The organism is Oceanobacillus sp. FSL K6-3682 (genome assembly GCF_037976165.1).
In the GTDB taxonomy this organism is placed as follows: Bacteria; Bacillota; Bacilli; order Bacillales; family Amphibacillaceae; genus Oceanobacillus; species Oceanobacillus sojae.
On the sequence record NZ_CP150263.1, the window covers coordinates 1 to 57,671 of the forward strand.

The window sequence follows — 57,671 nt, forward strand, 5'->3', positions numbered from 1 at the left end:
TTGGAAAATATTGAAGAACTTTGGGATGCAACATTGAACACCATCCAGGATAAATTAAGTAAACCGAGCTTTGATACTTGGCTGAAAAACACAAAAGCCCTTCATTTAGAAAAAAATACATTGGTTATCACCGCTCCAAATGAATTCACAAAGGATTGGCTGGAAACACAGTATACAGATTTAATTACCCAGACTTTAGAAGAAATCACTGGTACTAATCTGAATGCCAAATTTATTATTCCTGATTCTGTGGAAGAACCGTCAGATCAAAAACCAATGCCAAAACCGAATATTGACGCTAAAACGACAGATTCTCCAAAATCAATGCTGAATGATAAATATACATTCGATACTTTTGTGATTGGCGCCGGGAACCGCTTTGCGCACGCAGCATCTTTAGCTGTTGCCGAAGCTCCTGCCAAAGCATACAATCCATTATTCATTTATGGAGGAGTTGGTTTAGGGAAAACACATTTAATGCATGCAATCGGTCATTATGTAAGAGAGCATAATAAAAATGCCAAAGTGGTTTACCTGACCTCTGAAAAATTTACGAATGAATTTATTAATGCCATTATGGATAACAAATCGAATCATTTCCGCAATAAATACCGCAATATTGATGTCCTTCTTATTGATGATATTCAATTTATTGCTGGAAAAGAATCAACTCAGGAGGAATTTTTCCATACTTTTAATGCGCTGCATGAGGAAAGTAAGCAAATTATTATTTCCAGTGACCGGCCTCCAAAAGAAATTCCTACATTAGAGGATCGCTTGCGTTCACGCTTTGAATGGGGACTGATTACGGATATTACACCTCCTGATTTAGAAACGAGAATTGCTATTTTAAATAAAAAAGCAAAAGCAGAGGGATTAGATATTCCAAATGAAGTCATGCTGTATATTGCTAATCAGATTAATACAAATATCCGTGAGCTGGAAGGTGCGCTGATTCGTGTTGTTGCTTACTCTTCATTAGTAAACCAGGACATCGATGCTTCTTTAGCGGCAAATGCTTTGAAGGATATTATTCCTAGTAATAAGCCAAAAGAAATTACTATTCCAGCTATCCAAGAGGTTGTAGCGGATAGATATCATATCCGGCTGGAGGATTTTCCTGCTAAAAAGCGTACCAAGTCTATTGCATTCCCAAGGCAGATTGCTATGTATTTATCAAGAGAGCTGACGGATGCTTCTTTGCCTAAAATTGGCCAGGAATTTGGCGGGAGAGACCATACAACAGTGATTCATGCACACGAAAAAATTTCAAAGCTGCTTGAAACGGATACAGAATTAGATCGGGATATTGAAGAATTAAAAGAAAAGCTTAAATCCTTATAAGCTGCACGGCTGTGTATGTTGTGTAAAGATGGAACAACATATAAACAGGTTATACACATGTGGAAAACTTTGATATTTTTAACTTGATTCTACTTATCCACAGTAACCACAGCCCTTATTACTATTATTACTGTTTTTTATATTATAATTAATAAATATATAGAACCCTTTTTCATGAATTTAGGAAAGAAATTAAGAAACAGCTGCTGCAAAGCTTTTCTTTAAAAATCAAGGAGGATAAATACATGCGTTTTACAATACAAAGAGATAAATTGATTGCTGGTGTTCAGGATGTAATGAAAGCAATCTCTGCCAGAACTGTTATTCCGATATTAACTGGAATGAAAATTGAAGTGAAGCAACATGGAGTCACTTTAACGGGTAGTGATTCTGATATTTCGATTGAATCTTATATTCCAGCTGAAGATGAAGACAAAGTATATATTGAAAATATTGAAGAAGGAAGTATTGTGTTGCAGGCTAAATACTTTCCTGAAATTGTCCGCAAGCTTCCTGAATCACAGGTTGATATTGTAGTTGACGATCAATTTAATGTAAAAATTACTTCAGGGAAATCAGAGTTTAATTTAAATGGCCAAAGTGCGGATGAATATCCAATGCTTCCTAAGCTGCAAACAGAAAACAGCTTTGAAATGCCAATTGATTTATTAAAAAGCATGATTAAGCAAACTGTTTTTGCTGTATCTACGATGGAAACAAGACCGATTCTAACCGGAGTAAATATTAAGTTAGAAGATCAAAAGCTTGTATTTACTGCAACAGACAGCCATCGTCTGGCAAAAAGAGATGTGCCGGTAACAGGTACAAATGTGACTATTGAACAGGTAGTTGTACCTGGAAAAAGCTTGAACGAACTATATAAAATTTTAAATGATTCTGAGGAAACTGTGGAAATCAGTGTAACGAACAACCAGATTCTTTTCCGTACGAAGCATTTGAATTTCTTATCCAGATTATTAGATGGAAATTATCCCGAAACCTCGAGATTAATTCCAGATCATAGTAAAACTACTATTCAAATTAAAACAACACCACTTTTAAGATCAATTGAACGTGCTTCTTTATTGGCAAAAGAAGAAAGAAATAATGTTGTTAAGTTTACAAGCAATGATAATGCTTTGATTGAGATCTCAAGTAATTCTCCGGAAATTGGAAATGTAGAAGAAGAAGTAACTGCTGATAAGATTGATGGGGAAAATCTAAAAATATCCTTCAGTTCAAAATATATGATCGATGCATTAAAGGCGATTGAATATGACGAAGTAGTGATTGAATTTACTGGAGCTATGCGTCCATTTGTCATTCGTCCAGTAGAAAATGAATCTATTCTTCAACTGATTTTACCAGTAAGAACATACTAGGAGATATTTATCTTTTTACGCACAACGCGTAAAAAAATGCATCAAATTCAGGGGATAAGTAAAAGTTATACTTCGTAAACTAAAAGGCTCTTTTAATAAAAAAGGGCTTTTTAGTTTTTTTAGAGTAAAAGAAGCAGATAAAACATATTTAATTTTAAAAGCAGGTAAGGGAAATCAACTTAACGGGGACAGAAAGCACCATTGAAGAATAATCGAGCATACAGCCTTTTAGGAAAATCGCAGTATTCAGCTTTAAAATCCAAAATTTAGAGCGGGTACGACTGAAAAATGGCCAGTTTCAACACAGATATATTTAAATCCATCCCTATATTATTTTATTTTTTACAATCCCTTTTAAAAAACAACATAAAACGCGCTCTAAGAAGAGAAGAGAGAAATAAGAATGCCCCCATTAAAAAAGTCTAAAAAACGCTAAGACATATCTTTTTGTAATTATTTGAGGCCTTTCCTTCCTTTTTTAATCAATTTTTAGTAAAATAGAAAATAGAAGAAATAATATACGTGTCTGTTTTCACTTTTTTATAAGGCAGACAAAACAAATAGAAAGTATTTGGTGATATCATGCATGAGCAGATAAAAATAGATACGGAATATATTACGCTTGGCCAATGTGTCAAGTTGCTTAATTTTTTGGATTCTGGTGGAATGGTCAAAGCATATCTTCAAGATATAGGTGCTGTGGTAAATGGAGAACGTGAACATCGCCGCGGAAGAAAATTATATCCGGAAGATGTCCTTGAAATAGATGAGATAGGATCCTTTGTCATTTTCAAAGAGGAATAAAGAATGCATATTGAACAATTGAAATTAACCAATTACCGCAATTATGAAGCGTTGGATATTACATTTGATGATAAGGTTAATGTCATCATTGGAGAAAATGCTCAAGGAAAAACCAATCTGATGGAAGCTATTTATGTGCTCTCATTTACCCGTTCTCATCGGACGATGCGGGAAAAAGAGCTCATACGCTGGGATTCAGATTATGCTACAATAGAGGGCAGGATTACGAAAAGGAATCAGTCCATCCCCCTGCAAATCTCCATTTCATCTAAAGGAAAAAAAGCAAAAATAAATCATTTGGAGCAGCACCGGTTAAGTGACTATATTGGTGCGGTTAATGTGGTTATGTTTGCGCCGGAGGATTTGACCATTGTAAAAGGAGCTCCGCAGATTCGCCGTCGTTTTATGGATATGGAATTAGGTCAAATCCAGCCAACCTATATCTACCATTTATCTCAATATCAAAAAATACTGAAGCAAAGAAACCATTTATTAAAGCAGCTGCAACGTCAGAGCAGTGCTGATGAAACTATGTTGGATGTATTGACCGACCAACTGGTTGAGCATGCTTCTTTTTTGCTGGAGAGACGATTTGTTTACCTTGATCTGCTGAGGAAATGGGCAGGACCTATTCACGAAGGGATCAGTCGTAATCTAGAAAACTTAGAAATTCAATATGATGCGACAATAAAGGTATCAGAAGGCGCAAATAAGGAAAAAATAACTACTAACTATGAAAATTCCTTTAAGGAGGTCCGTAAAAAAGAAATCGAACGCGGTACAACATTGATTGGTCCGCACAGAGATGACCTTATTTTTTTCGTGAATGGCAAAGATGTCCAAACGTATGGCTCGCAAGGACAGCAAAGAACGACTGCATTATCCATTAAATTGGCTGAGATAGAACTGATCTATCAGGAGGTGGGTGAATATCCGATTCTTTTACTTGATGATGTATTAAGTGAACTGGATGATTACCGCCAGTCTCACCTTTTAAATACGATTCAGGGAAAAGTACAGACATTTGTTTCAACAACGAATGTAGATGGTATTCATCATGAAACTTTGAAAAATGCAGAGTTATTTTATGTTCATCAAGGTATCGCAACAAATAATAAAGAGTCGTAATCTGCTGCTTTTTTTAAGGTGAATGAGCAGCGTAAGAATGGAAGAAGTCTGATTAAACGAAGAAAGGAAGCGATTGATCGTGTTCATCCACATTGGCAATGATAATGTTATCCGGTCCCGGGAGGTCATTGCGATAATTGATTACGATTTATATACAAATGCATCAGGAATGTATCAGATGATACAGGAATGGAGGCAGAAGGATAGAGTTTCCGGTCCCGAAAAAAAGGCAAAATCCATTATGATTACAGAAAATCGTATTTTTTTCAGTACCTTATCGGTAGCTACTTTAAGAAAGCGGTCAGGTATTTTAACAACAATCAGTAATTTAGAAGATTATTATGAAGAATGAGTTTGAAAAGCGCAGCCGTATCTGTAAATCAGCTTATTAAAAAATTAGAGCCGGAGAAAGCTGTTTTTCTATAAATAATTATCTCTGCACAGACAATCTAATAATATTCTAAACAGCAAAAAATCAAGAGATTCCAGCTGCACAATAATGCAGAATACTCTCTTTTTAAATATAAAAAGAAACTTTATTCAGCGGGAGTTTTACAGACGGTTATCCGTGATAAATTGATGAAGCGTAATTCATATAGAAATGAGTGTGAGAAGATGTCAATGGAAGACAAAGTAACAGAAAACCAAGCCTATGATGCTGACCAGATACAAGTACTCGAAGGTCTTGAAGCCGTTCGTAAAAGACCAGGAATGTACATCGGTTCCACCAGTGAAAAAGGATTACACCACCTTGTTTGGGAGATTGTCGATAACAGTATCGATGAAGCACTGGCAGGTTATTGTGATCATATTGAAGTCATTATCGAAGAAGATAACAGTATTACTGTAAAAGATAATGGCCGGGGAATTCCTGTTGGTATCCAAAAGAAAACAGGCCGCCCAGCTTTAGAAGTTATTATGACAGTGCTTCACGCCGGCGGTAAATTTGGCGGCGGCGGATATAAAGTTTCCGGTGGACTTCATGGTGTAGGTGCGTCTGTTGTAAATGCTCTTTCCAGTAAATTAGAGGTAACTGTTCACCTTGATGGAAAAATTCACTACCTTTCTTTTCATAAAGGGGTTCCTGATGGAGAGATTGAGATTATCGGTGATACAGATATTACAGGAACAGTAACACACTTTATACCAGATCCAGAAATTTTCACAGAAACTACCGAGTACGATTATGGAACATTAGAACAACGTCTGAGAGAGCTTGCTTTCTTAAACAAAGGATTGCGTATATCCATTGAAGATAAGCGTACGGAGAAAGAGCCGGCAACGTATTATTATGAGGGCGGAATCAGTTCTTATGTAGAATTCATTAATAAAAATAAAGAAGTATTGCACGAACCATTCTATGCTGAAGGTGAAGATCAGGGAATAGCTGTTGAAATTGCTATCCAATATAACGATGGGTTTGCAACCAGCTTATATTCTTTTGCTAATAATATTCATACCTATGAGGGCGGAACACATGAAGTTGGTTTCCGTTCAGGGTTGACGCGTGCAATCAATGATTATGCGAAAAAGAACAGCTTATTGAAAGATAATGAATCGAACCTGTCTGGAGAGGACGTCCGGGAAGGTTTGACAGCAATTGTTTCCGTGAAGCATCCAGATCCACAATTTGAAGGGCAGACGAAAACAAAGCTGGGAAACAGCGAAGTACGTGCAATTACAGATGGCGTATTTTCAGAGACCTTCTCTAAATTTCTTTATGAAAATCCAACGATTGCTAAAATTATTGTTGAAAAAGGGTTAATGGCGTCCAGAGCACGTTTGGCTGCTAAAAAAGCAAGAGAGCTGACACGTCGTAAAAGTGCGCTCGATGTAACAAGTCTGCCAGGAAAATTAGCTGATTGTTCTTCAAAAGACGCATCAAAAAGTGAGCTGTACATTGTAGAGGGTGACTCTGCCGGCGGTTCTGCAAAATCAGGAAGAGACCGTCACTACCAGGCAATTCTTCCTTTACGAGGGAAAATCTTAAATGTCGAAAAAGCACGTCTGGATCGAATTTTATCAAATAATGAAGTACGTGCCATGATTACGGCGTTAGGAACTGGTATTGCTGAAGATTTTGATATATCTAAGGCACGCTATCATAAGGTTGTTATTATGACAGATGCTGATGTGGATGGAGCTCATATCAGAACGTTATTATTAACATTTTTCTACCGATATATGCGTCCATTAATTGAGCATGGCTATATTTATATTGCACAGCCGCCGCTTTATCAAATCAAGCAGGGCAAAGCGGTCCATTATGTTTATTCCGATAAAGGTCTGGATGCACTCCTTGCTGAGCTTCCAAAAGCACCAAAACCAGGTATTCAGCGCTATAAAGGACTGGGAGAAATGAACGCGGACCAGCTTTGGGATACAACAATGAACCCAGACTCACGTACACTGCTGCAGGTTGAGCTTAACGACGCAATTGATGCAGACCAGGTTTTTGATATGTTAATGGGCGATAAAGTAGAACCACGACGCAACTTTATCGAAGAAAACGCCCAGTACGTACAAAACTTAGATATTTAAGTGTTACATCATTTTGATAAAGGCAATTAAGCGGATAGAAAATCTCTATTCCTTTGTGTCAGGTGTTAAAAATATAATAGTTATATAAGTTTAATTATTAATATACATGCTTCCGTTTTCTTTATTAATAAGAATGAATAGTGATAGTACTCTACAACTAGCGGAAGAAATACACGTAGACTCCCGTGGGAAAGCGCAAATGTCTTCGGTGGGGCGAGTAATCGCAGTCCCAGGGGGAAGACCCCGCAGAAAAAGCGGTCTTCTTTTTCGAGGAGGCTGAGCGCAAGCCCACAGGAAAGCGTAGTGTATTTCTGGAGCGGCCATTCTAAAGGCTATTCTTAGACTCCATGTATATTCAAAAAGCTCAAATATTATAATCCAGCTTATCCAATGGAAAGATTCGAGGAAATCACTGAAATAATAGTGATTGGGAGGTTATTAGACTATGGCAGAGGAAAATCGTCCGAGTGTCCAGGAAATAAATATAAGTAAAGAGATGCGCACATCCTTCTTGGATTATGCGATGAGCGTAATTGTAGCAAGGGCATTACCAGATGTCCGAGATGGAATGAAGCCCGTACATCGCCGTATTCTTTATGCAATGAATGATCTGGGAATGCACTCTGACAAAGCATTTAAAAAATCGGCACGTATTGTTGGAGAGGTTATTGGTAAGTACCATCCACATGGTGATTCGGCTGTTTATGAAACAATGGTAAGAATGGCGCAGGATTTCAGTTATCGATATATGCTCGTGGACGGGCATGGGAACTTCGGTTCTGTCGATGGTGATTCGGCAGCGGCAATGCGTTATACAGAAGCACGTATGTCTAAGATTTCCATGGAGCTTCTTCGTGACATTAATAAAGACACAATTGACTATCAGGATAACTATGACGGCGCTGAACGTGAACCAATCGTGTTCCCGGCTCGATTCCCTAATTTACTTGTTAATGGAACATCAGGGATTGCTGTCGGGATGGCAACGAATATTCCGCCGCATCATTTGGGAGAAACAATTGATGCTGTACTTGCAGTAAGTAAAAATCCGGATATAACAGTAGATGAAATTATGGAAAGCTATCTTCCAGGTCCAGACTTCCCTACAGCTGGTCAAATCTTAGGAAGAAGCGGTATCCGCAAAGCCTATGAAACAGGAAAAGGATCTATTACGATCCGTGCAAAAAGCAATATTGAGCAGGGGAAAAATGATAAAGAAACAATTATTGTGACAGAGCTTCCTTATCAGGTGAACAAAGCTAAGCTTATTGAGAAAATAGCTGAACTTGTCCGTGATAAAAAAATTGATGGTATCACAGATCTTCGTGATGAATCTGACCGTAATGGGATGAGGATTGTAATCGAGCTCAGAAGAGATGCAAATGCGAATGTTGTATTGAATAATTTATATAAGCATACTTCTTTGCAGACAACTTTTGGTATTAATATGCTTGCCCTTGTTGACGGGCGTCCAAAAGTATTAACTATTAAACAATGCTTAGAATATTATTTAGAGCATCAAAAAGAAATTATCAAGCGCCGTACAGCTTTTGAGTTAAATAAAGCAGAAGCACGCGCACATATTTTAGAAGGCTTGCGTATTGCACTTGATCACTTGGATGAGGTTATTTCCTTAATCCGTAACTCCAAAACGGCCGATATAGCAAGAGAAGGCTTAATCGAACGTTTCCAACTGTCTGAAAAACAAGCTCAGGCAATTCTTGATATGCGTCTGCAGCGTTTAACAGGCTTGGAACGTGAAAAGATTGAAGAAGAATATAAAGAGCTGCAGGCATTAATTGCTGAATTAAAAGCAATTTTAGCTGACGAAGAAAAAGTATTAGAAATCATTCGTGAAGAGCTGATTGAAATCAAAGAGAAGTTCCGTGATGACCGCCGTACAGAAATTGTTGCCGGCGGAGCAGGTTTCTTTGAGGATGAAGATCTTATCCCGGAAGAAAATATTGTTATCACGCTGACACATCAGGGTTATATTAAACGATTACCGGCGTCTACGTACCGTACACAGCGCCGCGGCGGCCGTGGTATCCAGGGAATGGGCACGAACGAGGATGACTTTGTAGAGCATCTTGTATCAACTTCAACACATGATACAGTTCTATTCTTTACGAACAAAGGGAAGGTTTATAAAACCAAAGGATACGAAGTTCCTGAGTTTAGCCGTACTGCCAAAGGAATCCCAATCATTAATTTGCTTCAGGTGGAAAAAGGGGAATGGGTCAATGCAGTTATTTCTGTATCTGAGTTTGATGAAGACCACTTCTTGTTCTTTACAACGAAGTATGGGGTTGCGAAACGTACCTCCCTTGAAAAATTTAAAAATATCCGCAAAGGCGGCCTCATTGCTGTAAATCTGCGGGAAGAGGACGAATTAATTTCTGTCCGTATGACCGATGGCGAAAAAGAAATTATGATTGCTACGAAAAATGGCTATTTAATCCGTTTTGAGGAAGAGCAGATGCGTCCAATGGGAAGAACAGCAGCAGGAGTAAAAGGAATTTCCCTGCGCGAGGACGATGAAGTAGTTTCGATGGAAATCATGGAAGAAGGTTCTAAAATTCTCCATGTAACAAGTAAAGGATTTGGAAAGCAGACACCAGAAGATGAATATCGCCGTATTAACCGTGGCGGTAAAGGTGTATTTACCTGTAAGCTTGATGAAAAAACAGGACATGTTGTTGCTGTGAAGGCTATCCATGGTGATGAAGATTTAATGGTTATCACTGTTGGCGGTGTGCTTATTCGTATTCAAGTATCCGATATTTCTCAAACTGGCAGAAATACTAAAGGAGTGCACTTGATTCGTCTGCAGGATGATGAAGAAGTTGCAACTGTAGCCCGAATTGAGAAAGAAGAAGAGGTAGTGGAAGAAGAAGCAGAACAAGCTGAGCAAACGGAAGTGTCTGAGAAGAATAACGAAGCGGATGATAACAACGAGTAACAGATAAGATTTTTTAGTTCGTATTGTTATCCAATGATAATATTAAGAAAAACAGCTGCCTGGCTATGGGAAATACAGCTTGGCGGCTGATTTTTTATTTAGTTTCACCCTGAAAATTTTGCAATAAACACTGGCTGATAAGGGCTGGTGTTTTTTGCTGTGTTATTTTTAAAAATTGTTGAATCAGCGGATATTCCCGATCTGTCTTCATTTGGATAAGCTCTCCCCACCATTCTGTTTCATACCTGCAAATCATGCTTAAATTAAATAGAAGCAGATAATGCACCAGGATCTCAGAATAAGGGAAATAATCTGCTCTTGCTGCCGGAAAATAAATACATTCATTATACAGATGATAACGGAAAGGTCCATTCCAATCTGTGACGGATCCTGTCAGATAAAGCTGTAATCCTCCTTCTTTCTGCTGAATATCCTCGATTGGGGGAAGAAAGGGACGAATTCGCTCTACAAATGTAGCTTCTTTTAAATGAAATCCATCTAAAATACTGTCTGGAAAGTAAAGCTGTTTACTTCCTGTTTTTCCAATAATAACCATAGGATTTTCTTTGTTAAAATTCCAGATAGTACTTAATTCTGGAATAGAACGCAGCAGCTGCTGCATCGAAACACGATTTAAAGGGAAAGGATGGTGAGAAAATAAATAACGGCTGACATATGGAAATAAACCCTGCTGTTGAATTTTGACTTCATCCTCAATAAAACGATAATCTTTGCGTTTTCTTTTCCGGGCTGTCAAACCGTGTGCAAGTACAGCTGTTGTTTCAGGATAATCAGGGCGTTTTGTTAACAGCCAGCCTTTTAAAAGATGCATCATCCCATAAAAAGACAAAACAGGCTGAACCAGAATATTGCTGCTTTGGCTGGATTCCATAAAACTGATTCCATTATTTATATAGTGTATAAACGCGGAACTATTTTGATAGCTTTTTGTTTTCGTATCATCCTGAGATTGATAACTTTTTTCTAAATATTTTTGCGCATTTTCTTCTGCAGTTAAAAACGAGTAGATATCTTCATAAGGAATCATCACTCCAGCTCCATAACTATTTAAATATTTTGAATCTATCCTCTATTTGTACTTATATGTAGGGTGCTTGAAAAAGCTTAAAAGATAGAGTAATGTAAGTAAAAATAGATATTTGCTACTACTTTCACAAAGGCGGTATTTTTTAAGCAGTTTCTCCGATATCGTATGAAGATATACCTTGAAAACTGTATAGCATCTGCAAAATGAAGTGAAACTATGTTGTAAATTCAATGATTGGAGGATGAGCTAGCAATGAGAGAAGACAAATTTGCAAAAGAAGGTTTAACGTTTGATGATGTACTACTTGTTCCGGCTGAATCAGAGGTTTTACCAAATCAGGTGGATTTAAGTGTTGATTTAACATCAAACTTAAAGTTGAAATCACCTTTTATCAGTGCCGGAATGGATACAGTAACAGAAGCAGAAATGGCAATTGCTATGGCAAGACAGGGCGGATTTGGTGTTATTCATAAGAATATGTCTATTGAACAGCAGGCAGAGGAAGTAGACCGTGTAAAACGCTCTGAAAGTGGAGTTATCACGAACCCTTTCTTCTTGACTCCTGAGCATCAGGTATACGATGCGGAGCATTTAATGGGGAAATACCGCATTTCAGGAGTTCCAATTGTTAATAATATTGAGGAACAAAAGCTTGTCGGTATTTTAACCAATCGTGATTTACGCTTTATTGAGGATTATTCAATTCTGATTTCAGAAGTGATGACAACTGAGGAATTGGTAACAGCGCCAGTTGGCACAACATTGGATGAAGCAGAAAAGCTTCTGCAGAAATATAAAATTGAAAAGCTGCCTCTCGTTGACGATCAAGGGATTCTAAAAGGGCTGATTACGATTAAAGATATTGAAAAGGTCATTGAATTTCCGAATGCAGCAAAGGATTCACAAGGACGGTTAATTGTAGCGGCTGCTGTCGGTGTTACTGGCGATGCGATGAAGCGGATTGAAAAATTAGTTGATGCTGGAGTAGATGGCATTGTTATTGATACTGCACATGGCCACTCTAAAGGTGTTCTTGATCAATTAAAATATATCCGTGAGGCCTATCCCGATTTAGCGATTATTGCAGGAAACGTAGCAACAGAAGATGGGACAAGGGCTTTAATTGAAGCAGGAGCTTCTGTTGTAAAAGTAGGTATTGGACCAGGATCAATCTGTACAACTCGTGTTGTTGCAGGTGTTGGTGTACCGCAAATCACCGCTGTTTATGATTGTGCCCGGGCAGCAAAGGAGTATGGTGTTCCTGTCATTGCAGACGGCGGCATTAAATACTCTGGTGACATTGTAAAAGCTTTAGCAGCAGGTGCACATGCAGTAATGCTGGGAAGTATTTTTGCAGGGACATCGGAAAGTCCGGGGGAAACAGAAATTTTCCAGGGACGCCAATATAAAGTATATCGTGGTATGGGATCTGTCGGAGCGATGCAGGCGGGATCCAAAGATCGTTATTTCCAAAGTGATTCAGAGAATAAGAAACTCGTGCCAGAAGGTATTGAAGGACGTATTGCTTATAAAGGATCACTTGGAGATACCTTCCATCAGCTGGCAGGCGGTCTGCGCTCTGGTATGGGTTATTGTGGTACAAAAACATTAGAGAGCCTAAGAAATGACTCTCGATTTATCCGCATTACAGGTGCCGGATTAAAGGAAAGTCATCCACATGATGTACAAATTACGAAAGAAGCTCCAAACTATTTTGTGCAGTAATGAAATGAATTTTATATGATGACAAATTTGTGTCATACGGTCGTAAAAAAAATAGATAGAGGATGTTGCTCTATCTATTTTTTTATGAATTTTTATGGTAAAATGTGAAGCGTGCTTAGCAGAATACATAGAACTTATCACAGTGCTGCGCTTTTGGGTGAAACAGGTAATTTACAAGCCCTATTTAGTGGAAAAAGAGCGAAAAAAATGTCACTGAATGAAGTTTCGTTTTATGTAAACAAGCTATATTATTAAACGGAGGTACGGAAATGTGAGAAAGTCTATGAATAAATTATTTCTTTTGGTGGCTGCAGCAGCGCTTGTCTTAACATCTTTAGGAACACCAGCCATGTCTGTTTATGCAGATGAATTAGAATTAGAGGCAGAATCGGTTATTTTAGTGGATGCAGAAACGGGTAAAATTTTATATGCGAAAGACCCGGACGTGGCATTGCCTCCTGCTAGCATGACGAAAATAATGACAGAATATCTTGTTTGGGAAGCAATTGAAAATGGGGATATTTCTTGGGATACAACAACACAGATTAGTGATTATGCATATAGTATATCCGCAAATGGCGATTTTTCAGGTGTTGGATTAACACAGCAAAAAGACTATACAGTAAAAGAATTATATGAAGCAATGGCAATCAACTCAGATAATGCTACATCCATTGCATTGGCTGAATTAATTGCAGGATCTGAAAGTGAATTTGTTAAATTGATGAATGAGAAGGGCGAAGAATTAGGTCTTCAGGAATATAAATTTGTCAATTCAACGGGATTAGATAACGAGAGTTTAGGAGATAATTATCCTGAAGGGACCAGCCCTAATGATACAAACTTATTATCATCCCGTGCAGCTGCAATTCTGGCGACAGCTTTGGTGAATGACTACCCGGAAGCTTTGGAAATATCAAGTATACCGAGTACAGAATTTGATGGACAGGAAATTGACAACTGGAATTACATGCTCGATCATGATTCAGTGAACTTAGAACAATACTATTATGAAGGTGTAGACGGCTTGAAAACAGGTCATACTGATCTTGCCGGTTATGCTTTTACAGGAACAGCAGAACGTGATGGAAAACGGCTTATCACGGTTGTTATGAAAACACCGAGTATGGAAAAACGCTTTGAAGAAACGGCAAAGCTGTTAGATTATGGATTTGACCAGTTTGAAACAAAAGAATTGTTTCCTGCAGGATATCAAGAAGAAGGCGAAGAAACAATTCCTGTCGCAAAAGGAAAAGACAAAGAAGTAAATATTGGTATTAATAATGCTATTCAGGTTCCTGTGAAATCAGGTGAGGAAGAGCTTTATCATTTAGAATATACGTTAGATGAAGATAAATTAAATAGTAACGGTGAGCTGGAAGCTCCAATAGAAGCGGATGAAGTAATTGGAACAGTTAACGTTGTCTATGATGGGGAAGAAGAAGATTATGGCTATATTTCAGATGAAGCAAGCCAGGAAAGTTACGAATTAGTTGCTATGGACTCTGTTGAAAAGGCTAATTGGTTTATGCTCACTTTACAATCTATAGGTGATTTCTTCGTAAATATGTTCCAGGGAGCATACAACTGGGTTAAAGGACTTTTTTAATTAATTTCTCCAGAAACCTTGCAACCTGATATGAAATAGCTTATGATATACAATAATTCAAAAAAAACATAATGTGTTGATAGGAACTAGTAGCTGTTTTTCTATCTGTAGAGAGCTAATGGCTGGTGTAAATTAGCGTTAGAATACAGTGAATCCATCCTGGAGCATGCTTATCGAAGTGAGTCAGTCATTGTAAGTAAGCACGGAGATACGACGTTATTCGTATACAAAGCCGAAAGAGTCCATTTGGATTCTTTAACTAGGGTGGCAACGCGGGAAATATACTCTCGTCCCTTTCTATATAAGGGACGGGAGTTTTTTAATGGTTTAAAGAGGAAGTCAAATATACAAGGAGGTAACAATGATGTTAGATATGAAGTATGTACGAAATAACTTTGATGAGGTAAAGAGAAGGCTCGCGCACCGTGGAGAAGATCTCAGTGAATTAGATAAATTTGGTGAGCTGGATGTAAGAAGACGTGAATTAATCGCAGAGACGGAACAGTTAAAGGCAAAGCGTAATGAAGTGTCTAAGGAGATTTCTGTTCTAAAGCGTGAAAAGAAGGATGCTGAAGCAGCTATTGCTTCCATGCGTGAAGTTGGAGATGAAATATCTAAGCTTGATAAAGAATTAAAAGAAATTGAAGAAACCTTAGACCAGATCATGCTTTCTATTCCTAATCTGCCGCATGCGAGCGTTCCTGTCGGAGAAGATGAAGATGATAACGTAGAAGCACGTAAATGGGGCACTGTTCCAGAATTTTCATTTGAAGCACAGCCGCACTGGGATGTTGCTACAAATTTAGATATTTTAGACTTTGAGCGCGCTGCAAAGGTAACAGGAAGCCGTTTTGTTTTCTATAAAGGGTTAGGAGCGAGATTAGAGCGTGCATTATTGAACTTTATGATGGATCTGCATGCGGATAAGCATGGATATCAGGAAATGCTTCCTCCATATATTGTGAACCGGATGAGCATGACCGGCACCGGACAGCTTCCTAAGTTTGAGGAGGACGCATTTAAGCTGGAGGGCTGGGATTATTTTCTGGTACCGACAGCTGAAGTTCCTGTAACGAACTATCATCGTGATGAAATTTTAACAGTAGATGATCTGCCGAAAAAATATGTCGCATTCAGTGCCAGCTTCCGTTCTGAAGCAGGTTCTGCCGGAAGAGATACACGCGGTTTAATCCGTCAGCATCAATTTAATAAAGTCGAGCTCGTGAATTTTGTAAAACCGGAAGATTCTTATGAAACATTAGAAAAGCTGACTGGTGAAGCAGAGAAGGTGTTACAGCTGTTAGAATTACCTTACCGCGTAATGAGTATGTGTACAGGTGATTTAGGCTTTACAGCAGCGAAAAAATACGATATTGAAGTATGGATCCCAAGCCAGGATACGTATCGTGAGATCTCTTCCTGCTCTAATTTTGAAGATTTCCAGGCGCGCCGTGCCGGTATCAGATTCCGCCGTGAAGCAAACGGGAAACCTGAATTTGTTCATACTTTAAATGGTTCTGGTCTTGCATTAGGACGTACAGTAGCAGCAATTTTAGAGAATTATCAACAGGAAGATGGAAGTGTTGTTGTACCGGAAGTACTACGTGCCTATATGGGCGGCGTAGAAGTGATTGGCAAGTAATATTCAAGTGAAAGACACTCTAATTTCGGAGTGACTTTCACTTTTTTTTTGAAAAATGTTGACAAGTAATATTGGTGGGTGGTATAGTAGTTTTTGTGTTCACGGAGGTATACCCAAGTCTGGCTGAAGGGATCGGTCTTGAAAACCGACAGGCGGGTCAAACCGCGCGGGGGTTCGAATCCCTCTACCTCCTCCATTTATAACAAAAATAAATAATGATAAATAAAAACCCGTGGCTTTCGAGCTGCGGGTTTTCTGATATATTCCTACATAGATTTACTCTTTATCTCTTCTCTCCATCAATGATTCCAATAACTGCTTTGGCAGCGGAAAGCGTTTGTTATCCAGCGGCAGAAAGTTGAGCTTGCTCTCTGCATGTTTATCTTCTTTAGCCTCGTTCATTTCCGAATGAAGAAACTCCATCTTCTCATCTAGCTGATTTGCAATATTTGCGCTGGTTGTTAATTCTGCCACCAGGTGTTCCGGTACTTCTCCATCATATTTATAATAAATTTTATGCTCTAAGCTCGCCCAGAAATCCATGGCAACAGTGCGAATCTGTATTTCGATAAATACCTCTTCCTGACGGTCAGAGAAAAAGACAGGAATCGATAAAATCAAATGAAGGCTTTTGTATCCATTTGGTTTTGGATTCTTAATATAATCTTTTATTTCAATAACTTTTATATCCTGCTGACCTTGTATCATTTCACTGATTTTATAAATATCAGAGATAAAGGAGCAGACAATACGGATCCCTGCAATATCCTTGATATAGTTCTTAATCGACCCTTGCGTAATTGGAATATTTTTGCGCTGGCATTTTTGTAAAATACTTTCAGGTGATTTAATGCGTGATTTTAAATGTTCAATCGGATTGTAATCATGAATATGCTCAAATTCTTCCTGAAGGATGTTAAGCTTTGTATTTATTTCATCCAGTCCAAATTTGTAGCTGAGCATAAAACGTGTAAGTTCTTTTCGTACAGCTGTTAACTGGTTTATTTGTTTTGATTCATCCATTGATAAAATTCCTTTCTGGCTTTCATTCAGATACAATATAAGTATAGCAAAAATTGTTTTTTATATCAGATTATAAGGTGTCTTATTTTGTCCTTGCAGATGTACTCTTGACAAAAGCGTGACAAGCCCTTATAGTACAATTCAACATAATAAAAAATACGTTGAACGGACCAGTAATTTATGTGCATTTACGAAAGAGAGGAAATCCTGTGGCTGTGAGATTTCTGTAAATGCCTTTATGAACCTATCCGTGAGTAAGTTGGCGGATGCTGACTGCAGCATGCTGCATTATCAAAGAGAGTGGATAAGCTTTTATCAAAAAAGGTGGTACCGCGGAAATAATACTGATTCCGTCCTTTATATAGGATGTGTAATCAGTTTTTTTATTGTCAGCAAGGTACAGATGATATATATCAAATGAATCAAGATAACTACAGGAGGAAAATACATGGATAAGACAATTGCATTTTTTGGAGCAGGAAATTTAGCAGAGGCGATTATTGCCGGAATAACGAGAAGCAATATTGTTTCTAATGAACAGGTACTTGTTACCAATCGCAGTGATAATACACGTCTAGATTTACTTTCCGAAAAATATGGGGTGCAATGTAATCGGAATAAGGAAGAAATGATTCAGGAAGCAAATATTATTATTTTGGCTATGAAGCCTAAGGATGCGGGTAACTATTTAAATTGGCTTAAAGATCATATAAAGCCGCATCACGTGGTTATTTCTGTGATCGCAGGGTTATCCATCGAACAGATGGAAAAAATGCTTGGAGAAGGTATTCCTGTTATTCGGACGATGCCAAATACATCTGCATTAATCGGCCAGTCAGCTACTGCTATTTCCAAGGGATCTTACGTCCAGCTTAGTCAGCTTTATCTGGCAGAAGAGCTTTTCCAGACAGTAGGCACAACAAAAATTGTCGATGAGAGGGATATGCACACAATTACAGCTATTGCTGGAAGCGGTCCGGCGTTTTTCTATTATATGGTAGAATCAATGGAGAAGGCAGCGGTAGAGGCAGGACTGGACCAGGAGACAGCATTAGAATTGTTAACACAGACCGTTATTGGTGCAGGGAAAATGCTTGAATCATCCGGAGAAAATCCAGAACAGCTGCGCATTAATATTACCAGTCCGTCCGGAACAACAGAGGCTGGCTTAAATCAGTTAATGGCGAATGAATTTGATAAGGCTGTTAAAGCATGTGTAAATGGAGCGAGAGAGCGTTCTATCGAAATAACAAATGCACAGAAATAACTTTGAAGAGAAGAGGGGAAGTATATGCATACACCGGACTGCAGCTATTGCGGGAAGAGATGGAGTTATGGGCAGACCTTTAAACAGGTATTTAAGATTAAAATGATCTGTCCGCATTGCGGTAAAGAAAATTTTTATGATGCAAGTAAAAAAGGCGGCTGGCTCCCTTTATTAGCAATTCCCATTTTTTTAGGGCTGGCAATTCTATTAAAACTTTCTTCTGCCGGAATTATTCTGGTAGGCTGTTTATTAATGATTCTTCATGTCCTGTCTATCCCTTATCGCACAAGTTTACAGAAAGCAGGTAAATGAACGAAACAACCTGCTTTTCAAAATAGATAAGGTTTAGTATAATACGATTGTTCGTTTATTTTTTGAAGGGCGGACAATGAAATATAATTAGGCGAATACAATCGCTTGATTATACCAATAGCCCCAGTAGCTCAGGGGATAGAGCATCGGTTTCCTAAACCGTGTGCCGCAGGTTCGAATCCTGCCTGGGGCGTAAGTAATAGTGTGTGTGTGAAAAAGCAACTGGAAACATCGGAGATTTCCAGTTGCATTATTTTTGGAAAAGGTTTGTACTTAAAATTTAAATAAACCATTAAACGTCATTTTTCGTTTTCTTGTTTGTCTTATAACAAGAGTTTAGAAGGATGGCGTTTTAAATTTTATTGCGTTATTAACTATAAATAATTTAGAAAGGAGACATTTTATGCGATTTTTACCTTTACTATTTTGTATTTTTTCTATACCGTTTATTCTGGTAAGTTGCAGTGAAAAGAAAGAAGAGTCTGATCTAATTACAGAACATCCAACACGCTTACATACTATAGGCGAATTTTATAAGATATAAAGAAGCTAATGATGAAAGAGAGATGGAAATGTTAAAATGTACCCGTAGTCAAGAAGGAGCACCTTTCCTACGTCAATTCCCATTTATTTTAGAAGAATCCACTGCACAAGAAGTTGAACAAGCAACCCTGCTGATGGATGCACCACTAGATAACGAGGGAAACGCGGCAGGAGAGGATTTAGAGATAGAAATTTATTTCTTAAAAGATTAATTTCTATTTTAGCAATTTTTTTGGCTGCAGCATCGATAAGGTATTGATTTATAAAAAAATATATAGTGAAAGGAGCCGCTTTTTTTGTGAACGGCTCCTTTCATCTATATAAAGAGCAATATCGAGCAAGGAAGTTCCCGCTGCTATATCACTTTCACCCGATTCAAAATATCCTCCGCATTTTTCACGCGATCCTCTGTCGGTGGCTCCACACCCTCGAGCGGATAATCTAATCCAAGATTTTCCCATTTATAAACACCTAATTTATGATAAGGCAAGACTTCTATTTTTTCGACATTATTTAATGTAGCAATAAAGTCTGATAGTTCTTGCAAGTATTCATCGTTATCACTGCCGCCAGGTACCAGTACGTGCCGGATCCAGACGGGAACGTTTTTTTGGTCTAAATAATTGGCCATATCCAGAATGTGTTCATTTGAAAGACCTGTGAGTTCTTTGTGCTCTACAGAATTAATATGCTTTAAATCTAATAATACTAAATCGGTTAATTCTAGTACTTTATCTAAATTCTCTATAAAGTGAGGAGAGCGGTTAAAGCACCCGGCAGAAGTATCAATGGTTGTGTGTACGCCTAATTTTTTCAGTTCGGTAAATAGTTCGAGTAAAAATTCAACCTGAAGCAAAGGCTCTCCGCCGCTTACAGTCACTCCTCCATTCGTAGCCTGGAAAAATGGAAGATAATCCTTAATGTCTTTTACAAGCTCTTGTACAGACATTTTCTTTCCTGCCCCCATTTTCCAAGTATCGGGATTGTGACAAAATTTGCAGCGTAATAGGCAGCCCTGGGTAAATATAACGTACCGCAGCCCCGGCCCATCTACCGTTCCACACGTTTCGATTGAGTGAATTCTTCCTTCTTTCATGATACTCTTCCTCCCCGCTTTATTGCTTAAAATAATTCTTCATCAAGCGCTCTGATAATTTTATGAGCGCTTGATAATCATTTTCTTACAGGACCTTACAGGCTTTCATGGAAGGTCCGATTTATCACATCAATTTGTTGCTCTCTTGTCAGTTTAATAAAGTTTACCGCATATCCGGAGACACGAATGGTCAGCTGCGGATATTCTTCCGGGTGCTCCATCGCATCTAATAAGGTTTCACGGTCAAATACATTGATGTTTAGATGATGCCCCTGTTTTTCTGCGTAACCGTCAAGAATGCCGGCTAAGTTTGTTGTTCTTGTTTCTTCATCTTTACCTAATGCTTTCGGTACGATGGAGAATGTGTTGGAGATACCATCCATCGCATACTTATATGGCAATTTTGCAACAGAGCTTAAAGAAGCTAAGGAGCCGTTTTTATCGCGGCCATGTAATGGATTTGCTCCTGGTGCAAAAGGTTCTCCTGCTTTTCGTCCATCTGGTGTATTTCCTGTTTTCTTCCCGTAAACAACATTGGAAGTAATAGTCAGAATAGACTGCGTTGGTACAGCATTGCGATACATATGATGTTTTTTAATTTTATTCATAAAGTTCTTCACTAAATTGACTGCAATCTCATCGACGCGTTCATCATTATTACCGTACTTAGGATAATCTCCTTCAATTTCGTAATCAACGACAAGGCCATCTTCATCGCGAATAGTTTTTACTTTGGCATATTTAATGGCACTTAAGGAGTCGGCAATCACAGACAATCCTGCAACACCGCAGGCCATTGTCCGTAATACTTCACGGTCATGCAGTGCCATTTCCAGACGTTCATAGCTGTATTTGTCATGCATATAATGGATAACGTTTAATGCGTTGACATATAACCCGGATAACCAGTCTAAGAGTGTATCATATTTTTCTATCACCTCGTCATAATCCAGATATTCTGACGTAATTGGTGCATAGTTTGGAGCTACCTGCATTTTCAGATTTTCATCGACCCCGCCATTGATTGCATAAAGAAGTGCTTTCGCTAAGTTGGCCCGGGCACCGAAGAATTGCATTTGTTTACCGATGCGCATGGCAGATACACAGCAGGCAATCCCATAATCATCTCCGTAAATCGGACGCATGATATCGTCATTTTCATATTGAATGGAGCTTGTTTTAATGGACATTTTAGCACAATATTTTTTATAGTTTTCAGGCAATTTTTTTGACCATAGAACTGTTAAGTTTGGTTCAGGTGCTGGTCCTAAATTATCTAGCGTATGCAGAAAACGGTAGGAACTCTTTGTTACAAGTGGACGTCCATCTTCTGCTATCCCTGCCAATGATTCTGTTACCCAAGTTGGGTCTCCGCTGAATAATTCGTTGTAATCTGGTGTTCTTGCGAATTTAACGAGACGCAGCTTCATCACAAAATGATCGACAAGTTCTTGTGCTTCTTCCTCTGTCATAACCCCATTTTTAATATCTCTATCTATATAAATATCTAAGAATGTAGAAACACGGCCAAGGCTCATTGCTGCACCGTTTTGTTCTTTAATTGCAGCTAAATATGCTAAATAGAGCCATTGGAAGGCTTCCTGAGCAGTTGCTGCAGGCTTTGAAAGGTCAAATTCATATTTTTCTCCGAGTTTTTTCAAGTCCTGCAGTGAACGAATTTGTTCAGAAGTTTCTTCGCGGTCACGGATAATATCCTCTGTCATTGTTCCATTACCGATCAGGCTAAGATCTTTTTTCTTTTCTTCGATTAAACGATCAACACCATATAAGGCAACTCTGCGGTAATCTCCAATAATACGCCCGCGACCATATGCATCCGGGAGACCGGTGATAATTCCTGCTTTTCTTGCTTTTAAGATTTCGGGTGTATAGGCGTCAAAGACTCCCTGGTTATGCGTTTTACGATGTTCCGTAAAGGTATGAACAACTTCATCATCCACCTTATATCCATAGGATTCTGCAGCAGCTACTGCCATACGGATACCTCCAAATGGCATTAAAGCACGTTTGAAAGGCTCATCAGTCTGAACACCGACTATTTTTTCAAGTGGCTTATTCAGATAGCCTGCATTATGGGAAGTAATCGTTGATACGATCTTTGTATCTAAATCATAAACGCCGCCATTTTCCCGTTCCTCTTTGGTTAATTGCATGACTTGGTCCCACAAATCTTTAGTTGCCTGAGTCGGTCCTGCCAGGAAGGATTCGTTTCCTTCATATAAGCTATAATTCTGTGATATAAAATCACGCACATCGATTTCTTTCTGCCAATTACCATCAAGGAAACCATCCCAAGGAACTCTTTTCACCATTTCATCTGCTACTTTCATAGCAAAACCCCTCCTCTTAATAATTCAACATGTGAAATATTTCACATTATCTTAATTTCATTATAACGCTTTTGAAATATAAAACAAGTGAAATTCTTCACAAACAACGAAAGTTCTTAAAATGTTCAAATTTAACGTTTTTCCGAAAGAAGTCCCCTCTTCAAGCGTAAGAAAGGCTTCCATGCAACGATAAGGGGAGATGAATTTCGGTTGGTGATAGCCAAAAAGTTTTTGTTATGGTGTGTTTGGAACAAAAGTTCCGTTAGAGGTAGTTGTTATGCCCAAACAACAAAAAGCATATAAATTTTGAATTTATCCGACAGAGGAACAGGCTTCTTTGGTTCGTAAAACGTTCGGATGTGTACGTTTTGTCTATAATCAAATGTTGGCAGAGCGAATGAATAGCTATGAAACATTCCAGAAAGATAAAGAAGGCTCCAAGCGGAGGGAAAACCCCACACCAGCAAAATATAAGAAAGAATTTGAGTGGCTAAAAGAAGTGGATTCTTTAGCTTTAGCAAATGCATAGCTTCATTTAAATATTTCTATTTTGACGGAATATGAAAACGAGATAAAAAGCAAAGAAGTTCACCAGGTTGCAGGATTAGATTTTGCGATGGATGGGCTATTTGTCGATAGCGAAACAGGTAAGAAAGCCAATTATCCACGTTTCTATCGACAAATGCTTGAAAAATTAGCAATCGAACAACGTAAACTCTCTCGTAAAGAGAAAGGTTCCTCTAATTGGAATAAACAGCGTATTCGATTAGCTAAAATCGGGGAGAAAGTCGCCAATCAACGAAAGAATTTTTTGCAGCATAAATCAAAAGTACTTGTAACAAAGTTTGACGCAATAATTATGGAGGACTTAAACATGAAAGGAATGTCACAAGCTCTTCAATTTGGAAAGAGTGTCATGGATAACGGCTGGGGTATGTTCACTTTTTTCTTACAGTACAAACTAAAAGAGCAAGGGAAACAACTGATCAAGATAGATAAATGGTTTCCATCGACAAAGATGTGCTCATCATGTAGTTTGGTAAAAGAAATAACCTTATCAGAACGTACTTATCTATGCAGTTGTGGTCTAAATATGGATAGAGATTATAATGCAGCAATCAATATCAAGAACGAAGGCATACATCTATTAGGAATTTCCTAATCTACTATCTATTATCATATAAACTTTTGGGACAAGAGGGTTAGCTTGGTCCATTTCGTCAGTGGTGGGTAGTTCACAAGCTTATCTGAAAAAAGCAGGAATATTGTTTTCCTTGATAACTTTGCTAAAATAAATACATTACGTTTTCTGAGAAAGAAGGTTTCTTTTTTGTACATATTAATCGTCTTAGGGATTATCGCAGGGATGATGATTCCTATGCAGACAGCGGTAAATAACCGCCTGAATTTATTTACCAAAGCTATTTTTCCTACCTCCTTTTACTCTTTTTTATCAGGGAGTATTATTTTATTTATCATTAATTTCATTATGGATCCCGGCAAATTTACGATATCGTTTTTCGCATCACAATCTTTGTCTTACGTCTGGTTTGCCGGCGGTGTGCTTGGGGTAATCTTTCTAACAGGTAATATTATTTTATTACCCAGAATCGGCGCAGCATTAACTGTTATTGCGGCAGTCACTGGACAAATGGTGATTGGAATTTTAATTGATACATTCGGCTGGTTCGGCGCAGAGGTAAAACCATTACATGTTATGCATATTATTGGTGCGGTCCTTTTAATCATCGGAATTATTTATATGAATGCCAAAAAGAAGCCGGGCGGCTCTCAAAACTATTCCCGTTTATGGATCGTGTTCGGTTTATTTACCGGAATGATGCCGCCGATGCAAACAGCTATCAATAGCGAATTACGATATGAAGTAGATTCATTTATTTACGCAGCTTTTATATCCTTTATCGTAGGTACCATTGTGCTATTTATTCTGTCAATAATCCTTAGTAAAGGGGTAAAATTAACACGTACCTCTGGTAATTTTAAATTGAAGCCCTGGCATTTTGCCGGCGGTCTGCTCGGGGCTGCATACATTGCATCGAATATTAGCTTAATGCCTCATCTGGGCGTTACACTGACGATGATGTCTACCATCTTAGGGCAAATAATAATGGGGTTGTTAATTGATCATTTTGGTATGTTTAACCTCCCGAAATATCCAATTGATCAGAGGAGAATTATTGCTGTTATTATGATAATTGGAGGAATTGCGTTATTAAACTTCTTTTAAGAGAGCAGCTCTTGTTTTCTTGTTCAGGAAATAAGGGCTGTTTTTTATTTTAATAAAATTTACTATGGCTTATCGAAACGGAAATTACCCTGCCAGATAATAAGCAGGCGGCTCATACAGAGAAATCTGTTTATTACGGTGCACTCCCAGTTTATGAAGTGCGAAGGGAAAGCTGACTGGGAAATGCTGTTGAATATCATAGACACTTCTAATGAGAAACTGGTTAAGCATAAAGGTTGGAATACAGAAATGATAGCCAAAGTGGTTGGCTTGATTTTCCTGCAATTCAACAAAGAGAGAGTTCATAAAACGCTGATCTCCTTCATTGAAAAAGTAGTGACATAATTCATGACCAAAGCATTGCTATTTGTTTTGGTGGGAATGTATGTTCTTTTTTGGTGTTAAAAATAAAGGTGCAGCAAGTACACCTGTTTTGGCAGATAAGAGAGTATAAGATTTCTTACTAAATAACGTTTTTGATGGTAGTCTCAGGACACAAATAAAACTGGAATGCAATGAGCTTGTGACAATAAAGATTACCCATATACCTTATTGAGAATATAACTACTATTCTTTTTTATCATCATTTCTATTATCCATTTTCTTTTTATATAAAATATATTGTATCACATGTAAAGCTTCTTGTTTCTCGTCTTCTGTCATGCGTTTCCAATTACTGAACATTAGTGTATCCTGTTCAGACATCGGCTCAGGCTGGGAAGTACTTTTCGGTGAGGGATACATAGATTTACCAAGAAGCCAATCTACAGAAACACTATATAATTCAGCCATTTTATGTAAAGTGTCTGTATCAGGATCACGATATTCTCTTTCATAACCAGATAAAGTACCGTTTGAAATTCCCAGAAGCTTAGATGCTTCAATTTGTTTTAATCCAGCTTTTTCTCGTGCTTCTCTTAATCTTTGGGAAAGAATTTTCATTGTATCCACCTCATTATAGAGATAATACCATTTTTAATAAAAATAATAGTATTTTTAAGCGAAATGCAAATTTTACTATATTAATATATTGACTTACGCAAAACGCTTAATTATAATTTAAGTAGAAAGAACTAAATGATGGATGGAGTGATTTAGTGGAAATTCATGAGAAAATTGAGTTTATTAGACAACAAAAACAAGTAACAAAGACACAAATTGCAAAAAAATGCTCTAAGACTCCCGCATGGTATACAAACATTTCTAAAGGGAAAACAAAGATAGATGTAGATACCTTGGAAAAAATAGCGGAGGCACTGGAAATTGATGTGAAAATGTTGTTTGATAAGGAGTTAAATGAGGCATTAAATAAATGCAAAGAGCTTTTATAAAATAAAGCTGGTTAAATAAAAGAAACTATGAAATTAAGAGATTTTATACACCCTAGACAATATCGATACCTCAAAGAGCTTAAATTATAGTTATGTAATAAAGAGCACCGCAAAGCTATTTCCTCAAAGAAAAATCTCTCAATCTGACTGAATTTTTTCCTAATATAATAAGTAATTTAGGTTCTATCTCCTGATAAAAGGGGGTAGTTTTTTATTGGATGAAAATGCGGCAGTGTTTTATAAGATAATAATCGGGGTACATTCTTTAAAACTAGCAGGGACATGGTAAATAATGTATTATTTCAAAAAATACTATTCAAAAACCTGTCATTTATGGTAGAATTTATTCTACCTATTCTACAAATTGAAATAATCCCTGTATAAATGTAGTCGCCTCAACTACAAAGAAAGAAAAATCCAATAAGTCTATGTTTTATATCCAATGAAATTTATGAATTTATTAAGAGTATAAATGACCTTAAATCAAGGTGAATTGCAACATTCGGAAGCCTCAATAAATTTTTATTTTTCAGATGGATATTTTTTTAAGCCTCAACATAGTGAAAGGAAGAAGGTATATGGATTCTAAAAAATTAACGAAAAGAATATTAATTGCTTTAATTGCTGGTGCAGTTGTTGGTATTGCTCTAACATTTGCTCCCGAGAGTTTTTTTGGACCTTTGGATAAATATGTGTTGGATCCAATTGGACAAATATTTTTAAACCTTATTATGATGCTGGTTGTACCGCTGGTGTTTGTTTCTATTGTTTTGGGAACAGCAGGATTAGGCGATCCCGCGAAGTTAGGGAAAATTGGTGTTTTCACGATCACTTTCTTTTTAACAACCACTGCGATTGCTATCAGTATTGGATTAGCGTTAGGTTATGCTGTTAAACCAGGTAAAGCTGGAATTTTTGATACATCGAATGTTGGTGATTATACGCCAGGTGAAGCGCCTCCCATTATGGAGACGCTGATTAATATCATTCCTGAGAATCCAATAGCTGCAATGTCGTCTGGAGATATGCTGCAGATTATTGCATTTGCTGTGTTTATAGGAATTGCTCTGGCGTATTTAAATGATAAAACTAAAGGTATTTATAATTTATTTGAACAGGCAAATGAAATTTTAAACTGGCTCGTCATGTTAGTTATGCGATTTGCTCCTTATGGTGCGTTTGCGTTAATCGTATCAGCAATCGGAGGTGCCGGACTGGATGCAGTCGGTTCGATGCTAAGTTATATGTTAACCGTTATTGGAGCGCTGTTCCTGCATGCTTTAATTATTTATTCACTAGCTATCTGGTTATTGGGACGAGGGAATCCAATTAAATTCTTTAAAGGCTTCTTCCCGGCGATGACAGTTGCTTTCAGTACATCCAGTTCCAATGCGGCACTGCCTGTAGCTATGAAAACAGCCCAGGAGAATCTGGGTGTTAAGAAAGAAATCAGCAGCTTTGTTCAACCGCTGGGAGCAACCATTAATATGGATGGTACAGCGATTATGCAGGCTGTTGCGACTGTGTTTATTTCACAGGTATATGATTTGCCTCTTACGATGGTTGATTTATTAATGGTTGTTCTTGTTGCTACTCTGGCAAGTGTCGGCACAGCAGGTGTGCCAGGTGTCGGCTTAATTATGCTGGCAATGGTTCTAAAGCAAGTTGGTCTGCCTGTTGAAGGTATTGCATTAATTATTGGTATCGACCGAATCCTTGATATGCTGAGAACAGCTCTGAATACTTCAGGAGATGCAGCATGTGCATATATATTATCAGAGAGGGAAAGACGAAAAGAGAAAAAAGCATAACTCATTAAACCGGTAGGATTCGTCTTACCGGTTTTTATTAAAAATTCCTGGAACCCTGCGTCCGAAAGGTGTTTATCACGTGAACATCTCCTTTATTTTGTAAAATTAGAAACAAACTCTTTAAAAATGTCACAGAATGTTCTAAAATAGAATCAGTTAACAAAATATTTGAACCCTTTTTTTAATTCTATTTGTAATCGTTTTCAATTTAATTGGATGAGGTGATTAGATGGATATGCAAGCAATACCGGCCCGTGAAGGGAAGCATAATTTAAAAAACTATGAGGATTTCCGAAATGATTTTTCTTGGGAAGATGTAGAAAAGAACTTTTCCTGGTATGAAACAGGAAAAGTAAATATGGCATATGAGGCTCTTGATAAACATGCTGATAATCCTGATAAGAAGGATAAGATCGCATTGCTATATTCAGATCCCGCCCGCGAAGAAAAGATGAGCTTTGATCAGCTTCGCTTACAGAGTAATCAATTTGCAAACGTACTTAAAAAATACGATGTGCAAAAAGGGGATCGTGTTTTTCTTTTTATGCCAAGAAGTCCCGAGTTCTATACAGCATTTTTTGGTATTTTAAAAATTGGAGCTATTGCAGGACCATTATTTGAGGCATTTATGGAGCAGGCAGTAGGAGACCGGCTGGAAAACAGTGAGGCACGTGTTTTAATTACAACTCCAGATTTGCTCTATCGTATACCTCAGGACAAATTACCGAATTTAGAGAAAATCGTATTAGTCGGTGAGCATGAGGAAGAAGGAGATCAGTATATAGATTTTCATGCAGAAATGAAGAGTGCGTCCACTGATTTTGATATTGTATGGGTGGATAAAGAGGACGGCATGCTGCTCCATTATACATCTGGTTCAACAGGAAAACCAAAAGGGATTCTGCATGTGCATAATGCTATGATTCAGCATTATGCAACAGGAGAATGGGTATTGGATTTAAAAGAGGACGATATATACTGGTGTACTGCAGACCCGGGCTGGGTAACAGGAACGAGCTACGGTATTTTTGCTCCATGGCTGCATGGGGTAACGAATGTTATTCGCGGCGGGCGTTTCTCTCCGGATGACTGGTATAAAACATTACAGGATAATCATGTTACTGTATGGTATACTGCACCGACAGCATTACGTATGCTTGTAAGTTACGGCGAGGAGAAGGTCAGAGAATACGACCTGTCTGCGCTGCGTCATATTTTAAGTGTTGGAGAGCCGCTAAATCCGGAGGTTATTACTTGGGGATTAAAAGCATTTGATTTGCGCATTCATGATACATGGTGGATGACTGAGACAGGTGCCCAGGTTATTGTAAATATCCCGGCATTAGAAATCAGACCAGGCTCCATGGGAAAACCAATTCCTGGCGTAGAGGCCTCTATTGTTGATAACGAAGGAAATGAAATTCCTCCAAATCAAATGGGTAATTTAGCAATTAAAGCAGGCTGGCCATCTATGATGCGTGAGGTTTGGAATAATAAAGGAAAATATGAGAGCTATTTTATTAACGGATGGTATGTATCCGGGGACAGCGCTTATCGGGATGAGGACGGCTATTTCTGGTTCCAGGGCCGTCTGGATGATGTCATTAATACATCTGGTGAACGAGTTGGGCCGTTCGAGGTAGAGAGCAAGCTGATTGAGCATCCGGCTGTTGCAGAGGCAGGAGTTATCGGTAAACCGGATCCTGAGCGTGGAGAAATTATTAAAGCGTTTATTACCTTAAATCCAGGCTACGAAAAAAGTGATGAGCTTTTAGAAGAAATCCGTCAATTTGTTAAAAAAGAATTAAGTGCACATGCGGCACCGCGAGAAATTGAAGTGAAAGACTCTATTCCAAAAACACGGAGCGGAAAGATTATGCGCCGTCTGTTAAAATCATGGGAATTAGGGCTGCCGACAGGTGATACGTCGACACTAGAGGAATAATGTGCAGTATTTAAAATAAAGTGATAGGTTAAAGATAAATCTTACCTGAAATAAAAAGCGACTTTCCGCATTGTTGTGAGCGGGAAGCCGCTTTTTTATGCCGTAGTAGTTTACTTAAGAATTGTAGCAGATAAAAGAATCTGATGAAGTGAATTAAAGGTGATTCATTTGCTGACTATAGCGGCGATATTTAATATTCTCTACTCTCAAATATGGAGATTTATATAAAAATATTATTTTATTAATAATTATTTTATATAAGATAATTGACAGATTTAGGAATAGGTATAAGATAAAAATAAAAGTATAATGGAATATCATCTATTAAGAAGGGAAAATTAATATGAGAAAAATCATTTACAGCCTTTTGATTATTTTATTATTAAGTGCATGTTCTCAAGAAGAAAATACGGATATGACAGAGAATGACGTTATTTCATTGGAAAATATAGAGATTCCTGACACTATTTTTATCTCTGAAGAAAACAATCACGTAATTGATAAAGAAGAGATGAAACAAAGTATAAAAACATATCTCGATATCAGTGAAGAATTAGAAAATGCCAGCTATCCATTTGAGGAATTAATAGATGATGATCAGGAATTAAATGAAATTGAATTAGAGAAATTTAATAAAATTAACAGCTTGATAAAAGAAAATGATGATAATTTTTCTAATTATATCTTACATAATACTTTGCCAGAAGGTTATCAGGAAGAGTCTGAAAGAATTAGCCAATATATTACAGCCTCTCATCAATATCTTTATAAATTAGATGAAGCACTCAATGACTTGACAGATAATATTAGTGAAGGAAATTTTTCTGATATAGATATGGAATCAATCATTGATGAAAGTGGTACAGTCAATGGAAGAGAACAGAAAAAAATAGAAGAATTCCTTAACCAGGAGAATATTCATACCAAAGCATTCGGAGGATAAATATTAAGCGGGATAAGGCAGATTAACCTATATTGTTTGAGACAGAGATTTATAACAGATAAATCCTGAAGGAAAATTCACGGAATGAATATAAATTCTTTTATGTTTTAAATAAATTCTATTTGGGAAGATATAGGATGTAACCATTATTAAAGGAGTGAATGATTCATGGGTAAAAAAATCGCAACAGTTATAACAGACTTATTTGAAGACGTTGAATATACAAGCCCTAAGAAAGCATTGGAAGAAGCTGGTCATGAGCTGGTTACTATTGAAAAGGAACAAGGAAACACGGTAACCGGTAAATCAGAAGATACAAAAGTAACAATCGATAAAGGTATTGATGATGTGAAACCGGAAGACTTTGATGCTTTGCTTATTCCTGGCGGTTTCTCTCCAGATATATTACGTGCAGACGATCGCTTTGTAGCATTTGCAAAACACTTTATGGATGAGAAAAAGCCGGTTATGGCAATTTGTCATGGACCACAGCTTCTTATTACTGCAAAAACACTTGATGGCCGCGGAGCAACAGGTTTTAAATCTATTCAAGTAGACCTTGTAAACGCAGGTGCGAAGTTCAAAGATGAAGAAGTCGTTGTTTGCCAAAATCAATTAGTAACAAGCCGTACGCCGGATGATCTTCCAGCATTTAATCGTGAATCAGTGAAGGTACTTGGTTAATTAATTATAATAAAAGGGGGTGCTTCTAAAATTTGAAGCACCCCCTTTTATTATTCATCCAATTTCCGAATATCAAATTCATTATTTAAAAGCAGCCAGTTTTGCGGGAAAGCCAGCCCTAATTTCCAATATGAAATACCTAATAGCTGAAATTCCCTGATTAAATCAAATTTTGCCTGAATAGAACGGGCATCCTCAAACCAAACCTCATGCTCTTGGCCTGATTCATGAGCATACATAAAGTAAGGTGCCTGAGCGGTGGTATCATATTGAATGGCGACATTATTCTCCCAGGCGATATTGACTGCCTGTTGCGGGCTAACCGCTCTAGCAGCTTCTCCGCCTTCCACAAAAGGAAGTGTCCAATCATATCCATATAGATTTTGACCAAGCATAATTTTCTCTGACGGGATTTCTGAGACAGCATATTCAACCACGTCACGGACAGAATTCAAGGGAGAAACAGCCATTGGCGGGCCATAGCTATACCCCCATTCATAGGTCATTAACACCACAAAATCTACAATCTCCCCATGTGCTCTGTAATCATGTGCTTCATACCATTGTCCAGCCTGCTCTGAACTTGTTTTTGGAGCAAGTGCTGTTGAAATCTGCAGTCCTGCTTGTGAGAGGCGGTCCTTTGCTGTACGTAAAAAAGTATTATAAGCCTCGCGGTCTTCTGGCAATAGAAATTCAAAATCAAAGTGTACATCACGAAAACCTTGTTCTGTAGCGATATTAATGATTTCATCTAATAGTGTATTTTGAACAGCCTGCACCGTTAAAATAATATGTCCGACCTCTGAGCTGAATGCTCCTTCTTCTAGATTGGTCACCACCATCGCAATAGAAGCACCATTATCCCTTGCGGAGGTAATGAGATTTCCTGTTGGTGGAGCTGCAAGTGTACCGTCCCGATTAACCCGATAACTAAATAAACTGAGATATGTTAAAAAAGGCGTATAGTTGCTTGCTGCAGTTTCTAGGGTTTGGGAAACCTCTTCTCCCATCGGTTCGACATAAGCATTTGAGGTAATCGGTTCTTTTGGGGTCGGCGGAATATATAATCGAAATCCGGGATAGATAATCTGATTTGAATTCAAGCCGTTAATCGTTGCCAATTCTTCCACACTGATGTCAAACCGGGCGGCAATGGAGGAAAGCGTATCGCCAGGCTGAACAAAGTAAAATTGACCGACAATCGGAATGACAAGTGCTTGCCCGATAACTAATTGGTTTGGCGCATTTAATTCATTTGCATTGACTATATCTTGAACGGAAGAACCATATGTATCTGCAATTTGCTCCAGTGTATCGCCCTGTTCAACGACGTATATCTGCAAAGTAATACCCCCTTCAGATTGCTTCTTACATACTATACATATGAAGGGGGAAAGAGTTATATGCTAAACTGGTGAGATATCTGCATCCATTACAGACTCCATCAGATAAAGTGCATAATTATTATTTTCATTTTCCTCAGAAGCAATGCAGTTTTTAGGAATCGAAAGACTTAATTTATACATATAGGCATCCTTTGCAGTAAACAGGATGCAAATATCGCCGGCAATGCCTGCTAAAATAATATGCGACCGGTTTAATTCTGTTAAGAGTGCATGTAAAGGTGTTTGAAAAAAAGCGGAGTGTTGTGGTTTAATTAGAAAATAATCGTCATCATCCGGTTTGATTTTTTCAATGATTTCCTCGCTTTTTTCATTTTTACAAAAGTCGATAATTTTATGGAAGTCTGCTTGCCATAAGCCGTAATGGTCATTAACATAGATAACGGGAATAGATTTTTCCTTGGCAAAATTACGGAGCTTTATCAGATTTGGCAGCATGTCTTCTGTATAAGCATGAAGATTATCGCCGCCGTCAAATTTAAAATCATTAATTACGTCAACGAAGACAAGTGCTGTATTTTCAATTTTCATGGTTATTGGATGTCTCCTTTAGAAAGATAGGTTAATTTAGTATTCCCTCTTGCAGCTATAATTAAAACGATAATAAAGTGATGTGATAAAAATGACAGAAGAAATGTCAGTAAGTCAAGATGAATTATATATGGCAGCAGCTATTCAAGAGGCACGCCGGGCCTGGATATTAAACGAAGTACCAATTGGTGCTGTAATTGTCAAGGATGGAGAAATTATTGGAAAAGGATTTAATTTGCGGGAATCAATACAAACAACACTAACCCATGCAGAACTGCTTGCTATTCAGGAAGCTAATCAGGCAGTAGGGAGCTGGAGATTAGAGGATTGTACCTTGTATGTTACCTTAGAGCCATGCCCAATGTGTGCCGGAGCGATTGTACAGTCAAGAATTAAACGTGTGGTCTACGGAGCAAGTGATCCAAAGGCAGGCTGTGCCGGAACATTAATGAATTTATTAAAAGAGCCGCGTTTTAATCATCAGGTTGATGTAACATCAGGAGTTCTTGAACAGCAGTGCAGTATGATCTTAAAAAATTTTTTTAAAGAACTGCGTCAGAAAAAGAATGAGAAGGATTCTGCATCGGAAGAATAATATGGATGCCGATAATGGGACAAATATCGTTGCAATTTCTTCCTGAGGAAGATATAATATTAATTACGTGCTAAGCGGGGAGGTAGCGGTGCCCTGTACTCGCAATCCGCTATAGCGAGGCCGAATCCCTGCTCGAGGTGAAATGACTGTATGGTCTGACTTAAGGGATTGGTGTTGACGTCCTGGTCCTGCGCAACAGGAACCCATGAACCCTGTCAGATCCGGAAGGAAGCAGCAGTAAGTGGTTTTTCTTGTGTGCCGCGGGGAAGCCTGGGCTGAGCCATGAACTTATGTAGCGCATATGGTCATTTCATCGAAAGCAGGTGCACGCTACATATTGAAAAAAAGAACTGTAAAAATGCAGTTCTTTTTTTGTGCAAAAAAAAACGCCTTATCCTGCGAACGTAGAAGTTTTAGCTGCTTTTTAAAATATGGAAGGCAAAACAGATTATTTGCACTAAATAATAACAAAGCATATGCTATGAATTACTTAAAAAATTTATAAGCGAGGTGCAAGAATGGCTCAATTAACACAACCATTTACATTGAAAAATTTAACCTTGAAAAATAAAGTTGTTATGGCGCCAATGTGCCAATACTCCGTTGATGCCAAAGACGGAATTCCAAATGACTGGCATTTTGTACACTACACATCACGGGCAGTAGGAGGAGCCGGTCTAATCTTAGTTGAGATGACGGATGTCGATCCAGATGGACGTATTACAGATAATGATCTTGGCCTGTGGTCAGACGAACAAATTCCAGCCTATAAAAAAATCGTCGATGCTGTTCACAAGAACGGTGCAAAAATAGGTATTCAAATTGCCCATGCGGGAAGAAAGGCAGAGGATGCGAACCCGCCGGTTGCTCCATCTGCAATCCCTGCTACAAAAGACGATAAAATGCCCCGTGCTTTAACTACAGAAGAAGTTCGGGAAACGGTTCAACAATTTCAAGATGCAGCAAAACGAGCGGTCGATGCCGGATTCGATACAATTGAATTACATGGTGCACACGGCTACTTGATTCATCAATTTCATTCTCCAGGTATTAATCAGAGAGAGGACGAATATCAGGAATTATCTTTATTTGGAGCGCAGATTATTCGAGCTGTCAAAGCAGTTATTCCCGAGGATATGCCATTATTAATGCGTATATCTGCTGTTGAATACATGGATGACGGCTATGATATAGATCATGCTTTGGAAATTGCGAAAAAATATAAAGCAGCGGGCATTGATATGTTCCATATTTCCAGTGGCGGGGAGGCTCCTCCAGGAAAACAAAAACCAGCAATACACCCTGGCTATCAGGTTCCATTTGCACGTAGATTTAAGGAAGAGCTGAATATACCTGTCATCGCTGTCGGTATTTTAGAAGATCCTCTATTAGCGGAATCTGTTATCGGAAATGGTGATGCTGATTTAGTTGCAATTGGACGTGGCATGCTAAAAGACCCTTATTGGGCAATCCGGGCAAGTGAGCAGCTGGGAGATACAATAGAACCAGCAAGACAATATAAGCGTGCTTACCCGAAAAAGTAATGATATATGCAGGCTTATATAAGCATCGTTAATTGTACGTTGTTCTTTTTACAGGTTAAATTGTACTAGAAACAGGGTATATGATATAATTTCTTATAGAGGATATTCAAAAAATCCAATAAAGATGACACGGCAATGAGAGGAACTTCTACTAAGAACGCCCACGTCCTGTGGACAACACAGAAGCCACCACATCCTGCGGAAGTCCGTCGGAAAAAGCTAGTCGCCTTGGACTTCTTGGTCCTATTTATCGGACTTTTTGAATACGTACTTATATAAACGCATAGTATATAATATTGAAAAGGGCAGTATGTATGAGCATACTACCCTGACAATACACACAGTTATTTCTCTCCATCAGAGAGGGAAGGCTGTTTTAAAGTGACGAATGAAGCCACCCTATTTGCCGGCAAGCTAAGGGTGGTTTTACTTTTGGTCTTTGTCGTGAAATGAAAGAATGGCAATAATAAGCATGCCAAAGCTGATCATTAAAGACAGGGCGTCAAAAGTAGCCATAGGCATCACCTCCTTCCATATAGGAGATGCTACCTTCCACCGTTAAACTTTTTACTGTGTATATCATAGTGTATTATACCATAATGGGAACGTTAGTTCTATAATTTCGATAAAGCTTCTTTATTCTTTATGAAGGAATTCTCTAAAATTCAATTTTTTTAATAATTATTTAAACATAAATTACTTCCAGATAATCTATTTCTAAGGTTTTCATCCAGGCCACTAATCGGGTATAATAGAAACGAGACACATAAGGGGAATCGAAATCATGAGTTATCAAGCTTTATACCGCGTCTGGCGCCCAAGAACATTTGAAGATGTTGTAGGACAGCAGCATATCACGAGAACATTACAAAATGCCATTACACAAGATAAATTCTCACATGCTTATTTATTCTCTGGTCCAAGAGGGACAGGGAAAACAAGTGCTGCAAAGATTTTTGCACAAACGATTAATTGTGAGCATGCACCCGTAAAAGAGCCATGCAATGAGTGTGCGGCATGCAGAGGTATTCAGGATGGCTCTATTTCCGATGTCATTGAAATTGATGCGGCATCGAATACAAGTGTCGATGATATTCGTGATATCCGGGATAAAGTGAAGTATGCACCGAGCTCTGTACCTTACAAAGTGTATATCATTGATGAAGTGCATATGATATCTGTCAATGCCTTTAACGCGCTTCTGAAAACATTGGAAGAACCGCCGAAACACGTTGTATTTATCCTTGCAACAACTGAACCGCATAAAATACCATTAACGATTATTTCCCGTTGCCAGCGTTTTGATTTTAAACCAATTTCCAATCAGGCAATTGTGGAAAGAATGCAGAAAATCATGAACGCCGAGAATATTTCTGTTACGGATGAAGCTTTAGAGTCCGTTGCATTAGCAGCAGAAGGCGGTATGCGTGATGCACTAAGTATCCTGGATCAGGCTATCTCCTATAGTGAGGAACAGGTAGAGCTGGAGGATGTGCTGGCCGTAACTGGCGGCGTATCTCAAGAGGTTCTCACCAATATCGTCCGTGCAATGATACAGCAGGATGTGCAGACTGTACTCAGCGGATTGGATCAGATGATTCAAACAGGAAAAGATCCAGGGAAATTTGTACAGGATTTAATATACTTTATGCGTGATTTACTTTTATATAAAAGCTCGTCAGGATTAGGGGAGCTATTAGAGCGGGCTGTTGTCAATGAAGCCTTTGAAGAATTGGCTGAGCAGATTACAAACAACTGGATTCAACGCTCCATTATTGAATTGAATCAATGTCAGCAGGAAATGAAATGGTCCAACAGCCCAAAGATTTTTATTGAGGTAGCATTGTTATCCATTACAGATCAATTTGGAAAAACGCAAGGAGCGGGGCAGATCCAGTCTGAAGCTGTGGAGCAATCAGATGCTGTTCTAAAGCTTCAGCAAAAATTGCAGGCAATGGAGAAGGATATAGCGAAATTAAAAGAAGCACCGCCGCAGCATCAGGAAGCTGGAGGAAGCGCTCCTGCAGCTGAGAGGCGACGTCCCGCTTCCAGAAATTCACGAAACACATATAAGATTCCATTTGACCGGATTCGTGATACACTAGGAAAAGCAGAGAAAAAAGAGCTGAAGGATGTGCATGCACAGTGGGCAAACTTCTTAAGCCAATTAAAAACAACGAATGCCCCGGCGCATGCAACTATTCAGGACAGTAAGCCTGCCGCAGCATCAGCAGATACACTTATTGTAGCGTTTAAATATGAAATTCATTGTTCTTTATTCCTTGATCATCGGGAAATGGTAGAATCGATATTAGGGAATTTAGATAAGCATCGCACGATTATTCCGATTCCTGAGAAAGAATGGAATGACCTGCGCAATGAATATATCCAAAAGCAGGAAAAGCCTGATGAACAGAAGGAGCAGGAAGGAGATCCTCTTGTAGATGAGGCAAGAAAGCTTTTTGGTGATAATCTATTAGAAATTCATGATTAATATATATATTTAAAGGAGGTATTTTCCATGAAGGGAAATATGAATAACATGATGAAGCAAATGCAGAAAATGCAGAAGAAAATGATGAAAGCGCAGGACGAATTGCATGAAATGTCCTTTGAAGCTACAGCTGGCGGCGGTATGGTAACTGTCCGTGCAAACGGAAAGAAAGAAATTGTTGATGTAGAGATTAAAGAAGAGGTTGTTGATCCAGATGATATCGAAATGCTGCAGGATCTTATTGTAGCAGCAACAAATGATGTCTTAAATCAAATTGATGAAAAAACAAATGCAACAATGGGACAATTTACAAAAGGATTGAATATGCCAGGAATGTTCTAATTCCTTTCTAATTTGAAAAGTAAGGCGTCTGGCTTCTTTGCCAAGGCGCCTTACTTTTCCCTTAAAGTGATGTTTTTATAGGGAGGTAAGAAAATATGTATTATCCAGAGCCGATAACTAAGTTGATGGACAGCTTCTCCAAATTACCAGGAATTGGTCCAAAGACGGCAGCACGTTTGGCCTTTTTTGTTTTAAATATGAAAGATGATGATGTAATGAATTTTGCCAATGCCTTAGTTCATGCAAAACGTGATCTTACCCATTGTTCGGTTTGTGGACATATTACGGATCAGGACCCCTGCGCTATTTGTCAGGATACTAGCCGGGATGGGTCTATTATTTGTGTTGTCCAGGATCCGAAAGATGTTATAGCAATGGAAAAAATGAAAGAATTCCGCGGCAGATATCATGTGCTTCATGGAGCTATTTCTCCGATGGACGGAATTGGACCGGAGGATATCAACGTACCGGATTTGCTTAACCGCCTGAAGGATGAAGAGGTAGAAGAGCTTATCCTGGCAACAAACCCGAATATTGAGGGAGAAGCAACAGCAATGTATATTTCCCGTCTGGTAAAACCTTCTGGAATCCGTACAACGCGTATTGCACATGGATTGCCTGTCGGCGGAGATTTAGAATATGCTGATGAAGTGACATTGTCAAAAGCATTAGAAGGAAGAAGAGACGTCTAACTTTTTTTCTAATCATCTATGGAGAGTGAAAAATAAAAGCTTCATAGTATGAAATTTCATTTTATAATAGGGTTTGGTGGAGAGTATGGCAAAGAGATTAAAGAAAAAAGATATGGATCAGGAGCTTCTGAATGCTTTATATCAGGTTGAAGGGGAATGGAGACAGCTTCAGGATTTTGTACGAAAAAGTATCGACCCCTCGCGAAATGGTATGCAGGAGAAACTATTAGCGAAATCTAAATATCTGATGCTATTAAGAGAAGCCCGGATTCGCAATGTAAAAGCTAATCGGTTTTAAAAATAATATATAATTTTTACGAAAGAATCATGTATGTTTTAAACTGCCTGGTTCTTTTTATTGTCCGCTCTTGCTGAATCCAGAAGAAAATCTCCAATGAATCTTAGAAATTCTCAAACGGATTCAGCCACTCTGAAAATCTGTTCTAATCGCTGTTGGACAATCATAGAAATATGTTAAAGCGATGGAAGGAAAGTGGGGAGAGGGATGAGTTCAACACTATTTATTGGGATCATTATCGGATTAATTATTCTTTTATTTATCGTAGGAGCACCGGTGAAGCCTATGAAATATATTGGGAAAGCAACAATCAGGTTAGGTATAGGCGCATTGCTGCTGTTTTTCTTAAATGTGTTCGGAGGAGCTATCGGCCTGCATATTCCCATTAATCTATTTACTGTTCTGGTATCTGGATTTCTTGGTGTATTTGGTGTCGGTTCCCTTGCGGCTATTCATCTATTTATTCTTTGAAATGCTGTTTAGCCATTCTTGTATTTCATTCACTAGTAAAGCTGATATATAATATATTTTTTTATGTATAGCATCCGTTAGATTAGGAGATACTAGTTTTAACGGAGGTGGAGAAATGAAACAGCAAAAAGTTCAAGAATATGAGTATTGTGGAATTTGCGAGGAACCAAAGGAAAATGGTATTCATTTGTATTCCATGTTTCTATGTTCAGATTGTGAGCATAATATGATCCATACAGAGCCAAGGGAAGAAAAGTATCAATACTATCTCTCAAAGTTAAAAAATATTAAACAACCAAAATTACACTCTTAATATAATCCCCTTTTTAACAAGTCTTTGCATGCAAAGGCTTTTTTGTTAGCGTAAAATATTAAAGAGAACACCTTCCATTTGAGAGAAGGTGGACAATAATGACTTGGGATAAGATTTTAGGCGCGATATGGTTATTAATCGGTTTGATAGTTGTAGTAAGCTTAATGAAGATGAATAAGAAAAAAGGGGAGATTTCTGCTTTTTTAGGATATGTCAGTATGGCTGTTCTAGTAGAATAGAGTTTAATTGGATGCTTTCTTTACTATTTTATACTGTTCTATACTATTTAACTTTATTGCCTTAATTTTAGCTATGAAAATAAATAGGTAGTATACAGCTGAACATTCTAATTAGCTCAATGAGGTAGTATGTACCAGGCAAAAATATAATACCATCTGTACTTCTTTTTCCTATTCTGCACCTGGTTGTTATAATAGAGAAAGGTAAACAAATCAATTCCTAAGAATTGGTTTGTTTATTTATATACAAACAGAAATGAGGCAGGAAAATGGATCAACAGCGCATACCATTAGCAGAGCATTTACAAATATTTGCAGACAGCAACCCAATCTCTTTCCACGTTCCAGGTCATAAACATGGACAAATTTCTTCACCTGCATATAAAGCAGATTTCCAGCAGATGCTCCGCTGGGATGTGACAGAAATCACTGGGATGGATGATTTACATGCGCCCACAGGTATCATTGCAGAGGCAGAAAGACTAGCAGCGGATTTTTTTAAGACAGAGCACACCTTCTTTCTTGTTGGCGGGTCGACAGCTGGAAATCTGGCAATGATTCTTGCAACGTGTAAGCAGGGGGAGAAGATCCTTGTACAACGTAACTGCCATAAATCTGTAATGAATGGGTTGGAGTTAGCTGGAGCGAAGCCTGTTTTTCTTGCGCCGAATTGGGACGATAATGTTAAAAGGTATACAAGCCCAAGCTATGAAACCGTGGAAGCAGCAATAGAGCAGCATCCAGATGTGCAGGCGTTAGTACTTACCTATCCGGATTATTTTGGACAGACCTATAATCTAAAAAAAATGATTGATAAAGCACATCAATATAATATCCCTGTGCTAGTCGATGAAGCACATGGGGTTCATTTTGCATTAGGAGATCCCTTCCCAGCTTCAGCAATTCAATTAGGGGCGGATGCGGTTGTTCATTCTGCTCACAAAATGGCTCCGGCAATGACAATGGCTTCTTATTTACATATTGTGACACCGCGTATTGACACCACCCGGATTGCTCATTATTTACAAGCTATCCAGTCGAGCAGTCCTTCGTATATATTAATGGCTTCTTTAGATATGGCTAGACATTTTTTAGCAAATTTTTCAGCAGGAGAACGAATAAAAGTGATAAAAAGTGTCGAATATGTGAAGACTTTATTTTCAGCCTTTCCTTTTTGGGAGGCTGTTCCCTCCGGTGATCCATTAAAGCTGACGTTCCACGTGAAACATTCTTTTTCGACAAGGTCTGTTGTGAACTTGCTCGAAAAAGCAGGGATTTTCCCAGAGCTTGCTACAGAGGAGCAAATTTTATTTATCCATGGACTTGCACCATTTGAGCAAATTGAAATGTTAGAAAAAAGGTTGAAAACAATAGAGCATCCGTTAAAAAAATCAGTAAATCGTGCTACAATAGAGAAGATAAATCTTTTCCCTGATAAGATTCAGGAATTAGATTTGTCTTACCAGGAAATGAACAATTATACAACGTATCTGGTCCCGGTGAAGGAAAGTATTGGAGCAATAGCTGCTGAAGCGATTATACCTTATCCGCCTGGTATTCCTGTCCTTTTAAAAGGAGAAAGGATTAAACAGGCGCATATAGCACATTTAGAAAAATTAGTAGAACAAGGTGTGAGGATTCAGCATAGGGACTCTGGTGTACGCATATATAGGAATAAAGGGGAACGATGATGACAAATGGTTTGTTTATAACATTTGAAGGCGGCGAGGGAGCCGGTAAGACCACAATTCTAAACCAAGTTTATGAAGAGCTGACAGGAAGAGGATTTGAGGTTATCAAGACAAGAGAGCCAGGCGGTATTCGTATCTCTGAAAAGATTAGAGATATTATTCATGACCCTCTTCATCTTGAGATGGAGGAAAGAACAGAAGCATTATTATACGCAGCAGCAAGAAGACAGCATCTCGTAGAAAAGGTTTTCCCTGCGTTAGAAAAGGGGAAAATAGTATTATGTGATCGTTTTGTGGACAGCAGTCTGGTTTACCAGGGATATGCAAGAGGCATCGGCGTAGATGAAGTATTTGCTATTAATCAATTTGTGATTCAGGATTGTATGCCGGATATAACGCTCTTTTTTGATATTGATCCTAAAAAAGGACTGGAGCGCATTTCGGCAAATGCTGAAAGAGAGAAAAATCGTCTGGATTTAGAAACGATTGAATTTCATGAGAAAGTCTATGAAGGCTATCAGTTAATTAAATCTCGTTTCCCGGATCGTTTTCAAACTGTGAATGCTGACCGCTCACGTGAGGCCGTCTATGAAGATGTGCTGGAAAGAATTATTACTTTTTTAAATAAATAAGTCAAAAGGGGCTGATCAATCATGAAATTAATTATAACTGTGATTCAAGATAAGGATTCCAACCGCCTGGTAAACGCATTAGGTGAAAATAAATTTCAAACAACAAAATTAGCTACAACAGGCGGATTTTTAAAAGAAGGTAATACGACACTAATGATTGGTTGTGAAGACGAATATGTGAATGATGCCCTTGAAATCATTCGCGATAACTGCTCACATCGTGAACAGATGGTTGCGCCAATTTCTCCAATGGGAGGAAATGCAGATTCTTATATTCCAAAACCAGTTAAGGTGGAGGTTGGAGGAGCTACTGTGTTTATCCTGCCTATCGAATCCTTTTACCAATTCTAAAAAAACCATTTTAATAAAACGGGAGGGGGAGAACAATGAAAATCTCGAGTGATATATTAACACCAAGAGACGGCAATCTGAAGCGGCCTTCACAAACAAATAATGCTTCTTTTCAAAATCTTGTTCAAACCCAATCGGAACAGCTGAAGACACAGGAATTCACTCAAATGGTGAAGCAGATAACCGAGCAGGGTGATAAGCTGAGCCGGTATCGTTCCTTCCGTGAGTTAGTCAAATTCAAGCGAATGGTAAAGGGATTTCTGGAAAAAGCGACATCAGAAGGCTATCTTCTGGAGAAAAAACAAAGCTTCGGCATGCAGGGAAGCAGACAATTATCTACAGTGAAGATAATTGATGAAAAAATTGCCAAATTGGCGGAGGATTTAATGGATGAAGAAAAGAAAACCATTGATATTCTTGGTTTAATTGGAGAAATTAAAGGTTTGTTAGTTAATATTTATACATGAGCTAAGCTCTTTTGAGGAAGAGCTTAGCCTTTCATAGAGTTGATAGAATAGGCGTTAATAAGCTCATCTTTAAAGGTGGAAGTAAAATGATGAAGACATGGGAAGAGATTGAAAAAATACAGCCTGTAGCAAGTAGGACTATTATTAATAGTATCAAGAAAAATCGTATCTCCCATGCCTATTTATTTCAAGGAGATAGAGGAACCGGCAAAAAGGAAATGGCATTACTTCTGGCAAAATATTTATTTTGCATGAATCGGCAGGGAGTAAATCCATGTAACAGCTGTATCAATTGCCAGCGAATTGACTCTGGTAATCATCCGGATATGCATTGGATTGAACCAGATGGGGCCTCTATTAAAATAGAGCAGGTACGTAATTTGCAGAAGGAATTTACGTATTCAGGACTGGAATCAAACCAGAAAGTTTATATTATTAAGGATGCGGATACATTAACAGTCAATGCGGCTAACAGATTATTAAAATTCTTAGAGGAACCGAGTGTAGAGACAACTGCGATGATGCTCACAGAGAATGGTCATGCGATGCTGTCTACTATCCGGTCACGCTGTCAGATTATTGATCTGCAGCCTCTTTCACCAGGTATATTACAGGAGAGATTGCAGAAAGAGGGCTTAGGCGAGGCAGATGCTAAACTTTTAAGTGTACTGACAAACAGTCTGACAGAAGCACTTGAACTTGCCCAAGATGATTGGTTTGCAGGTGCGAGAAAAATAGTGATACAATGGGTAGAAATGTATACTACACAACCTGAGGATGTTTACACATATATTCATCAAAATTGGATACCTCATTTTAAAGATAGAGACAATCAAGAACGAGGTCTGGACTTATTAATACTAGGATTTAAAGATATCTTACATCAGCATATATACACAGACGCCAATACGATACTGTTATCCAATGATCCATCTAAATTAGAAAAGATGATCATTACTTTTTCTCAAGCCCAGCTGTTAACAATCTTAAATCAGATTTTAATGGCAAAAAGAAAATTAAAGGCAAATGTTCAGCCAACATTGGTTATTGAACAACTAGCGCTTCAAATACAGAGGTGAAAAAATGTTAGAAGTTATTGGCGTACGATTTAAGAAAGCTGGTAAAATCTACTACTTCGATCCAGATTCTTACCCGGTAACCCCAGATAGCTATGTTATTGTGGAGACGGTAAGAGGGATAGAATTTGGAAAAGTAGTCATTACGGAAAAACAGGTTGATGAAGAAGATGTAGTTTTACCTTTAAAGAAAGTAATACGGGTCGCTGGAGAAAAGGATAAGCGAACCGTTGTGGAGAATCAGGAACAGGCAAAAAAAGCCTTTGACGTGTGTACCACAAAAATTAATCAACATAAACTGGATATGAATCTGGTAGATGTAGAATATACTTTTGACCGCAATAAAATTATTTTCTATTTTACAGCTGACGGAAGAGTAGACTTCCGGAATCTTGTAAAGGATCTTGCATCTATGTTCAAAACACGTATTGAACTTAGACAAATTGGAGTCAGGGATGAAGCAAAAATGCTGGGCGGAATTGGCCCGTGTGGGCGTATGCTTTGCTGCTCCACTTTCTTAGGAGACTTTGAGCCGGTGTCTATCAAAATGGCAAAGGATCAAAATCTTTCTTTAAATCCGGCAAAAATATCCGGTTTGTGCGGAAGGTTAATGTGCTGCTTAAAATATGAAAATGATGCGTATGAAACAGCAAAAAGAGATTTACCTGACATTGGAGAAACGCTGCCGACACCTCATGGAAAGGGTAAGGTTGTCGGTTTAAATATATTAGAAAAAATGATTCAAATTGAACTCTTAGATAAAGAACGTGTTGTGGAGTATACATTAGATGAATTAATTGAAGAAGGAATTGTAGCACAAGTCACAGAATAGAGGTGATCATTCGTGGGAAACAGAGAAATATTTGATCAAGTTTCCGATATGGAGAAGCAAATTGGTGAATTATATGAGCAGTTAGGTGATTTAAAAGGAAAGCTAAGTGATTTACTTGAAGAAAATCATCGGTTAGCTCATGAAAATCACCATTTGCGTAATCACCTAGATAAATTTACGGAAGAATCTGTGGAAAACCAGGAAGAAAAAAGTGATTCTAAACAACAAAAGGGCATCTTCCCAGGAGAAGGCTATGATAATTTAGCCCGGCTGTATGAAGAAGGCTTCCATATTTGCAGTTTAGAATTTGGCAGTCCGAGAAGAAATGAAGATTGTATTTTCTGTTTGGATTTCTTTGATAAAACGAAGCTTTAATCATTGGGAGTTTTTGTTCTTTTCCCAATGATTAAAGAACACAAGCTAATGTCTTCGCATCCTGGGACTGGGACTGCGATTACTCGCCCCATCGAAGGGCTTTTGCGATTACTCGCCCCATCGAGGATATTTGCGAAAACGCTTGTGTGACCAACATCGTGTTGGTCCAAGTTAATCAGGAGATGAAGTGACCGTTTTCCCCATGGATGTTTATTATTACTTCTATATCAAACAGGGGGAATTACGGTCACTCATGCTGTGGAAAACGAAAAAAGTGTATCGTATTGGGTGCTGTCTTCCTATGGAGGCAGCTCTTTTTATGATAAGCTTTAATGAGAAGATGAGGATGTGATGAACCAATGATCGATCTATATGATGATGAGCGCCTGGATTATTTGCTTGCAGATGAAACGATGAAAATTATACAAAGTCCGACTGCTTTTGCTTTTTCATTGGATGCGGTCTTATTAGCTCATTTTAGTGCAATCCCTAAAAAAAGAGGAAAGATTCTTGATTTATGTACGGGAAATGGCGTTATTCCTTTACTTCTTTCTAAAAGGACAAGTGCTGAAATTATCGGTGTTGAGATTCAAAAACGAATTTTTCATATGGCTCAACGAAATGTCACTTTAAATGATTTAAATCATCAATTACGAATGATTCATGGAGACCTGAAGGAAATGCAGACAACTCTTGATCAAAGCTCATTTGATATGGTTACAGTTAATCCGCCATATTTTAAAACACCGTCGTCTACGGAGCATAATCAAAATGAATACCTTACTATTGCCAGACATGAACTTTACTGTTCACTGGAGGATGTTGTGAAAGCCTGTAAACTTTATGTCAGACCCGGCGGAAAAGTAGCTATGGTGCATCGCCCTGGACGTTTAGTTGATATCATAGAACAATTTAGAAAATATCGTATTGAGCCGAAGCGTATACAATTTGTTTATCCAAAACAGGGAAAGGAAGCGAATATGCTCTTAGTTGAGGGGATACGCGATGGAAAGGCAGACGTGAAAATTCTGCCGCCATTCTATATTTATGAACAGGACGGTTCTTATACAAAACAGGCAGAGGAAGTTATATATGGCTAGCGGAGAACACTTGGTATATGTTTTAAAATGTCAGGATGGGACATTATATACTGGATATACAAATGATTTAAAACACCGGATTCGTATGCATGAAGAGGGAAAAGGGGCAAAATATACAAGAGGCAGAGGCCCATTCGAAATTATTTATACATATGGATTTGAAAATAAATCAGATGCTATGCGCGAGGAATATAGAATAAAAAAATTATCTCGTCGAGAAAAATTAGAACTGATTCAGACTCATGAGAAAGGAGTGTGTGATGAATGAATATTCAAAACAGCTATCAGCCTGAGGAACATGCAGCATTATACGTTGTCCCGACACCTATCGGAAACCTGGAGGATATGACTTTTCGGGCTATCCGGATTTTAAAGGAATGTAAGCTGATTGCTGCGGAGGACACCAGAAATACGAAAAAACTGCTTCATTATTTTGAAATTCATACACCACTTATCAGCTATCATGAACATAATCATCAGGAAAGAGAAAAACAGCTTTTAGATAAGATACGTAATGGTGAATCAATTGCTGTTGTGAGTGATGCAGGAATGCCGGCAATTTCTGATCCTGGTTCAGAGCTGGTTCAGGCAGCTATCAGGGAAGGCCTGGATGTTATTGTTTTACCGGGCGCAAATGCAGCACTTGTTGCACTGGTCGGGTCTGGCTTACCCGCACAACCTTTTACATTTTACGGTTTTCTTCCCAGGAAGAAAAAAGATAAAAAAGAAGCATTAGAGAAATTGAAAAATTTGAATTCTACTTTAATTTTTTATGAGTCACCTTATCGTATAAAGGATACTTTAGAAACCATGGAGGGTACTTTAGGTAACAGGCAAGCGTCTATAGGTAGAGAAATCTCTAAGAAATTTGAAGAATTTGTTAGAGGAACCATACAAGAACTTTTTTCATGGAGTAAGAAAAATGAACTGCGTGGAGAGTTTGTTATTGTTATAGGAGGACAAATGGAGACATCTTTCGACATGATTCAACAGGAATTGAGCTGGTGGGAAGCCTTATCCGTGAAAGAACATGTAGAAGCATTGATGAAAAATGATAATTTATCCAGCAAAGAAGCAATTAAGCAGGCGGCAGTAGAACGGAAATTACCAAAAAGAGAAGTCTATCAGAGCTACCATATTGATTAGCCGCTTCCATTAGGCTTTATAATATTAATGAATACGAAAAAGGGATGGCCTCTTCTATGTACAGAGGTCATCCCTTTTTCGCCTTTTAAACAACTATTATTATTTAAAACGGTTTTGAATTTCTTCAAGCAAAATTTTAGCGCCTTCAGGGCTTAGAATAAGGTTTCCATCAGCTAAAGTCTGGTTTTCATCTGTTAACTCTCCAGTAATTTGACAAGTCATGTTTGGACGGTATTTCTTCAATACAATACGGTCGTTATCAACGTAGATTTCCATTGTATCCTTTTCTTTAATATCCAGTGTACGGCGTAATTCGATAGGAATAACCACGCGGCCAAGCTCGTCAACTTTGCGTACAATACCAGTAGATTTCATTTTTTCATTCCCCCAGAAGTAGATTTAGTAGAGTTTTTCCGAATAAACGAACTATGCATTTTTCAAATAATGAGATAACTTGAAAAAAATGTCGCTGTTCGTCGTTGTTAATAACATTAGAATAGCAACAATATTTGGTATTGTCAATACAATTTTACTGTAAAAGGAAAAGTTTTATCTCTTTTTTATAAATATTCAGGTTTTTGTTAAATTTCTATCGCTATTAAGTAAGAAAGTATCATTTTTTGTGAATTAATTTCTAATGAAATGGATATATTTCCTTTGTATGGAAGGAAAGTATATCTGCAAAAAATTCGACATAAATCTAAATTATCCATAAAGAACAAGTGAATAGGTACACAATTTGGCAAATTACGATATAATAGCTACAATGGAAGTTGACATTTTTATATTTACAGTGTGATATCATAAAAAAATATATAAAATAGCCAATCAATAAGAGATAACTTTGAATCTTTTACGGATGAGATGGCAATGCTTGTTTCAAAGCATGTATCATCTTCACAGTATTCCGCTATAAGATTTTTTAAATAGGAAAAATTTAGGAGGTATAACGAATGGGAAGCAAAAATACTTTTTACATTACAACGCCAATTTATTATCCAAGCGGGAAATTACATATTGGTAATGCGTATACAACAATAGCTTGTGACACGATGGCGAGATACAAGCGCATGCTCGGGTTTGATGTGTTCTATTTAACAGGAAGTGATGAACACGGGCAAAAAATTGAGCAGAAAGCGGCTGAAAAGAATATATCACCTCAGGAATATGTAGATGAGATGGCAGCTGGCATGCAGGATCTGTGGAAGACACTTGAAATAAGTAATGATAAATTTATTCGCACAACAGATGAACAGCATCAGAAGGTTGTGGCGGATATTTTTGAGCGTTTTCTAAAACAAGGTGATATTTATCTTGATGAATATGAAGGATGGTATTCTGTTCCTGATGAAACCTTCTATACAGAAACACAGCTTGTAGATATTGAGAAAGACGAAAACGGAAAAGTTATCGGAGGAAAATCACCGGATAGCGGACATCCAGTTGAATTGATTAAAGAAGAATCTTATTTCTTCCGCATGAGTAAATATTCAGATCAGCTATTGAAGTACTATGAGGAGCATCCTGACTTTATCCAGCCGGAATCCCGTAAAAATGAAATGATTAATAACTTTATTAAACCAGGTCTTGAGGACTTGGCAGTATCCCGCACAACATTCAGCTGGGGAATTAAAGTTCCAAGTAATCCGAAGCATGTTATTTATGTATGGATTGATGCATTAGCTAACTATATTACAGCTTTAGGATATGGTACAGAGGATGATGCTGCTTTCAAAAAATATTGGCCTGCAGATGTACACATGGTTGGAAAGGAAATTGTTCGTTTCCATACTATTTATTGGCCAATCATGTTGATTGCCCTGGACCTGCCGCTTCCTAAAAAAGTTTTTGGACATGGCTGGTTACTGATGAAGGACGGAAAAATGTCGAAGTCCAAAGGAAATGTTGTATATCCGGAAATGCTCGTGGAGCGTTACGGTTTAGATGCTTTGCGCTACTATTTAATGAGAGAAGTTGCTTTCGGCAGTGATGGTGTCTTCACTCCTGAAGATTTTATTTCCAGAGTGAATTATGATTTGGCAAATGATTTAGGAAACTTATTGAACCGTACTGTAGCAATGATTAACAAATATTTTGACGGAAAGGTCCCTGCTATAAATGGTGTCATTAATAAGGAAGATGCTGATTTACAAGAAACAGCAGCATCGGTTATCCAAGCTTACCAGGAAGCCATGGATCAAATGGAATTTAGTGATGCATTGAAAAAAGTATGGACACTGATTTCCAGGGCTAATAAATACATTGATGAAACACAGCCTTGGATTCTTGCTAAAGATGAAGAAAAACGTACAGAATTAGCAAGTGTCATGGCACACCTTGCAGAAACATTACGTGTAGTTGCAACTATGCTGCAGCCTTGTTTGACACATGCACCGAAGAAAATAATTGAGCAGCTTGGTTTAGATGAAGAAAGCGGATTGTCTTGGGAAAAGATTCAATTTGGCAATTTCCCGGAAGGCATTACTGTAGTGAAAAAAGGAAAACCAATTTTCCCACGTTTAGATGTCGAAGAAGAAGTAGAATATATCCGTTCACAAATGGGTGGAGCGGCTGCATCTGACGAGGAAGAAGAAAAAGATTGGGATCCAAATGAAACAGAGCTTGTTTCCACAAAAGAAAAACAAATTAAATATGATGTATTTGATAAAGTAGAGTTGAAGGTAGCAGAAGTGAAAGCTTGCAGTAAAGTTGAAGGTGCAGATAAGCTATTGAAATTCCGCCTCGATGCTGGAGATGAAGCTGATCGGCAAATTTTATCAGGAGTTGCGGAGTACTATCCGGAACCGGAAAAACTGATTGGTAAAAAGGTTGTTATTGTAGCTAATCTGAAGCCGCGGAAAATGCGTGGTGAAATAAGCCAGGGAATGATTCTTTCCGCAGAAAAAGACGGGAAATTAGAAATTGTTCCAGCGCCGGAAAGTGTTCCAAACGGATCACCAATTTCTTAAAATATTGGACGATTTCAAGAAAATATATAGTATAGGAGCTGTCATCATGTCAGCTCCTTCCTTTTCGATATAGGGGAGATCAAAAAGTCCAATAAAAATGACATTTCGAATTTCTGTGTTGGCGTGTTTTTTTCGATGGGACTGCGATTACTCGCCCCACCAAAAGCGTTACTCACGTATCTAATAATATAGAGGATCTTCTGTTAAGACCCTCCACATCCTGTGGACAACACAGAAGTCACCACATCCTGTGGAAACCCGTTCGAAAAAAAACGCCGCCTTGAACTTCTTGGTCCTTTTCATCGCACTTTTTGAATTGCATTATAAGATCAAAAAAAAGGATGGTTAAGATGTTATTTGACACACATGTTCATTTAAACGCCAGACAGTTTGCTGAAGACAGAGAAGAGACAATCCAGCGGGCAAGAGATGCAGGTGTAGAGTATATGGTTGTTGTCGGCTTTGACCATGAGACTATTCCGCTGGCTATTGAAATTGCAGAACAGAATAAGAATATTTATGCAGCAGTTGGCTGGCATCCTGTTGATGCCATTGATATGACGGATAAAGAGCTGAAATGGATTGAAAATCTGAGCGCACATCCTAAAGTGGTGGCAATTGGTGAAATGGGACTGGATTATCATTGGGATAAATCCCCAAAAGATGTGCAAAAGAAGGTCTTCCGTCAGCAAATAGCGCTTGCTAAAAAAGTGAATATGCCTATTATTATTCATAATCGGGAGGCAACGGAGGATATTATAAATATCCTGCAGGAGGAGAATGCAGAGGAAATCGGCGGTATTATGCATTGTTACAATGATTCTGTCGATTATGTCCAGACCTGTCTGGATATGAATTTTTATATTTCATTAGGCGGTCCGGTAACATTTAAAAATGCTCCATTACCAAAAGAAGTAGCGAAACAGGTGCCTTTAGACCGCCTGCTTATTGAAACGGATGCTCCATTTCTGGCACCTCATCCATATCGCGGAAAGAGAAATGAACCAGCTTATGTCGCGCGTGTAGCAGAGGATATTGCTGCATTACGTGAAATGGGTGTGGATGAGATTGGAAAAATAACAACAGAAAATGCAAAACGATTTTTTAAAATTAAGTGATTTCTAAGGATCTTAGAACAAAGTGGAGGAAATCGATTGAAAATAAAAGAAATGATAGTTGTAGAAGGGCGAGATGACACGACACGCGTTCAGCTTGCTGTAGATGCTGATACAATAGAGACAAATGGTTCAGCAGTTAATAAAACAACCATTGATAAAATCCGTCATGCCAAGGAAAAGCGCGGAGTTATTGTTTTTACCGATCCTGATTATCCAGGTGAGCGGATCAGACACTTAATCAACCAGGCTGTACCTGGCTGTAAGCATGCTTTTTTAAGAAGAGATCAGGCAAAAGCAAAGCATTCTGAAAATAAGAGCCTGGGGATTGAACATGCTTCTGTAGAGGATATCCAAAAGGCGCTCGAGGATGTTTATGAGCTTGCAGATTTTTCGGATAGTGATATTACCAAAGAGGAACTTATCCATTATGGATTAATCGGAGGTGAAATGGCTTCTGGACGCAGGAAACGTCTTGGTGAGCTTTTGCATATTGGTCATACTAATGGAAAGCAGCTTTTAAAGCGCCTTACCCAATTTCAAATCTCCAAGGAACAATTTAAAGAAGCTGTTGAGCTTATAGAGCAGGAGGAGAAAGATGCCTAAAAAATATATTGCAACACCGTCGAGAACAAAAGAACTGCTGAACAAATATGGTTTTGCATTTAAGAAAAGCTTAGGACAAAATTTCTTAATTGATGTCAATGTATTAGAAAATATTATTCATCAAGCAGGAATTACAAAGGAAACAGGGGCAATTGAAATTGGCCCTGGAATGGGTGCTTTAACAGAGCAATTAGCTATTCATGCGGATCGGGTAGTTGCTTTTGAAATTGATCAGCGTCTATTGCCTATTTTAGAAGAGACTTTAGCGGACTACGATAATGTTGAAGTCATTCTTGAGGACATTTTAAAGGCAGATGTAGATGAGGTAATTAGAACGCATTTCGAGGAAGGCCATGATATTCATGTGGTTGCAAACCTTCCTTACTACATCACGACGCCAATTCTTATGAAGCTTGTTCGTGACCGGCTTCAGGTTACAAGTCTTACAGTAATGATTCAAAAAGAAGTAGCGGATAGAATGGCAGCTGTACCAAATACAAAAAGCTACGGCTCTCTCAGTATTGCTGTACAATATTATACCGAAGCCAAGGTTGTTTTGAACGTGCCGAAGCAGGTATTCATGCCGCAGCCCAATGTAGATTCAAGTGTTCTGAAGCTCGTTATGCGCAAAGAACCGCCTGTTCAGGTGGATAATGAAGACTTCTTCTTTGAACTTATTCAAGCAAGCTTTGCGCAGAGAAGAAAAACACTCCGGAATAACCTGAACAGATTTTTACAAGAAAAATTAGAAAAGCATCAAGTGGAAGCACTCCTTGAAGAAGCGTCAATTGATGGCGGCAGACGCGGTGAAACATTGACAATAGAGGAATTTGCAGATTTAGCTAATATTGTTTATAAAGAGATTCAAAAAAGCTAATCAGAAGATGACATCTTTTGATTAGCTTTTTATATAGGTTATATAAGGGAGAAAGGAACAGAGCTGCACTTTTTTTCATACAATGAGAAAGAAATAAAGTGAAATTCATTCAGTTGAACCAATCGGGCTTATATTGGCAGTTAATAACTTCATACTTCAAGAATTTACTGCCGGTTAAACTGCGATAAAAGGTGAGAGGTGCAGTGATGGATATACAGAATGGAGCGTTAGTAACAAGGAAATCATATAATCACGACTTATTATTTCGGGTGGCAGAAATAAAAAAAGGAGTAGCTATACTTCATGGTGAAGAGTTAAGGTTAAAAGCGGATGCGTCTCTATCCGACTTAACCTTGGTAGATCAACGGGAACATAAAAAAAGAAGAGCCGAAGACAGAGAAAAACAGGAATTTTCCTATCGTTTATTTCGTCAGGACTATCAAATGATGAAAGAAAAAAGGAATTATGAAGCAACAGAAGGCTATACGGATGCTGCTAATTATTTTCAATTGCCTGCAAAAGTGCTTCATATAGATGGAGACCCGTCTTATTTAAGAAAATGTATCCAATTATATCAGCGCATTGGACTTCAGGTACATGGTGTTCATCTGGCGGAAACAGAGATGCCATTTCAAATAAAGGATTTACTGGAGAAAATCCAGCCGGATATCATGGTAATCACTGGCCATGATGCTTATTCACATAATAAAGGAATGAAGCATGATATAAGTGCTTATCGCCATTCAAAATATTTTGTAGAAGCTGTACGAGAAGCGAGAAGTAATTATCCTAATCTGGATCAGCTTGTTATTTTTGCCGGAGCTTGCCAATCACATTTTGAATCATTAATTCGTGCCGGTGCAAATTTTGCCAGTTCGCCATCCAGAGTCAATATTCATGCGCTGGATCCGGTTTATATTGTTGCGAAGGTAGCATATACCTCTTTTATGGAAAGCGTATCTGTCTGGGAAGCGCTCCGTAATACATTAACTGGCGAAAAAGGATTAGGAGGCGTACAAACAAGAGGATTATTACGAACAGGCATGCCTTACCTGGCTCATGAAAATGAAGATGAAATATAATATGAAATAATGCTTAAAAAAGGGAGTTGTTGGGCTAATTGGTATGCTTTTATTCCTCCTTCTTTCCACTGAAAATAAATTAATAATTAGATCATTCAGATTAGTTGTTTTTTAATTGTTTTTATAAAATCAGCCCATTATGCATTTTTTTGTGACAATTTATGTATAAAAATAGAGATACGACAAATAATATCAGAAATAGACATAAATAATAGTTGACAAGTAAAAACATATGCTGATATAATTATAATTTTTATTTGACTTTTCATCGGCGTATATGTTAAAATAAGTATATGTGAGGTGGAGTGTAGTGGGCAAAACGTTGATCGAAATTAAGCAAGGTCTAGATGGTCAGGTAGGTAAACGGTTAAAGCTCAGAGCGAATGGTGGAAGACGGAAAACCGTTGAAAGATGCGGTGTTCTTGCGGAGACATATCCCTCTGTTTTCATTGTTGAGCTTGACCAGGACGAGAATGCATTCGAACGTGTTTCATACAGCTATACAGACATATTGACAGAAACGGTAGAGCTGAATTTTGTTGAAGGAAGTTCAGCGATAATTTTTAAACAGTAGACAAGTATCTGGTCTACTGTTTTTTTTATGCAAAAAAAGGGCAGGAAATGGTTTTGCTGGTTAATACTTGTGAGAGTGAAGAAGGTAAAAATACATAAGCTATGATTGCCGATCGAGAAATATATTCATTCGTAAAGGGGAGCTTTTACATGGGTAGACGAGGGATTATGTCAACACAGATGAAAGAAGAAATAGCGAAAGAATTAGGATTTTACGATACGGTACAGCAGGAAGGCTGGGGAGGAATAAAAGCCCGTGATGCCGGAAATATGGTAAAAAGGGCTATAGAGATGGCAGAGGAAAGTATGAGAAAAAGCGAGTCCTAAAAAGGGGCTTGCTTTTTTTCATACCAATAATAAATTATGACCAAAAGTATTTTGCAGATTCCACACCTTTTCATACAAGATTAGCCTCAGTGTTTTGATTATGATACAATAAAATATATTTTTAAGAGGAGGTTCAACAAGTCTGATAAAAATGATACGTCGAATTTCTGTGTTGACTAGCATTTTCCGATGGGACTGAGATTACTCTTCCCACCAAAAGCGTTACTCACGTATTATAAGCATACGCTCCGTTCGGAAAACGCTAGTCGCCTTGAACTTCTTGGTCCTATTTATTGGACTTTTTGAACACGAACTTTAAGGGACGTATATATATGATTTTAAATAGGTGAACGAACGAATTTCCAACGCTTTGAGGATGTGAATGAAGATGCTTGTAATGGAGAAGGCACCTGCTAAGATAAATTTGTCATTAGATGTATTAAATAAGCGGGAAGACGGATATCATGATATTGAGATGGTAATGACGACGATTGACTTAGCAGATCGTTTAGAATTGCGGGAATTACCTGCAGATAAAATTCAATTGTCGTTGGAAAGCCGTTATGTACCAAGCGATGAAAGAAATTTAGCATATCAAGCAGCGGTTTTATTTAAAGAGACGTACAAAATAAAAAAAGGTGTCCATATCCGAATTGATAAATCGATTCCTGTTTCAGCAGGATTAGCCGGAGGCAGTGCGGATGCAGCAGCGGTTTTACGAGGACTCAATAGATTATGGGGCCTGGATATTCCATTAGCTGAATTAGCTGATCTGGGATCTGAGTTAGGAGCGGATATTGCTTTTTGTGTTTACAGTAAAACAGCAATAGCAAAAGGATATGGTGAGTGTATTGAACTTTTACCTGCACCGCCTACCTGCTGGGTTGTTCTTGCCAGACCGGATATGGGCGTATCTTCTTATACTGTATTTGATCAGATTAAAATCCCTGAATTAAAGCACCCCAATACGAAGCAGATACTTGAAGCCCTGCATGAAGGGGATTTTTCGAAGCTTTGTAATCACCTCGGAAATGCATTGGAGCCAATTACTTTTTCTATGCATCCAGAGGTAGCGAGACTGAAGGAAGCTATGCAGCTTGCGGGTGCAGAAGGTGTGATGATGAGCGGCAGCGGGCCAACGGTATTTGGGTTATTGAAGCATCATCGAAAGGCACTCCGAATATATAACAGCATGCGAGGCTTTTGTAATGACGTGCAATTAATCCGAATGTTGGGATAAGCATTGCTAAAATTCATATGAAAATGCTATATTATATAAAGAACATTCGGATTTGAGGTGTGATTTTGAAAAGAAGTAATCGGTTGGTTGTGTTAACAGAGTATTTTTTAGAAAACCCGAGGAAACATATTCAATTGCCTTACTTTGTAGAGCTTTGTGATACAACAAAGTCATCAATAAGTGAGGATTTAGATATTATACATGAAGTTTTTGAAAATAAAGGTCTAGGGTATTTAGAAAGAACTACTGGTGCAGGCGGAGGTGTAAAGTATATTCCTACAAGCTCAGCTGAAGCCAGTAAGGAGTTTATATCATCCCTTCAAAAAAAGCTAGAAGACCCTTCCAGAATTCTCCCTGGAGGATATCTTTATATGAGTGATATTCTTGGTGATCCGGTTCTGGTCCGGGAAATCGGCCGTGTTTTTGCCTCTTGCTTTGCTCATTTAAAGATTGATGCCATCGTAACTGTCGCAACAAAAGGAATTCCTTTAGCGTATGCAACAGCATCATTTTTAAATGTCCCTGTTATTATAGCGCGCAGAGATCCAAAA

56 protein-coding genes, 2 tRNA genes, 1 other RNA gene, 2 pseudogenes and 2 other annotated features (1 of these 63 running past the window's edge) are annotated in these 57,671 nt (G+C 38.1%); of the genes and pseudogenes, 51 read left to right on the forward strand and 10 right to left on the reverse strand.

Annotated elements, in window-relative coordinates; all coding sequences use genetic code 11:
* From dnaA to gyrA, 7 genes are all read left to right on the forward strand, one after another.
* A complete protein-coding gene (gene dnaA, locus MHH51_RS00005) occupies positions 1 to 1,344 on the forward strand; it encodes a chromosomal replication initiator protein DnaA (RefSeq protein ID WP_147212581.1) in 1,344 nt (447 codons plus the stop codon).
* Between the two features lie 245 nt (positions 1,345 to 1,589).
* Positions 1,590 to 2,726: a DNA polymerase III subunit beta gene (gene dnaN / locus MHH51_RS00010; protein ID WP_339283896.1), complete on the forward strand. Its 1,137-nt coding sequence runs from the start codon at positions 1,590 to 1,592 to the stop codon at positions 2,724 to 2,726.
* Positions 2,727 to 3,308: 582 nt separating this feature from the next.
* Positions 3,309 to 3,530, forward strand: coding sequence for a S4 domain-containing protein YaaA (gene yaaA / locus MHH51_RS00015; RefSeq protein WP_147212579.1), 222 nt, complete (start codon positions 3,309 to 3,311; stop codon positions 3,528 to 3,530).
* A gap of 3 nt (positions 3,531 to 3,533) precedes the next feature.
* Positions 3,534 to 4,658, forward strand: a complete 1,125-nt coding sequence (gene recF, locus MHH51_RS00020) for a DNA replication/repair protein RecF (RefSeq protein WP_339283898.1) — start codon at positions 3,534 to 3,536, stop codon at positions 4,656 to 4,658.
* 79 nt (positions 4,659 to 4,737) lie between these two features.
* Positions 4,738 to 5,010, forward strand: coding sequence for a DUF370 domain-containing protein (locus MHH51_RS00025; protein WP_339283900.1), 273 nt, complete (start codon positions 4,738 to 4,740; stop codon positions 5,008 to 5,010).
* Between the two features lie 263 nt (positions 5,011 to 5,273).
* A complete protein-coding gene (gene gyrB, locus MHH51_RS00030; RefSeq protein WP_147212608.1) occupies positions 5,274 to 7,199 on the forward strand; it encodes a DNA topoisomerase (ATP-hydrolyzing) subunit B in 1,926 nt (641 codons plus the stop codon).
* Positions 7,200 to 7,644: 445 nt separating this feature from the next.
* The gene (gyrA, locus tag MHH51_RS00035; RefSeq protein WP_147212576.1) at positions 7,645 to 10,161 is read left to right on the forward strand and encodes a DNA gyrase subunit A; all 2,517 of its coding nucleotides are present in this window, start codon (positions 7,645 to 7,647) and stop codon (positions 10,159 to 10,161) included.
* Between the two features lie 94 nt (positions 10,162 to 10,255).
* Here gyrA and MHH51_RS00040 read toward each other — a convergent pair whose 3' ends face one another.
* Positions 10,256 to 11,209, reverse strand: coding sequence for a YaaC family protein (locus MHH51_RS00040; RefSeq protein WP_339283904.1), 954 nt, complete (start codon positions 11,207 to 11,209; stop codon positions 10,256 to 10,258).
* 252 nt (positions 11,210 to 11,461) lie between these two features.
* On the opposite strand from MHH51_RS00040, the gene guaB reads away from it, so the two are divergent.
* The 4 genes from guaB to MHH51_RS00060 all read left to right on the forward strand — a co-directional run bounded on the left by guaB (position 11,462) and on the right by MHH51_RS00060 (position 16,381).
* Complete coding sequence (guaB, locus tag MHH51_RS00045; RefSeq protein WP_147212574.1) at positions 11,462 to 12,934, forward strand: IMP dehydrogenase; 1,473 nt, start codon at positions 11,462 to 11,464, stop codon at positions 12,932 to 12,934.
* A gap of 271 nt (positions 12,935 to 13,205) precedes the next feature.
* The gene (locus MHH51_RS00050) at positions 13,206 to 14,543 is read left to right on the forward strand and encodes a serine hydrolase (protein WP_147212573.1); all 1,338 of its coding nucleotides are present in this window, start codon (positions 13,206 to 13,208) and stop codon (positions 14,541 to 14,543) included.
* A 67-nt stretch (positions 14,544 to 14,610) separates the two neighbouring features.
* Positions 14,611 to 14,841, forward strand: a binding site (T-box leader).
* A gap of 66 nt (positions 14,842 to 14,907) precedes the next feature.
* Positions 14,908 to 16,185, forward strand: coding sequence for a serine--tRNA ligase (gene serS, locus MHH51_RS00055; protein WP_147212607.1), 1,278 nt, complete (start codon positions 14,908 to 14,910; stop codon positions 16,183 to 16,185).
* Between the two features lie 103 nt (positions 16,186 to 16,288).
* A tRNA-Ser gene (locus MHH51_RS00060) sits at positions 16,289 to 16,381 on the forward strand.
* Positions 16,382 to 16,461: 80 nt separating this feature from the next.
* Here MHH51_RS00060 and MHH51_RS00065 read toward each other — a convergent pair.
* The gene (locus MHH51_RS00065) at positions 16,462 to 17,208 is read right to left on the reverse strand and encodes a GTP pyrophosphokinase family protein (RefSeq protein WP_147212805.1); all 747 of its coding nucleotides are present in this window, start codon (positions 17,206 to 17,208) and stop codon (positions 16,462 to 16,464) included.
* A 152-nt stretch (positions 17,209 to 17,360) separates the two neighbouring features.
* Positions 17,361 to 17,569: a binding site (T-box leader), on the forward strand.
* An 87-nt stretch (positions 17,570 to 17,656) separates the two neighbouring features.
* Here MHH51_RS00065 and proC point away from each other — a divergent pair.
* The 4 genes from proC (at position 17,657) to MHH51_RS00085 (ending at position 19,542) form a co-directional block, all read left to right on the forward strand.
* Positions 17,657 to 18,475 carry a pyrroline-5-carboxylate reductase gene (proC, locus tag MHH51_RS00070; protein ID WP_339283906.1) on the forward strand — a complete coding sequence of 273 codons (819 nt, stop codon included), beginning with the start codon at positions 17,657 to 17,659 and terminating at the stop codon, positions 18,473 to 18,475.
* Between the two features lie 24 nt (positions 18,476 to 18,499).
* Complete coding sequence (locus tag MHH51_RS00075) at positions 18,500 to 18,787, forward strand: TIGR04104 family putative zinc finger protein (protein ID WP_147212803.1); 288 nt, start codon at positions 18,500 to 18,502, stop codon at positions 18,785 to 18,787.
* 120 nt (positions 18,788 to 18,907) lie between these two features.
* Positions 18,908 to 18,980: transfer RNA gene (locus MHH51_RS00080), tRNA-Arg, on the forward strand.
* Positions 18,981 to 19,359: 379 nt separating this feature from the next.
* On the forward strand, positions 19,360 to 19,542 hold the full coding sequence (locus MHH51_RS00085) for a hypothetical protein (RefSeq protein WP_339283908.1): 183 nt from the start codon (positions 19,360 to 19,362) through the stop codon (positions 19,540 to 19,542).
* A 143-nt stretch (positions 19,543 to 19,685) separates the two neighbouring features.
* Here MHH51_RS00085 and pflA read toward each other — a convergent pair whose 3' ends face one another.
* Positions 19,686 to 20,426 (reverse strand): pyruvate formate-lyase-activating protein, encoded by a 741-nt coding sequence (pflA, locus tag MHH51_RS00090; protein ID WP_156988829.1) that lies wholly within the window; start codon positions 20,424 to 20,426, stop codon positions 19,686 to 19,688.
* A 95-nt stretch (positions 20,427 to 20,521) separates the two neighbouring features.
* Entirely contained in the window at positions 20,522 to 22,777 is a 2,256-nt protein-coding gene (gene pflB, locus MHH51_RS00095; protein WP_339283911.1) for a formate C-acetyltransferase, read from the reverse strand.
* A gap of 310 nt (positions 22,778 to 23,087) precedes the next feature.
* Here pflB and MHH51_RS00100 point away from each other — a divergent pair.
* Both MHH51_RS00100 and MHH51_RS00105 read left to right on the forward strand, forming a co-directional pair.
* A pseudogene (locus MHH51_RS00100) lies at positions 23,088 to 23,939 on the forward strand (transposase).
* Positions 23,940 to 24,107: 168 nt separating this feature from the next.
* The gene (locus tag MHH51_RS00105; RefSeq protein WP_147212267.1) at positions 24,108 to 25,025 is read left to right on the forward strand and encodes a DMT family transporter; all 918 of its coding nucleotides are present in this window, start codon (positions 24,108 to 24,110) and stop codon (positions 25,023 to 25,025) included.
* A gap of 84 nt (positions 25,026 to 25,109) precedes the next feature.
* On the opposite strand, the pseudogene MHH51_RS00110 reads toward MHH51_RS00105, so the two are convergent.
* Positions 25,110 to 25,367, reverse strand: a pseudogene (locus tag MHH51_RS00110) (ImmA/IrrE family metallo-endopeptidase); the annotation flags it as partial.
* A 225-nt stretch (positions 25,368 to 25,592) separates the two neighbouring features.
* Positions 25,593 to 25,967, reverse strand: coding sequence for a helix-turn-helix transcriptional regulator (locus tag MHH51_RS00115; RefSeq protein ID WP_147212265.1), 375 nt, complete (start codon positions 25,965 to 25,967; stop codon positions 25,593 to 25,595).
* A gap of 155 nt (positions 25,968 to 26,122) precedes the next feature.
* On the opposite strand from MHH51_RS00115, the gene MHH51_RS00120 reads away from it, so the two are divergent.
* The 5 genes from MHH51_RS00120 (at position 26,123) to MHH51_RS00140 (ending at position 31,739) form a co-directional block, all read left to right on the forward strand.
* Entirely contained in the window at positions 26,123 to 26,356 is a 234-nt protein-coding gene (locus MHH51_RS00120) for a helix-turn-helix transcriptional regulator (RefSeq protein WP_147212264.1), read from the forward strand.
* A 578-nt stretch (positions 26,357 to 26,934) separates the two neighbouring features.
* The gene (locus MHH51_RS00125) at positions 26,935 to 28,167 is read left to right on the forward strand and encodes a dicarboxylate/amino acid:cation symporter (protein WP_147212263.1); all 1,233 of its coding nucleotides are present in this window, start codon (positions 26,935 to 26,937) and stop codon (positions 28,165 to 28,167) included.
* A 229-nt stretch (positions 28,168 to 28,396) separates the two neighbouring features.
* On the forward strand, positions 28,397 to 30,112 hold the full coding sequence (gene acsA, locus MHH51_RS00130; RefSeq protein ID WP_156988822.1) for an acetate--CoA ligase: 1,716 nt from the start codon (positions 28,397 to 28,399) through the stop codon (positions 30,110 to 30,112).
* A gap of 343 nt (positions 30,113 to 30,455) precedes the next feature.
* Complete coding sequence (locus MHH51_RS00135) at positions 30,456 to 31,055, forward strand: NDxxF motif lipoprotein (RefSeq protein ID WP_339283914.1); 600 nt, start codon at positions 30,456 to 30,458, stop codon at positions 31,053 to 31,055.
* A 168-nt stretch (positions 31,056 to 31,223) separates the two neighbouring features.
* Positions 31,224 to 31,739, forward strand: coding sequence for a type 1 glutamine amidotransferase domain-containing protein (locus MHH51_RS00140; protein WP_147212261.1), 516 nt, complete (start codon positions 31,224 to 31,226; stop codon positions 31,737 to 31,739).
* A 50-nt stretch (positions 31,740 to 31,789) separates the two neighbouring features.
* Here the strand turns inward: MHH51_RS00140 and MHH51_RS00145 are convergent, their stop codons facing one another.
* On the reverse strand, positions 31,790 to 33,082 hold the full coding sequence (locus MHH51_RS00145) for a glycoside hydrolase family 18 protein (protein WP_339283915.1): 1,293 nt from the start codon (positions 33,080 to 33,082) through the stop codon (positions 31,790 to 31,792).
* Between the two features lie 63 nt (positions 33,083 to 33,145).
* Positions 33,146 to 33,673: an isochorismatase family cysteine hydrolase gene (locus tag MHH51_RS00150; protein WP_147212259.1), complete on the reverse strand. Its 528-nt coding sequence runs from the start codon at positions 33,671 to 33,673 to the stop codon at positions 33,146 to 33,148.
* A 91-nt stretch (positions 33,674 to 33,764) separates the two neighbouring features.
* Between MHH51_RS00150 and tadA the strand changes: the two genes are divergently transcribed.
* The 3 genes from tadA (at position 33,765) to MHH51_RS00165 (ending at position 35,812) form a co-directional block, all read left to right on the forward strand.
* A complete protein-coding gene (tadA, locus tag MHH51_RS00155; RefSeq protein ID WP_198048769.1) occupies positions 33,765 to 34,268 on the forward strand; it encodes a tRNA adenosine(34) deaminase TadA in 504 nt (167 codons plus the stop codon).
* 65 nt (positions 34,269 to 34,333) lie between these two features.
* Positions 34,334 to 34,599: signal recognition particle sRNA large type (gene ffs, locus MHH51_RS00160), an RNA gene on the forward strand.
* Positions 34,600 to 34,786: 187 nt separating this feature from the next.
* Entirely contained in the window at positions 34,787 to 35,812 is a 1,026-nt protein-coding gene (locus MHH51_RS00165) for an NADH:flavin oxidoreductase/NADH oxidase (protein WP_339283917.1), read from the forward strand.
* 426 nt (positions 35,813 to 36,238) lie between these two features.
* On the opposite strand, the gene MHH51_RS00170 is transcribed toward MHH51_RS00165, so the two are convergent.
* Positions 36,239 to 36,328 carry a putative holin-like toxin gene (locus MHH51_RS00170; RefSeq protein WP_222595752.1) on the reverse strand — a complete coding sequence of 30 codons (90 nt, stop codon included), beginning with the start codon at positions 36,326 to 36,328 and terminating at the stop codon, positions 36,239 to 36,241.
* A gap of 268 nt (positions 36,329 to 36,596) precedes the next feature.
* Here MHH51_RS00170 and dnaX point away from each other — a divergent pair, with 268 nt between their 5' ends.
* From dnaX to rsmI, 17 genes are all read left to right on the forward strand, one after another.
* Complete coding sequence (dnaX, locus tag MHH51_RS00175; RefSeq protein WP_339283919.1) at positions 36,597 to 38,306, forward strand: DNA polymerase III subunit gamma/tau; 1,710 nt, start codon at positions 36,597 to 36,599, stop codon at positions 38,304 to 38,306.
* Between the two features lie 27 nt (positions 38,307 to 38,333).
* Positions 38,334 to 38,648 (forward strand): YbaB/EbfC family nucleoid-associated protein, encoded by a 315-nt coding sequence (locus MHH51_RS00180; RefSeq protein WP_077602820.1) that lies wholly within the window; start codon positions 38,334 to 38,336, stop codon positions 38,646 to 38,648.
* A gap of 95 nt (positions 38,649 to 38,743) precedes the next feature.
* Positions 38,744 to 39,340 (forward strand): recombination mediator RecR, encoded by a 597-nt coding sequence (gene recR / locus MHH51_RS00185; RefSeq protein WP_156988814.1) that lies wholly within the window; start codon positions 38,744 to 38,746, stop codon positions 39,338 to 39,340.
* A gap of 85 nt (positions 39,341 to 39,425) precedes the next feature.
* Positions 39,426 to 39,638, forward strand: a complete 213-nt coding sequence (locus MHH51_RS00190; RefSeq protein ID WP_147212254.1) for a YaaL family protein — start codon at positions 39,426 to 39,428, stop codon at positions 39,636 to 39,638.
* 207 nt (positions 39,639 to 39,845) lie between these two features.
* Entirely contained in the window at positions 39,846 to 40,109 is a 264-nt protein-coding gene (locus tag MHH51_RS00195) for a pro-sigmaK processing inhibitor BofA family protein (RefSeq protein ID WP_147212253.1), read from the forward strand.
* A gap of 115 nt (positions 40,110 to 40,224) precedes the next feature.
* Positions 40,225 to 40,422: a sigma factor G inhibitor Gin gene (locus MHH51_RS00200; protein WP_077602824.1), complete on the forward strand. Its 198-nt coding sequence runs from the start codon at positions 40,225 to 40,227 to the stop codon at positions 40,420 to 40,422.
* Between the two features lie 98 nt (positions 40,423 to 40,520).
* Complete coding sequence (locus MHH51_RS00205; RefSeq protein WP_186813717.1) at positions 40,521 to 40,661, forward strand: hypothetical protein; 141 nt, start codon at positions 40,521 to 40,523, stop codon at positions 40,659 to 40,661.
* A 269-nt stretch (positions 40,662 to 40,930) separates the two neighbouring features.
* On the forward strand, positions 40,931 to 42,352 hold the full coding sequence (locus tag MHH51_RS00210) for an aminotransferase class I/II-fold pyridoxal phosphate-dependent enzyme (RefSeq protein WP_339283922.1): 1,422 nt from the start codon (positions 40,931 to 40,933) through the stop codon (positions 42,350 to 42,352).
* Positions 42,352 to 42,984, forward strand: coding sequence for a dTMP kinase (tmk, locus tag MHH51_RS00215; protein WP_147212277.1), 633 nt, complete (start codon positions 42,352 to 42,354; stop codon positions 42,982 to 42,984). Before MHH51_RS00210 ends, tmk begins: the two co-directional genes overlap by 1 nt.
* A gap of 21 nt (positions 42,985 to 43,005) precedes the next feature.
* Positions 43,006 to 43,335 carry a cyclic-di-AMP receptor gene (locus MHH51_RS00220; protein ID WP_040977662.1) on the forward strand — a complete coding sequence of 110 codons (330 nt, stop codon included), beginning with the start codon at positions 43,006 to 43,008 and terminating at the stop codon, positions 43,333 to 43,335.
* 35 nt (positions 43,336 to 43,370) lie between these two features.
* Entirely contained in the window at positions 43,371 to 43,802 is a 432-nt protein-coding gene (locus tag MHH51_RS00225) for a YaaR family protein (RefSeq protein WP_147212251.1), read from the forward strand.
* A gap of 89 nt (positions 43,803 to 43,891) precedes the next feature.
* Positions 43,892 to 44,881 carry a DNA polymerase III subunit delta' gene (holB, locus tag MHH51_RS00230; RefSeq protein ID WP_156988835.1) on the forward strand — a complete coding sequence of 330 codons (990 nt, stop codon included), beginning with the start codon at positions 43,892 to 43,894 and terminating at the stop codon, positions 44,879 to 44,881.
* Between the two features lie 4 nt (positions 44,882 to 44,885).
* Positions 44,886 to 45,710 (forward strand): stage 0 sporulation family protein, encoded by an 825-nt coding sequence (locus MHH51_RS00235; protein ID WP_147212250.1) that lies wholly within the window; start codon positions 44,886 to 44,888, stop codon positions 45,708 to 45,710.
* A gap of 12 nt (positions 45,711 to 45,722) precedes the next feature.
* Positions 45,723 to 46,085, forward strand: coding sequence for a DNA replication initiation control protein YabA (yabA, locus tag MHH51_RS00240; RefSeq protein ID WP_339283925.1), 363 nt, complete (start codon positions 45,723 to 45,725; stop codon positions 46,083 to 46,085).
* 359 nt (positions 46,086 to 46,444) lie between these two features.
* Positions 46,445 to 47,185 carry a tRNA1(Val) (adenine(37)-N6)-methyltransferase gene (locus tag MHH51_RS00245; protein WP_156988808.1) on the forward strand — a complete coding sequence of 247 codons (741 nt, stop codon included), beginning with the start codon at positions 46,445 to 46,447 and terminating at the stop codon, positions 47,183 to 47,185.
* A complete protein-coding gene (locus tag MHH51_RS00250) occupies positions 47,178 to 47,453 on the forward strand; it encodes a GIY-YIG nuclease family protein (protein ID WP_147212247.1) in 276 nt (91 codons plus the stop codon). Before MHH51_RS00245 ends, MHH51_RS00250 begins: the two co-directional genes overlap by 8 nt.
* Complete coding sequence (rsmI, locus tag MHH51_RS00255; RefSeq protein WP_339283928.1) at positions 47,450 to 48,331, forward strand: 16S rRNA (cytidine(1402)-2'-O)-methyltransferase; 882 nt, start codon at positions 47,450 to 47,452, stop codon at positions 48,329 to 48,331. Before MHH51_RS00250 ends, rsmI begins: the two co-directional genes overlap by 4 nt.
* Positions 48,332 to 48,430: 99 nt before the next feature.
* Here the strand turns inward: rsmI and MHH51_RS00260 are convergent, their stop codons facing one another.
* Positions 48,431 to 48,706: an AbrB/MazE/SpoVT family DNA-binding domain-containing protein gene (locus MHH51_RS00260; protein ID WP_077602833.1), complete on the reverse strand. Its 276-nt coding sequence runs from the start codon at positions 48,704 to 48,706 to the stop codon at positions 48,431 to 48,433.
* 578 nt (positions 48,707 to 49,284) lie between these two features.
* On the opposite strand from MHH51_RS00260, the gene metG reads away from it, so the two are divergent.
* The 9 genes from metG to purR form a co-directional block, all read left to right on the forward strand.
* On the forward strand, positions 49,285 to 51,300 hold the full coding sequence (metG, locus tag MHH51_RS00265) for a methionine--tRNA ligase (protein WP_147212245.1): 2,016 nt from the start codon (positions 49,285 to 49,287) through the stop codon (positions 51,298 to 51,300).
* Positions 51,301 to 51,650: 350 nt separating this feature from the next.
* Positions 51,651 to 52,418 carry a TatD family hydrolase gene (locus MHH51_RS00270; protein ID WP_147212244.1) on the forward strand — a complete coding sequence of 256 codons (768 nt, stop codon included), beginning with the start codon at positions 51,651 to 51,653 and terminating at the stop codon, positions 52,416 to 52,418.
* Between the two features lie 36 nt (positions 52,419 to 52,454).
* Entirely contained in the window at positions 52,455 to 53,021 is a 567-nt protein-coding gene (gene rnmV, locus MHH51_RS00275; RefSeq protein WP_147212243.1) for a ribonuclease M5, read from the forward strand.
* Positions 53,014 to 53,898: a 16S rRNA (adenine(1518)-N(6)/adenine(1519)-N(6))-dimethyltransferase RsmA gene (rsmA, locus tag MHH51_RS00280; protein WP_156988806.1), complete on the forward strand. Its 885-nt coding sequence runs from the start codon at positions 53,014 to 53,016 to the stop codon at positions 53,896 to 53,898. Before rnmV ends, rsmA begins: the two co-directional genes overlap by 8 nt.
* 206 nt (positions 53,899 to 54,104) lie before the next feature.
* Positions 54,105 to 54,980, forward strand: a complete 876-nt coding sequence (yabG, locus tag MHH51_RS00285) for a sporulation peptidase YabG (RefSeq protein ID WP_147212241.1) — start codon at positions 54,105 to 54,107, stop codon at positions 54,978 to 54,980.
* A gap of 310 nt (positions 54,981 to 55,290) precedes the next feature.
* Positions 55,291 to 55,554, forward strand: a complete 264-nt coding sequence (locus MHH51_RS00290; RefSeq protein WP_147212240.1) for a Veg family protein — start codon at positions 55,291 to 55,293, stop codon at positions 55,552 to 55,554.
* A gap of 149 nt (positions 55,555 to 55,703) precedes the next feature.
* Entirely contained in the window at positions 55,704 to 55,880 is a 177-nt protein-coding gene (locus tag MHH51_RS00295; RefSeq protein ID WP_077602839.1) for a small, acid-soluble spore protein, alpha/beta type, read from the forward strand.
* 388 nt (positions 55,881 to 56,268) lie between these two features.
* On the forward strand, positions 56,269 to 57,120 hold the full coding sequence (ispE, locus tag MHH51_RS00300; protein ID WP_281289865.1) for a 4-(cytidine 5'-diphospho)-2-C-methyl-D-erythritol kinase: 852 nt from the start codon (positions 56,269 to 56,271) through the stop codon (positions 57,118 to 57,120).
* A gap of 65 nt (positions 57,121 to 57,185) precedes the next feature.
* On the forward strand, positions 57,186 to 57,671 hold the 5' portion of the coding sequence (purR, locus tag MHH51_RS00305) for a pur operon repressor (RefSeq protein WP_147212238.1). Its footprint extends 333 nt past the window's final position; 486 of the gene's 819 nt are visible here — the first part of the coding sequence; the start codon lies at positions 57,186 to 57,188; its stop codon lies beyond the right edge, outside the window.

What these genes read in the sequence shown, in the direction of transcription:
- dnaN (WP_339283896.1), top strand. Translation starts at nt 1,590, where the DNA reads ATGCGTTTTACAATACAAAGAGATAAATTGATTGCTGGTGTTCAGGAT.
- MHH51_RS00170 (WP_222595752.1), bottom strand. Translation starts at nt 36,328, where the DNA reads ATGGCTACTTTTGACGCCCTGTCTTTAATGATCAGCTTTGGCATGCTT.
- MHH51_RS00195 (WP_147212253.1), top strand. Translation starts at nt 39,846, where the DNA reads ATGAGTTCAACACTATTTATTGGGATCATTATCGGATTAATTATTCTT.
- MHH51_RS00190 (WP_147212254.1), top strand. Translation starts at nt 39,426, where the DNA reads ATGGCAAAGAGATTAAAGAAAAAAGATATGGATCAGGAGCTTCTGAAT.
- MHH51_RS00200 (WP_077602824.1), top strand. Translation starts at nt 40,225, where the DNA reads ATGAAACAGCAAAAAGTTCAAGAATATGAGTATTGTGGAATTTGCGAG.
- MHH51_RS00075 (WP_147212803.1), top strand. Translation starts at nt 18,500, where the DNA reads ATGCATACACCGGACTGCAGCTATTGCGGGAAGAGATGGAGTTATGGG.
- MHH51_RS00260 (WP_077602833.1), bottom strand. Translation starts at nt 48,706, where the DNA reads ATGAAATCTACTGGTATTGTACGCAAAGTTGACGAGCTTGGCCGCGTG.
- MHH51_RS00180 (WP_077602820.1), top strand. Translation starts at nt 38,334, where the DNA reads ATGAAGGGAAATATGAATAACATGATGAAGCAAATGCAGAAAATGCAG.
- MHH51_RS00250 (WP_147212247.1), top strand. Translation starts at nt 47,178, where the DNA reads ATGGCTAGCGGAGAACACTTGGTATATGTTTTAAAATGTCAGGATGGG.
- MHH51_RS00210 (WP_339283922.1), top strand. Translation starts at nt 40,931, where the DNA reads ATGGATCAACAGCGCATACCATTAGCAGAGCATTTACAAATATTTGCA.
- recR (WP_156988814.1), top strand. Translation starts at nt 38,744, where the DNA reads ATGTATTATCCAGAGCCGATAACTAAGTTGATGGACAGCTTCTCCAAA.
- MHH51_RS00235 (WP_147212250.1), top strand. Translation starts at nt 44,886, where the DNA reads ATGTTAGAAGTTATTGGCGTACGATTTAAGAAAGCTGGTAAAATCTAC.
- MHH51_RS00065 (WP_147212805.1), bottom strand. Translation starts at nt 17,208, where the DNA reads ATGGATGAATCAAAACAAATAAACCAGTTAACAGCTGTACGAAAAGAA.
- guaB (WP_147212574.1), top strand. Translation starts at nt 11,462, where the DNA reads ATGAGAGAAGACAAATTTGCAAAAGAAGGTTTAACGTTTGATGATGTA.
- MHH51_RS00165 (WP_339283917.1), top strand. Translation starts at nt 34,787, where the DNA reads ATGGCTCAATTAACACAACCATTTACATTGAAAAATTTAACCTTGAAA.
- rsmI (WP_339283928.1), top strand. Translation starts at nt 47,450, where the DNA reads ATGAATATTCAAAACAGCTATCAGCCTGAGGAACATGCAGCATTATAC.
- proC (WP_339283906.1), top strand. Translation starts at nt 17,657, where the DNA reads ATGGATAAGACAATTGCATTTTTTGGAGCAGGAAATTTAGCAGAGGCG.
- rsmA (WP_156988806.1), top strand. Translation starts at nt 53,014, where the DNA reads ATGCCTAAAAAATATATTGCAACACCGTCGAGAACAAAAGAACTGCTG.
- pflB (WP_339283911.1), bottom strand. Translation starts at nt 22,777, where the DNA reads ATGAAAGTAGCAGATGAAATGGTGAAAAGAGTTCCTTGGGATGGTTTC.
- MHH51_RS00040 (WP_339283904.1), bottom strand. Translation starts at nt 11,209, where the DNA reads ATGATTCCTTATGAAGATATCTACTCGTTTTTAACTGCAGAAGAAAAT.
- MHH51_RS00150 (WP_147212259.1), bottom strand. Translation starts at nt 33,673, where the DNA reads ATGAAAATTGAAAATACAGCACTTGTCTTCGTTGACGTAATTAATGAT.
- dnaX (WP_339283919.1), top strand. Translation starts at nt 36,597, where the DNA reads ATGAGTTATCAAGCTTTATACCGCGTCTGGCGCCCAAGAACATTTGAA.
- acsA (WP_156988822.1), top strand. Translation starts at nt 28,397, where the DNA reads ATGGATATGCAAGCAATACCGGCCCGTGAAGGGAAGCATAATTTAAAA.
- gyrB (WP_147212608.1), top strand. Translation starts at nt 5,274, where the DNA reads ATGTCAATGGAAGACAAAGTAACAGAAAACCAAGCCTATGATGCTGAC.
- yabG (WP_147212241.1), top strand. Translation starts at nt 54,105, where the DNA reads ATGGATATACAGAATGGAGCGTTAGTAACAAGGAAATCATATAATCAC.
- recF (WP_339283898.1), top strand. Translation starts at nt 3,534, where the DNA reads ATGCATATTGAACAATTGAAATTAACCAATTACCGCAATTATGAAGCG.
- gyrA (WP_147212576.1), top strand. Translation starts at nt 7,645, where the DNA reads ATGGCAGAGGAAAATCGTCCGAGTGTCCAGGAAATAAATATAAGTAAA.
- yaaA (WP_147212579.1), top strand. Translation starts at nt 3,309, where the DNA reads ATGCATGAGCAGATAAAAATAGATACGGAATATATTACGCTTGGCCAA.
- MHH51_RS00125 (WP_147212263.1), top strand. Translation starts at nt 26,935, where the DNA reads ATGGATTCTAAAAAATTAACGAAAAGAATATTAATTGCTTTAATTGCT.
- tmk (WP_147212277.1), top strand. Translation starts at nt 42,352, where the DNA reads ATGACAAATGGTTTGTTTATAACATTTGAAGGCGGCGAGGGAGCCGGT.
- MHH51_RS00295 (WP_077602839.1), top strand. Translation starts at nt 55,704, where the DNA reads ATGGGTAGACGAGGGATTATGTCAACACAGATGAAAGAAGAAATAGCG.
- MHH51_RS00270 (WP_147212244.1), top strand. Translation starts at nt 51,651, where the DNA reads ATGTTATTTGACACACATGTTCATTTAAACGCCAGACAGTTTGCTGAA.
- MHH51_RS00220 (WP_040977662.1), top strand. Translation starts at nt 43,006, where the DNA reads ATGAAATTAATTATAACTGTGATTCAAGATAAGGATTCCAACCGCCTG.
- MHH51_RS00115 (WP_147212265.1), bottom strand. Translation starts at nt 25,967, where the DNA reads ATGAAAATTCTTTCCCAAAGATTAAGAGAAGCACGAGAAAAAGCTGGA.
- MHH51_RS00135 (WP_339283914.1), top strand. Translation starts at nt 30,456, where the DNA reads ATGAGAAAAATCATTTACAGCCTTTTGATTATTTTATTATTAAGTGCA.
- ispE (WP_281289865.1), top strand. Translation starts at nt 56,269, where the DNA reads ATGCTTGTAATGGAGAAGGCACCTGCTAAGATAAATTTGTCATTAGAT.
- pflA (WP_156988829.1), bottom strand. Translation starts at nt 20,426, where the DNA reads ATGAAAGAAGGAAGAATTCACTCAATCGAAACGTGTGGAACGGTAGAT.
- MHH51_RS00225 (WP_147212251.1), top strand. Translation starts at nt 43,371, where the DNA reads ATGAAAATCTCGAGTGATATATTAACACCAAGAGACGGCAATCTGAAG.
- MHH51_RS00205 (WP_186813717.1), top strand. Translation starts at nt 40,521, where the DNA reads ATGACTTGGGATAAGATTTTAGGCGCGATATGGTTATTAATCGGTTTG.
- tadA (WP_198048769.1), top strand. Translation starts at nt 33,765, where the DNA reads ATGACAGAAGAAATGTCAGTAAGTCAAGATGAATTATATATGGCAGCA.
- MHH51_RS00140 (WP_147212261.1), top strand. Translation starts at nt 31,224, where the DNA reads ATGGGTAAAAAAATCGCAACAGTTATAACAGACTTATTTGAAGACGTT.
- serS (WP_147212607.1), top strand. Translation starts at nt 14,908, where the DNA reads ATGTTAGATATGAAGTATGTACGAAATAACTTTGATGAGGTAAAGAGA.
- MHH51_RS00245 (WP_156988808.1), top strand. Translation starts at nt 46,445, where the DNA reads ATGATCGATCTATATGATGATGAGCGCCTGGATTATTTGCTTGCAGAT.
- MHH51_RS00085 (WP_339283908.1), top strand. Translation starts at nt 19,360, where the DNA reads ATGTTAAAATGTACCCGTAGTCAAGAAGGAGCACCTTTCCTACGTCAA.
- holB (WP_156988835.1), top strand. Translation starts at nt 43,892, where the DNA reads ATGAAGACATGGGAAGAGATTGAAAAAATACAGCCTGTAGCAAGTAGG.
- metG (WP_147212245.1), top strand. Translation starts at nt 49,285, where the DNA reads ATGGGAAGCAAAAATACTTTTTACATTACAACGCCAATTTATTATCCA.